The sequence below is a fragment of the Microcoleus sp. FACHB-831 genome (genome assembly GCF_014695585.1).
Classification (GTDB): Bacteria; Cyanobacteriota; Cyanobacteriia; order Cyanobacteriales; family FACHB-T130; genus FACHB-831.
The window spans coordinates 57,672-115,342 of sequence record NZ_JACJON010000057.1 but is presented as its reverse complement, the minus strand read 5'-3'; the positions used below and the strand labels follow the sequence as shown (position 1 = coordinate 115,342).

At 45.7% G+C, this 57,671-nt stretch carries 48 protein-coding genes (2 of these 48 cut by a window edge); 27 read left to right on the top strand and 21 right to left on the bottom strand.

What is annotated here, in order from left to right; all coding sequences use genetic code 11:
- A protein-coding gene (cysH, locus tag H6F77_RS15120; protein ID WP_375335942.1) for a phosphoadenosine phosphosulfate reductase crosses the window boundary here: on the bottom strand, positions 1 to 288 show its start. Its footprint begins 462 nt before the window's first position; only the first 288 of its 750 coding nucleotides appear in the window; it begins with the start codon at positions 286 to 288; its stop codon lies beyond the left edge, outside the window.
- A 78-nt stretch (positions 289 to 366) separates the two neighbouring features.
- Here cysH and H6F77_RS15115 point away from each other — a divergent pair, with 78 nt between their 5' ends.
- From H6F77_RS15115 to H6F77_RS15105, 3 genes are all read left to right on the top strand, one after another.
- Positions 367 to 648, top strand: coding sequence for a glutaredoxin family protein (locus H6F77_RS15115; protein WP_190489514.1), 282 nt, complete (start codon positions 367 to 369; stop codon positions 646 to 648).
- 165 nt (positions 649 to 813) lie between these two features.
- Positions 814 to 2,292, top strand: a complete 1,479-nt coding sequence (locus H6F77_RS15110) for a UDP-N-acetylmuramoyl-L-alanyl-D-glutamate--2,6-diaminopimelate ligase (RefSeq protein ID WP_190489513.1) — start codon at positions 814 to 816, stop codon at positions 2,290 to 2,292.
- A 108-nt stretch (positions 2,293 to 2,400) separates the two neighbouring features.
- Complete coding sequence (locus H6F77_RS15105; protein ID WP_190489512.1) at positions 2,401 to 3,948, top strand: DICT sensory domain-containing protein; 1,548 nt, start codon at positions 2,401 to 2,403, stop codon at positions 3,946 to 3,948.
- A 128-nt stretch (positions 3,949 to 4,076) separates the two neighbouring features.
- Here the strand turns inward: H6F77_RS15105 and H6F77_RS15100 are convergent, their stop codons facing one another.
- Positions 4,077 to 5,714, bottom strand: coding sequence for a sensor histidine kinase (locus H6F77_RS15100; RefSeq protein WP_199321349.1), 1,638 nt, complete (start codon positions 5,712 to 5,714; stop codon positions 4,077 to 4,079).
- Positions 5,715 to 5,968: 254 nt separating this feature from the next.
- Between H6F77_RS15100 and H6F77_RS27915 the strand changes: the two genes are divergently transcribed.
- Both H6F77_RS27915 and H6F77_RS15090 read left to right on the top strand, forming a co-directional pair.
- Positions 5,969 to 7,198 carry a general stress protein gene (locus H6F77_RS27915; protein WP_190489511.1) on the top strand — a complete coding sequence of 410 codons (1,230 nt, stop codon included), beginning with the start codon at positions 5,969 to 5,971 and terminating at the stop codon, positions 7,196 to 7,198.
- Between the two features lie 750 nt (positions 7,199 to 7,948).
- Positions 7,949 to 9,271: a general stress protein gene (locus H6F77_RS15090; RefSeq protein ID WP_190489510.1), complete on the top strand. Its 1,323-nt coding sequence runs from the start codon at positions 7,949 to 7,951 to the stop codon at positions 9,269 to 9,271.
- Positions 9,272 to 9,396: 125 nt separating this feature from the next.
- On the opposite strand, the gene bioF is transcribed toward H6F77_RS15090, so the two are convergent.
- Positions 9,397 to 10,563 (bottom strand): 8-amino-7-oxononanoate synthase, encoded by a 1,167-nt coding sequence (gene bioF / locus H6F77_RS15085; RefSeq protein ID WP_190489509.1) that lies wholly within the window; start codon positions 10,561 to 10,563, stop codon positions 9,397 to 9,399.
- A gap of 76 nt (positions 10,564 to 10,639) precedes the next feature.
- Here bioF and H6F77_RS15080 point away from each other — a divergent pair, with 76 nt between their 5' ends.
- Complete coding sequence (locus tag H6F77_RS15080) at positions 10,640 to 11,578, top strand: DHH family phosphoesterase (protein WP_190489508.1); 939 nt, start codon at positions 10,640 to 10,642, stop codon at positions 11,576 to 11,578.
- 244 nt (positions 11,579 to 11,822) lie between these two features.
- Here the strand turns inward: H6F77_RS15080 and H6F77_RS15075 are convergent, their stop codons facing one another.
- Together H6F77_RS15075 and H6F77_RS15070 are read right to left on the bottom strand one after the other, a co-directional pair.
- Positions 11,823 to 12,335 carry a hypothetical protein gene (locus H6F77_RS15075; RefSeq protein ID WP_190489507.1) on the bottom strand — a complete coding sequence of 171 codons (513 nt, stop codon included), beginning with the start codon at positions 12,333 to 12,335 and terminating at the stop codon, positions 11,823 to 11,825.
- A gap of 38 nt (positions 12,336 to 12,373) precedes the next feature.
- The gene (locus H6F77_RS15070; protein ID WP_190489506.1) at positions 12,374 to 12,754 is read right to left on the bottom strand and encodes a DUF1823 family protein; all 381 of its coding nucleotides are present in this window, start codon (positions 12,752 to 12,754) and stop codon (positions 12,374 to 12,376) included.
- Positions 12,755 to 12,901: 147 nt separating this feature from the next.
- Between H6F77_RS15070 and H6F77_RS15065 the strand changes: the two genes are divergently transcribed.
- On the top strand, positions 12,902 to 13,453 hold the full coding sequence (locus H6F77_RS15065) for a PsbP-related protein (protein ID WP_242022178.1): 552 nt from the start codon (positions 12,902 to 12,904) through the stop codon (positions 13,451 to 13,453).
- A gap of 28 nt (positions 13,454 to 13,481) precedes the next feature.
- Here the strand turns inward: H6F77_RS15065 and H6F77_RS15060 are convergent, their stop codons facing one another.
- On the bottom strand, positions 13,482 to 14,000 hold the full coding sequence (locus H6F77_RS15060) for a CPBP family glutamic-type intramembrane protease (RefSeq protein ID WP_190489504.1): 519 nt from the start codon (positions 13,998 to 14,000) through the stop codon (positions 13,482 to 13,484).
- Between the two features lie 158 nt (positions 14,001 to 14,158).
- Here H6F77_RS15060 and H6F77_RS15055 point away from each other — a divergent pair, with 158 nt between their 5' ends.
- Together H6F77_RS15055 and H6F77_RS15050 are read left to right on the top strand one after the other, a co-directional pair.
- Complete coding sequence (locus H6F77_RS15055) at positions 14,159 to 14,449, top strand: acylphosphatase (protein ID WP_190489503.1); 291 nt, start codon at positions 14,159 to 14,161, stop codon at positions 14,447 to 14,449.
- A 131-nt stretch (positions 14,450 to 14,580) separates the two neighbouring features.
- The gene (locus H6F77_RS15050) at positions 14,581 to 15,411 is read left to right on the top strand and encodes a hypothetical protein (RefSeq protein ID WP_190489502.1); all 831 of its coding nucleotides are present in this window, start codon (positions 14,581 to 14,583) and stop codon (positions 15,409 to 15,411) included.
- Positions 15,412 to 15,600: 189 nt separating this feature from the next.
- On the opposite strand, the gene H6F77_RS15045 is transcribed toward H6F77_RS15050, so the two are convergent.
- Complete coding sequence (locus H6F77_RS15045) at positions 15,601 to 16,764, bottom strand: pyridoxal phosphate-dependent aminotransferase (protein WP_190489501.1); 1,164 nt, start codon at positions 16,762 to 16,764, stop codon at positions 15,601 to 15,603.
- Between the two features lie 223 nt (positions 16,765 to 16,987).
- Here H6F77_RS15045 and H6F77_RS15040 point away from each other — a divergent pair, with 223 nt between their 5' ends.
- The 5 genes from H6F77_RS15040 to H6F77_RS15020 all read left to right on the top strand — a co-directional run bounded on the left by H6F77_RS15040 (position 16,988) and on the right by H6F77_RS15020 (position 20,122).
- Entirely contained in the window at positions 16,988 to 17,260 is a 273-nt protein-coding gene (locus H6F77_RS15040) for a hypothetical protein (RefSeq protein WP_190489500.1), read from the top strand.
- Between the two features lie 21 nt (positions 17,261 to 17,281).
- Entirely contained in the window at positions 17,282 to 17,443 is a 162-nt protein-coding gene (locus H6F77_RS15035; protein WP_190489499.1) for a hypothetical protein, read from the top strand.
- A 485-nt stretch (positions 17,444 to 17,928) separates the two neighbouring features.
- Positions 17,929 to 18,663, top strand: coding sequence for a CAP domain-containing protein (locus H6F77_RS15030; RefSeq protein WP_190489498.1), 735 nt, complete (start codon positions 17,929 to 17,931; stop codon positions 18,661 to 18,663).
- A 412-nt stretch (positions 18,664 to 19,075) separates the two neighbouring features.
- The gene (locus H6F77_RS15025; RefSeq protein WP_190489497.1) at positions 19,076 to 19,549 is read left to right on the top strand and encodes a helix-turn-helix domain-containing protein; all 474 of its coding nucleotides are present in this window, start codon (positions 19,076 to 19,078) and stop codon (positions 19,547 to 19,549) included.
- 3 nt (positions 19,550 to 19,552) lie between these two features.
- A complete protein-coding gene (locus H6F77_RS15020; protein WP_190489496.1) occupies positions 19,553 to 20,122 on the top strand; it encodes a VapC50 family PIN domain-containing toxin in 570 nt (189 codons plus the stop codon).
- A 41-nt stretch (positions 20,123 to 20,163) separates the two neighbouring features.
- Here the strand turns inward: H6F77_RS15020 and bchH are convergent, their stop codons facing one another.
- Positions 20,164 to 23,844: a magnesium chelatase subunit H gene (bchH, locus tag H6F77_RS15015; RefSeq protein WP_190489495.1), complete on the bottom strand. Its 3,681-nt coding sequence runs from the start codon at positions 23,842 to 23,844 to the stop codon at positions 20,164 to 20,166.
- Positions 23,845 to 24,052: 208 nt separating this feature from the next.
- On the opposite strand from bchH, the gene H6F77_RS15010 reads away from it, so the two are divergent.
- On the top strand, positions 24,053 to 24,223 hold the full coding sequence (locus H6F77_RS15010) for a hypothetical protein (RefSeq protein ID WP_190489494.1): 171 nt from the start codon (positions 24,053 to 24,055) through the stop codon (positions 24,221 to 24,223).
- On the opposite strand, the gene plmA is transcribed toward H6F77_RS15010, so the two are convergent.
- Together plmA and H6F77_RS15000 are read right to left on the bottom strand one after the other, a co-directional pair.
- Entirely contained in the window at positions 24,224 to 25,207 is a 984-nt protein-coding gene (gene plmA, locus H6F77_RS15005) for a transcriptional regulator PlmA (RefSeq protein WP_190489493.1), read from the bottom strand.
- A 142-nt stretch (positions 25,208 to 25,349) separates the two neighbouring features.
- Complete coding sequence (locus H6F77_RS15000) at positions 25,350 to 26,282, bottom strand: polysaccharide deacetylase family protein (RefSeq protein WP_242022171.1); 933 nt, start codon at positions 26,280 to 26,282, stop codon at positions 25,350 to 25,352.
- A 455-nt stretch (positions 26,283 to 26,737) separates the two neighbouring features.
- Between H6F77_RS15000 and H6F77_RS14995 the strand changes: the two genes are divergently transcribed.
- From H6F77_RS14995 to H6F77_RS14985, 3 genes are all read left to right on the top strand, one after another.
- Complete coding sequence (locus H6F77_RS14995) at positions 26,738 to 27,481, top strand: dienelactone hydrolase family protein (protein WP_190489584.1); 744 nt, start codon at positions 26,738 to 26,740, stop codon at positions 27,479 to 27,481.
- Positions 27,482 to 27,541: 60 nt separating this feature from the next.
- Positions 27,542 to 28,453, top strand: a complete 912-nt coding sequence (locus H6F77_RS14990) for a S1 RNA-binding domain-containing protein (protein WP_190489491.1) — start codon at positions 27,542 to 27,544, stop codon at positions 28,451 to 28,453.
- Between the two features lie 372 nt (positions 28,454 to 28,825).
- Complete coding sequence (locus tag H6F77_RS14985) at positions 28,826 to 29,011, top strand: hypothetical protein (RefSeq protein WP_190489490.1); 186 nt, start codon at positions 28,826 to 28,828, stop codon at positions 29,009 to 29,011.
- Positions 29,012 to 29,062: 51 nt separating this feature from the next.
- On the opposite strand, the gene H6F77_RS14980 is transcribed toward H6F77_RS14985, so the two are convergent.
- Positions 29,063 to 29,953 carry a fructosamine kinase family protein gene (locus H6F77_RS14980; RefSeq protein WP_190489489.1) on the bottom strand — a complete coding sequence of 297 codons (891 nt, stop codon included), beginning with the start codon at positions 29,951 to 29,953 and terminating at the stop codon, positions 29,063 to 29,065.
- 13 nt (positions 29,954 to 29,966) lie between these two features.
- Positions 29,967 to 31,259 carry a M16 family metallopeptidase gene (locus H6F77_RS14975; protein ID WP_190489488.1) on the bottom strand — a complete coding sequence of 431 codons (1,293 nt, stop codon included), beginning with the start codon at positions 31,257 to 31,259 and terminating at the stop codon, positions 29,967 to 29,969.
- 533 nt (positions 31,260 to 31,792) lie between these two features.
- On the opposite strand from H6F77_RS14975, the gene H6F77_RS14970 reads away from it, so the two are divergent.
- Positions 31,793 to 33,643 carry a PAS domain-containing sensor histidine kinase gene (locus H6F77_RS14970; RefSeq protein ID WP_190489487.1) on the top strand — a complete coding sequence of 617 codons (1,851 nt, stop codon included), beginning with the start codon at positions 31,793 to 31,795 and terminating at the stop codon, positions 33,641 to 33,643.
- A gap of 140 nt (positions 33,644 to 33,783) precedes the next feature.
- Positions 33,784 to 35,274 carry a C-3',4' desaturase CrtD gene (crtD, locus tag H6F77_RS14965; protein ID WP_190489486.1) on the top strand — a complete coding sequence of 497 codons (1,491 nt, stop codon included), beginning with the start codon at positions 33,784 to 33,786 and terminating at the stop codon, positions 35,272 to 35,274.
- A 39-nt stretch (positions 35,275 to 35,313) separates the two neighbouring features.
- Here crtD and H6F77_RS14960 read toward each other — a convergent pair whose 3' ends face one another.
- Positions 35,314 to 37,767, bottom strand: a complete 2,454-nt coding sequence (locus H6F77_RS14960) for a coiled-coil domain-containing protein (protein ID WP_190489485.1) — start codon at positions 37,765 to 37,767, stop codon at positions 35,314 to 35,316.
- A gap of 244 nt (positions 37,768 to 38,011) precedes the next feature.
- On the opposite strand from H6F77_RS14960, the gene H6F77_RS28435 reads away from it, so the two are divergent.
- Positions 38,012 to 38,146: a hypothetical protein gene (locus H6F77_RS28435; protein ID WP_255515763.1), complete on the top strand. Its 135-nt coding sequence runs from the start codon at positions 38,012 to 38,014 to the stop codon at positions 38,144 to 38,146.
- 118 nt (positions 38,147 to 38,264) lie between these two features.
- Here H6F77_RS28435 and hslO read toward each other — a convergent pair whose 3' ends face one another.
- Positions 38,265 to 39,164, bottom strand: a complete 900-nt coding sequence (hslO, locus tag H6F77_RS14955) for an Hsp33 family molecular chaperone HslO (protein ID WP_190489484.1) — start codon at positions 39,162 to 39,164, stop codon at positions 38,265 to 38,267.
- Between the two features lie 742 nt (positions 39,165 to 39,906).
- Here hslO and H6F77_RS14950 point away from each other — a divergent pair.
- On the top strand, positions 39,907 to 40,566 hold the full coding sequence (locus H6F77_RS14950; protein ID WP_190489483.1) for a response regulator transcription factor: 660 nt from the start codon (positions 39,907 to 39,909) through the stop codon (positions 40,564 to 40,566).
- A 686-nt stretch (positions 40,567 to 41,252) separates the two neighbouring features.
- Here H6F77_RS14950 and H6F77_RS14945 read toward each other — a convergent pair.
- The gene (locus H6F77_RS14945; protein ID WP_190489482.1) at positions 41,253 to 42,428 is read right to left on the bottom strand and encodes a hypothetical protein; all 1,176 of its coding nucleotides are present in this window, start codon (positions 42,426 to 42,428) and stop codon (positions 41,253 to 41,255) included.
- Between the two features lie 239 nt (positions 42,429 to 42,667).
- A complete protein-coding gene (locus H6F77_RS14940; protein WP_190489481.1) occupies positions 42,668 to 43,372 on the bottom strand; it encodes a hypothetical protein in 705 nt (234 codons plus the stop codon).
- Between the two features lie 113 nt (positions 43,373 to 43,485).
- Between H6F77_RS14940 and H6F77_RS14935 the strand changes: the two genes are divergently transcribed.
- Positions 43,486 to 45,093 (top strand): DUF2079 domain-containing protein, encoded by a 1,608-nt coding sequence (locus H6F77_RS14935; protein WP_190489480.1) that lies wholly within the window; start codon positions 43,486 to 43,488, stop codon positions 45,091 to 45,093.
- A gap of 385 nt (positions 45,094 to 45,478) precedes the next feature.
- Entirely contained in the window at positions 45,479 to 46,669 is a 1,191-nt protein-coding gene (locus H6F77_RS14930) for a glycosyltransferase family 4 protein (protein ID WP_190489479.1), read from the top strand.
- A gap of 186 nt (positions 46,670 to 46,855) precedes the next feature.
- On the opposite strand, the gene H6F77_RS14925 is transcribed toward H6F77_RS14930, so the two are convergent.
- The 3 genes from H6F77_RS14925 to H6F77_RS14915 form a co-directional block, all read right to left on the bottom strand.
- Positions 46,856 to 47,542, bottom strand: coding sequence for a metallophosphoesterase family protein (locus H6F77_RS14925; protein ID WP_190489478.1), 687 nt, complete (start codon positions 47,540 to 47,542; stop codon positions 46,856 to 46,858).
- Between the two features lie 20 nt (positions 47,543 to 47,562).
- Complete coding sequence (locus H6F77_RS14920; protein ID WP_190489477.1) at positions 47,563 to 50,178, bottom strand: TIGR03960 family B12-binding radical SAM protein; 2,616 nt, start codon at positions 50,176 to 50,178, stop codon at positions 47,563 to 47,565.
- 172 nt (positions 50,179 to 50,350) lie between these two features.
- On the bottom strand, positions 50,351 to 50,689 hold the full coding sequence (locus tag H6F77_RS14915) for an STAS domain-containing protein (RefSeq protein ID WP_190489476.1): 339 nt from the start codon (positions 50,687 to 50,689) through the stop codon (positions 50,351 to 50,353).
- Positions 50,690 to 51,225: 536 nt separating this feature from the next.
- Between H6F77_RS14915 and H6F77_RS14910 the strand changes: the two genes are divergently transcribed.
- A complete protein-coding gene (locus H6F77_RS14910; RefSeq protein ID WP_190489475.1) occupies positions 51,226 to 51,420 on the top strand; it encodes a hypothetical protein in 195 nt (64 codons plus the stop codon).
- Positions 51,421 to 52,243: 823 nt separating this feature from the next.
- Here the strand turns inward: H6F77_RS14910 and H6F77_RS14905 are convergent.
- Positions 52,244 to 52,693 (bottom strand): hypothetical protein, encoded by a 450-nt coding sequence (locus tag H6F77_RS14905; protein ID WP_199321348.1) that lies wholly within the window; start codon positions 52,691 to 52,693, stop codon positions 52,244 to 52,246.
- A gap of 1 nt (position 52,694) precedes the next feature.
- Here H6F77_RS14905 and H6F77_RS14900 point away from each other — a divergent pair, with 1 nt between their 5' ends.
- Both H6F77_RS14900 and H6F77_RS14895 read left to right on the top strand, forming a co-directional pair.
- Positions 52,695 to 54,995 (top strand): pentapeptide repeat-containing protein, encoded by a 2,301-nt coding sequence (locus H6F77_RS14900; RefSeq protein ID WP_190489474.1) that lies wholly within the window; start codon positions 52,695 to 52,697, stop codon positions 54,993 to 54,995.
- 445 nt (positions 54,996 to 55,440) lie between these two features.
- The gene (locus H6F77_RS14895; protein ID WP_199321347.1) at positions 55,441 to 57,132 is read left to right on the top strand and encodes an ArnT family glycosyltransferase; all 1,692 of its coding nucleotides are present in this window, start codon (positions 55,441 to 55,443) and stop codon (positions 57,130 to 57,132) included.
- Positions 57,133 to 57,209: 77 nt separating this feature from the next.
- Here H6F77_RS14895 and H6F77_RS14890 read toward each other — a convergent pair whose 3' ends face one another.
- Positions 57,210 to 57,671, bottom strand: partial view of a ribonuclease catalytic domain-containing protein gene (locus H6F77_RS14890; protein ID WP_190489473.1) — the end only. 1,551 nt of this gene lie beyond the right edge of the window; only the last 462 of its 2,013 coding nucleotides appear in the window; the start codon falls outside the window, past its right edge; it ends in the stop codon at positions 57,210 to 57,212.

Here is a 57,671-nt window from a genome sequence, read left to right as displayed (position 1 = left end):
TTTGGCTACAAGTTCCAGGGTTTGAGGAAAATGGTACAGCGTATCGAGAAACAGTACCGGGGTTGGCGTGCCTGGTTTCAGGTCGCGGTAAAGTATATCGGTGATAACTAAATCGTCAACGTTGAAGGCACTGGTTTGTACCAGCCCAGTTGGGATATTCTCAACACACCAGGCGAGAATCTCTCTGGGATGGGCAGTATCGAATTTCTGGTTTAGTTCATCTAGGTTAAAAGCGGTGGCTTGGGTCATTTCAGCTGTTGACTCTAAATTTTGGAGCGTCTTTAACATTGCCAATTTTACCGCACAAAGACAGGTAAACCGACCGGAAAAGAGTGTTTATCAAACTTACTCAGTTGGAAAAATTCAATGCGATTAATTTTGTACAGCAAGCCTGGTTGTCATCTTTGCGAAGGTTTACAGGAAAAGCTAGAACAAATACAAACTCTGGACTTTCAGCTAGAGGTGAGAGATATTACCACCCGCGAAGATTGGTTCCAAGCTTATCAATATGAAGTTCCTGTCCTGTTGCGAGTTCGACCCCAGCGTAATGACGTAGAAGAACCGCTGCCCCGCCCGTCGCCTCGTGCTAACGTGCAACAGTTGGAACAAATGCTACAGAAGTATTTAGTGGCTGATGATGCAAAATAGGCGCAAGCCGATTTTAGATTGAAGAATTGGCTATTTTGGATTGGAGCCTTATGGCAGAATCCAGACGCCTCTATAAACCAAAGAGCCATCTAAGAATCCAACATCATACCTGTAGAGATCAGCAGGGGCAAAATCCAGAAGATGCTTGTGTGAGGAGTTAACAATATGAAATTGCGCGATTTATTGGCAAACGTACCTAATTTGCAACACCCCAGCCATGCGGCTCTTGATGCTGAAGTCAAAGGTATAAGCACTAATTCTCATGCTTGTCAAGCAGGAGATTTATTTATCGGGATGCCGGGAACGCGGGTAGATGGGGGAGATTTTTGGGAAAGCGCGATCGCCGCTGGTGCTGTAGCCGCCCTCGTTTCGCCCCAAGCTGCACAGAAATCTGGTGCAGACCCCCGCGTTATTGCTGCAACAGACATGACTCAAGCTTGTGCCTCTGTCGCCGCTGCTTTCTACGGCTACCCAGCAAAACAAATGAAAATGGTGGGAGTCACGGGCACAAATGGCAAAACCACAACCACTCATTTAATCGAATTTTTTCTAAACAAAGCGGATCTGCGTACAGCTCTTTTTGGCACCCTCTATGCGCGTTGGCAAGGATTTGTACAAACAGCAGCCCACACAACACCTTTTGCCCCCGAACTGCAAGAACAACTGGCTCAAGCCGTAGCCGCTGGGTGCAAGATGGGCGTGATGGAAGTTAGTTCCCACGCCTTAGCGCAGGGTAGGGTAATGGGCTGTCCTTTTGATGTGGCAGTTTTTACCAACCTGACTCAGGATCATCTAGACTACCACCGCGATATGGAAGATTACTTCGCGGCAAAGGCGCTGCTATTTAGCCCAGATTATTTGCAAGGTCGTGCGGTAATTAACTTGGATGACGCTTATGGCAAGCGGTTGATTGAGACAATCAACCCAGACGGGGTTTGGAGTTACAGCGTCAGTGACTCAACAGCAGCTTTGTGGATGTCCGACCTAGACTACAGCTCAACTGGCGTAAGCGGGATGTTGCATACGCCCAAGGGTGATGTGGCTTTCAGTTCGCCTCTGGTGGGGCAGTTTAATTTAGCTAACTTGCTGGCTGCTGTGGGCGCTGGTTTGCATCTGGGTCTAGATTTGTCTGCAATGGCGGATAGTTTACCAGAATTTACCGGAGTGCCGGGACGGATGGAGAGGGTGCAGATTAGTCCAGAACAGAATATTAGCGTAATTGTCGATTATGCACATACGCCGGATAGTCTGGAGAATTTGCTCAAAGCAGCACGACCGTTTATTAAAGGGAAAATGATTTGCGTGTTTGGGTGTGGAGGCGATCGCGATCGCACCAAGCGCCCCATAATGGGTAAAATTGCCGCCGAACTAGCAGATATTGCAGTCGTCACCTCAGATAACCCGCGCACGGAAAACCCAGAACGGATTTTGCAAGATATCTTGGCTGGGATACCATCTGACGTACAGCCTGTAGTCAACGGCGATCGCGCTGCTGCCATTCGGCTGGCAATTCTACAAGCACAACCCGGAGATGGCGTCCTCATCGCCGGAAAAGGCCATGAAGACTACCAAATACTAGGTACGGAAAAAATACACTTCGACGACCGAGAACAAGCGCGAAATGCTCTGGCTGAAAGATTGTAGATTTAAAATGTTCGATTTAGGATTTGGGTGGTTAGCCTAGAACCAGATAAGTGTTGGTTTTACAAATCACCTTTGCTCCAAAATCGCTAATCGAAAATCCAAAATTGTATGCCTGTCTCCCTCTACCAGCTGGCGCTGGCTACACAGCCAGCGCCCCAGCGCCTTTCAGTTAGTCCCGCCAGCCTCAAATCGTTGCTTGGGGCAACCATCGATGTCCTGATCGAGCAAAAGATCGCCAGCGAACTATGGGTAAAGCTACCGCCCGGTCAGGTCTGGCAAGCAGAAATTGAGCGCTTGCAGGATCTGGCTGTTTCCCGGCACACGATTTATCTGTGCAATGCCACTCAGCAACAAAGGGAAGGGTTGCTGTCTGATGAAGAGTCGGAAATTGTCCACGTCCAGCTAGAGGGTGGAAGCGAAAAAGATCGCGAGTATTTTGTTCTAGCTGTATCCGACAAGTTTTGCGGCTTGATTTTGGCGCGGCGAACATCCGGTTCTAAAAAGGAGCCTGGTGGGGCAATGGGGGCGCAGAAATCTTGCTTTGACAGCGATGATATGAGCATTAGAGTTAGTCAAACAGGACGAAAACCAGCAGTTTTTTCAGATGTAGCTGCACCCTTTGAAGTAGAAGCATCGCCTGCTGGACTGCTATTAGAAGATGAGGTAATCCCCAAGAAAAAACCATCGTTGATGGCTCTTTGCACGTTTGAGCGTTTTGCAGTGCATGGGGTTTTGGAGGGTATAAAAGGGGCGATAACTCAAGCGGGTAGTCTAAGGGATAAAACAGGAATAGGTGAGCCTAGCGATCGCGATTGCTCTGTTGTTATGCTTACCCAATTGTTGGCAAAACAAATACAACGACAGGATGAAATTAGACGTAATGCCGTCAAAATACAGAAGGGCGATCGCTCGACAGAAGTCCTTGCACAAAAAAACGAAAGCCTGCTGAACGACCTGCACCTTAAAGACGAGTTTCTCAGCCATGTAGCGACAGAACTGCGAACGCCCTTAACGAACATGAAAACAGCACTCACCCTGCTGGGTTCAGCGCAGCTCAAACCCGCCCAGCGGCAACGCTATATGCAAATGTTGAATAGAGAGTGCGATCGCCAAGGTTCCCTAATTACTGGATTGCTGGAATTGATGCAGCTAGAGCGCACTCCCCAACCAGCACAAGTGCAGCCCGTGCATCTCATCGACATAGTACCCGCTGTCGTCAGCACTTATCAGCCCCTCGCTGGCGAAAAAGGCGTGCAGCTAGGATATACCGTCAGCACTGCGCTTCCATATGTTTCCTTCCCAGAGCCTTGGCTGCGACAAATTGTTATCAATCTACTGCATAACAGTATTAAATTTACACCCCCAGGCGGCCAGGTTTGGGTACGCTCGAAGCAACAAGGCGAATACGTGCAGATCGAATTTCGCGACACTGGTATGGGCATTGCTGCGGGGGAAATTCCCAAAATATTCGATCGCTTTTATCGAGGACGCCCAGCCAGCAGCGAAGATGTTCCCGGTGCGGGTTTAGGCTTAACCATAGTGCAGCAACTGCTCCTGCGCTGCGGCGGCTCAGTTTCTGTCACCAGCCGACTGGGTGAAGGTTCCACCTTTAAAGTGCTGCTACCAGTTGACCAAACAAAGCAAAAAGCGCCCTAATCTGGGTTTAGTTTTGCTTACCGAATATAAGGGTTTAGACAGGCAAAGGATAAAAGAAATGGTTGCCAGAGCAACTTATTAGGCAAATTTACCGTTTCACCAGCTATGCGCCCAAGCCAGCGGGTACTTCACGCATTCCATATACTGCGGTTTTGTAATTCAAGAGGCAAGAAAATTGTCAGCACTTCACCTTGTTTAGGGCGCTGGCGCACTATTAATTTCCCTCCCAAAGCTTGGAACAAATTCTTGGTAGCGTTGAGATTGAGGCTAATGTTTCCAGTTTCCGGCTGGAATACTAGCATCTGACCAAGTGACTTCCCGCTTGAGTCTGCGACTTTTGCTTGTCCGCTATCCTCTTCTTCAGGATGCGATTGACAACAAAGTTGCAGTTTAAGCTGGTCTCCGGCTGGTATTACCTGAACCTGAATGTGACCGCCTGCTGGTAGGTTGCGGGTGAATTTTTCCATCAATCCAGTCAGCACCTGATCTAACATGGCGGGATTGCTCACCACAGCGGGTAGCTTTTGGGGTAGTACAACGTCAAGGGTTAAGTTGCGGCGACTGGCTTGTTTTTGCCAGTGGGGAATGCTGTTTTGCAATACTTGGGCAAGAGAGGTTGTGGTTAGGGCACCCTGCCAATCTTTAACTTCTGAAGTTTCTAATTCGACGGCGCGGAAAATTAACTCCATGCGGTTAATTTGCTCGGTACACTCGTGGTCGATAATCTCCAGACGCTTGATGATATCAGCTCCGAGGTCGCGGCGCTTTAGCAACAGCCTGGTAAGGGTGCGAATGGTGGTAAGCGGCGTGCGTACTTCGTGGGCAAAGGCTTGCAGCAATTCTACATCTTGCGATTTTAGATTTTGGGTTGGGGTTGAACAAGCGGGAGTAGAAACGGTGGATTTTGGAGCGATCGCAGCTTCTTGCGAGATCGCCCTCTGTTCTTCTGCTCCTTTGCTCCTTTGCTCCTCTACTGGCGCTACATCTTCGGGTAAATGTTTCAGCAGCAGGCGACTAAACTGCATGACGGTTCGGTAATCTGGGGCTATGGGAGGAAACCTCTCCACTAGGGCATCTAAGTGACAGCTGCGATCGCGGCTTGTAAGTAACAACCGATACTTTAGCGACGCCCATGCTTGCTGCACTACTTCAGGGTCAAAGGAAAATTGAAAAGCTGGATTGCCGTTTGCGTTTTCTCCCAGCACCATTACTAAACTAAACGCCGGGGTAAAAACTATACAAAACTGCTCTGCTCCTAGCGGATCTTCTGGTAGCAAAGGCAGCGAGTAAGGGCATTGCGGAACATTATTTGTCTGCCCAGATTGTGCAGGCAGCAAATGATATGGCATCAATGCTAGAGGATTAAATTGTTCTGCGGTGAAAACCCCAGTTTGAAAGCTCCTCATCAAATCTGGATGGCTCAAGACTGGCACGGGGCCAGCTAAAACTAATCCTGTAATTTGTAATTGCTCGGGTAAGATAGCATCAATTGAATTTGTAGGGTTATCTTGTCCCCCCTCAAGGATTTCTAGGAGCAGATGTTCTAGGGATGCGATCGCTCCACACCACTCCCTGTGCGCTTTTACTCGCTCTTTTGCCATCCGGCTGCTAGCGTGTCGGTGGCTGTTCTCTATTACTTTTGCCTGCCCTGCATCAGACAAAAAATGATCTTGCCCAGTTGGTGTACTCCGGGCTAACACTTCACTCAGCGTTGGTAATAACCACTTTTGCACCACTTTATCGACCCCTTCCACAGCGACGGACAAATGGCAGTACCTAAACTGCCTTCCTATTAAGAGATTATCGGTATCAGTCAAGATACTGGGGGCGTAGAACCGAACTGGCAAGTCGCGATCGCCGCTTTAACACAAGAATATCTTTTGCCTTTCTGTTGATAGATCGGTCGTTACACCTCCAGGGTGATGGAAACTGCCGAGGAAAAGCCTAAAAAAGTATTTAGAAGATAAATTCCCCACAAATTCTGTATTTTAGCTATCTGTGTCCAGTGGAGATTAAAAAAATGACTTTAGAGCGAGATAAACGTGCTGTAGGTGTATTTCGTACTAAGCGACATGCTGAAGATGCGCTGCACGAGTTGAGAGATTCGGGTTTTCCGATGGATAAAGTTTCTGTCGTTGCACGAGATGCCGATAGAAATGAGGAAATAGCTGGTGCTGATGTGAGCGAACGTCCTAGAGACTCACACGGCGATCGCGAGGGCAATCAAGCTGACTTGGGTGCTACAAAAGGCGCGATTACTGGCGGCGCTTTGGGAGGTCTAACTGGCTTATTAGTTGGTTTGGGTATATTAGCAATTCCGGGAATTGGCCCTGTTATGCTCGCAGGAGCTACGGCAACAACTATTGCAACGACTCTTTCTGGTACTGCTATAGGTGCAGTCACCGGAGGGTTGCTGGGCGCATTGGTTGGTTTGGGAATTCCTGAAGAAAGAGCCAGAGTTTATAACGAAAGAGTTAGCCGGGGTGAATATCTAGTAATAATAGATGGCAGCACTAGGGAAATTGCGGCAGCAGAAGCTATTCTACACCGTGGCGGCATTCAAGAGTGGGGTATCTATGATACACCGGGCGTTGATACCGCTCGTACCAATTATGCAACGGCTACCGCTCCTACGACTGGAGTTGCTAGCGCTGGTATTGCTAGAAACAAATACGCTGTGGGCTACTTTCCCCACCGTCGCGATGCAGAAATAGCTGTCAAAGATCTCAGAAATGCTAGCTTCCCCCTGAACCAAGTTACTCTGGTGGCGCAGAATTTTGAACAGCCGGAGCGATTTGCAGGCGTCGAAATGCGCGATCGCTTTGACGCTATGAGAATGGGATTGCCAGATGAGCGTGCGCGGTTCTACAACGACCGCGTGATGGGGGGAGAGTATGTAGTTATAGTCAATGGTACAGAAGATGAAGTGCATCGCGCCGTACCAATTCTAGGCAATAGCGGTCTTCAAGAGTGGGAAATTTTCGATCCAACTGCTATTCATTCCCAGTCTGCTGTTTCTACCCCAACTGCTGCAACAACTGCATTTACTGGCGGTAATGTTCCGAACCAGCGAGGTATTCAAGAGGCTAGTATTTATGATGCAGCCGAAGGTGTGGATAATACTACACGCAACTTCAACGAGGGCGATCGCAACTCTCACCCAGCCGTCGATACCACCCACCCCGATTACCAAGTTGTTAGCAAACACCCCGAAGTCGTAATCATCGATCGGCGAGACGAGACTGTATAAGCTTGGCAGTTGTCCATTTGTTTAACAAAAAGTTGAGGAGCAGGGCTAATAAAAAACTTGCTCCTTACCAGTTCTATAAATATAAAAAAATTTTGTATCTATCAATTCAGATAACAGAAACTATCTCCAATCAGCAACATTTGGCTACAATTAAATTTTTAACTAAGTAAATTAAAGGTTTCAAAGTTGTGGTTAATAAAACAACTTTTGTGCCGCCCAAGAATGATTAATATAACAATAAACTTCAACGTTATTTCTCGGTAAATGACTTTACGGGGATAGGTTGACAAACAAAAAATCCTATTAGTTTTGTTAAACTAATAGGATTTTTTATTTAAGTTGGGTCTTATAAACTCAGTCATCCGCTTAATTATTTGTAGGATGGGTAAAGCGCAAGCAGTCCCCATCAAATCCTTATTAATCTTGGCTTTCTTTCCTCAAATAACGTACAAGATGACACGATTTAATTCAATTCTCCTACTTAACAGGCTGCTTACAGAAGTAGGAAAAAACGTGGGCGGAAATTTTCAGCGCATCCCTGTCCCCGCAGCCGTTTCGAGCAAATGAAAAGGCGGTTGTGTAAGTCGTATAAATATCTCACCAGTCTGTTTGGCTTGAGAAATTTGTAGTTTACGCCTCCAGGGTGATGATTTCCATGATAAAAACGTGAATAAAGTAGGAAAAGCAATAATTACAAAAAACTTAAATATTTTTGCAACGTTATTTATCTTTAAACGGGAGGATAAAAACATGGCTTTAGCGCAAGACAAACGCGCCTTTGGCGTCTTCACCAGTCGTGCAGCGACGGAAGAAGCCCTCAACGAACTGAAGAATTCGGGCTTTCCCATGCAAAAAGTTTCTATAGTCGCACAGCATGCGGAAAGTCGAGATGCGATCGCTGGGGTTGATGTTCAAGACGAATCTGGCGATGGACTTACAGATGGCGTTAAAGCAGGTGCAGTTGCAGGCGCTGCTACAGGTGGCTTATTTGGCTTAATAGGCGGTCTGAGTCTGTTGACAATCTTTGGATTCGGCCCCATATTGGCAGGGGGCGTTTTGGCAGCGCTTCTGGGCGAAACTTTGGTGGGTGGAGCAATTGGCGCAGCAACGGGCGGTATGCTGGCGGCATTGCTGAGTTTGGGGGTTTCTGAAGACTTAGCCAAAATCTACAGCGATCGCCTGCATAATGGCGATTATTTGCTCATGCTAGATGGCACTGAAGAAGAAATTAATCGTGCCGAACCAATGCTGCGTCAGCGCGGAATTGAGGATTGGGGCGTGTATGATGCTCCAACATTCGATCTCCCTGTTGGGTTTGCAAACGCTTACCCTACTGGTGTTAGTGGCTTGGGGATGGGAATGGATACCGTTCCTTACCCACTGACCGCTGCTACCCCTGACGCGAGTTTAGGCAAAAGTAAGCTAGCTGTTGGTGTATTTTCTAACCGTCAAGAGACGGAAGATGCACTCCACGCGCTGAAAAATTCTGATTTTCCGATGCACAAAGTTTCTATCCTCGCACGCCATACAGACAAAGAGGATGAAATAGCTGGCGTTCACGTGGGCGATCGCGTTGACGACAGCAAGATTGATGAAGGTGCTATGACTGGCGCTGCTGCTGGCGGTGCTTTGGGAACTTTAACTGGCTTATTAGTTGGTTTGGGTGCGTTGGCGATTCCTGGAGTTGGCCCTCTTGCGATCGCTGGTGCTACAGCCACCGCGCTTGCTACTACTCTCACTGGCGGCGCACTTGGCGCTTTAGCTGGTAGTTTGGTTGGTGGATTTATTGGTTTGGGAATTCCTGAAGAACGAGCCAAAGTTTATAACGAGTTGGTGTCTCGCGGCAAGTATTTGGTGATGGTAGATGGCAAGGATGAAGAAATTGCTCGTGCCGAAGCTGTTCTGAGCGATCGCGGTATTCAAGAATGGGGGATTTACGATGCACCTGATACTACAAAAACTGTAGATAGCGACAATCGGGAAGTACCAACCGCAACTGTTGACAGCGATTACAAAATTTCTAACCCTGCCCCTAATGTCACCATTATTGACCGTCGGGATAACATTGTCTAAACTTACAATTTGTCGCGTCTCTTAACTACTAATTAAGTAGTTGGGCATAATTTAAAGGCAATATTTTTTCCTCACTCCCAGCCCATCTCCTGCCAGAAAAAGGGTTGGAGGTGAGATTTTTTTGCTTAATTAATATAGCTCAATGCTTCCACTAATCGCTCAATGTGCCCTATTTCGTGAGTCGCCATCATGGAAATGCGAATCCGACTTGTTGGTACTGTTGGCGGACGAATTGCGGGGGCAAAAATTCCTGCATCTTTTAACTTTTGCCCAACTTTTAGTGCTTCGGTTGGATTGTTTAATTGAAAGCAGAGAATAGCAGATTCAGAAGGCAACAATTTTAGTTGTGGCAATTGTTGAGAAATTAGCTGTTTCAGGTACGCTACATTTTTCCACAGGTTGGCGCGGAGTGATGGTTCTTGTTGGATAATAGCGATCGCTGTTAGGGCGGCGGCTGTATCGGCTGGGGAAAGTCCTGTAGTGTAAATCCAACTAGGGGCGCGGTTACGCAATAAGTCAATTAAGGCTTTTGTTCCTGCTACATATCCTCCCAAACTTCCTAATGCTTTGCTTAACGTGCCGATTTGAATTATTGGCTTTTTAGTACACCTAAAATGTTCTACGCACCCGGCACCATTTGCTCCTAAAACTCCTGTAGCATGTGCTTCATCTACTAACACCATGCAACTAAATTCTTCAGCTAAATCTAATAATTTTGGCAATTGACAAACGTCGCCATCCATGCTGAAAACACTATCGGTGATAATCAAGCAACGGCGATATTGTTGGCGGTGTTGATGCAGTTGGTTTTTTAAATTTTCGATATCAGAGTGAGGGTAGTCGAGGATTGTTGCGCTACTGAGGATTGCACCATTTTTGAGACTAGAGTGATTGTATTGGTCAGAGAGAATTAAATCGCGTTTTCCGACAAGAGAAGCGATCGCGCCTAAGTTTGCCAGATAGCCGGAACTGAATACAAGCGCATCTTCAGTTTGTTTGAGAGAGGCGATCGCACTTTCTAATTGCCGATGCAATTCGCGATGTCCGCTGAGTAATCTAGAACCAGTCGCACCCGTACCAAATTCTTTAGTAGCTGCGATCGCCGCTTGAATCAGGCGATCGTCTCCAGCCAAACCCAAATAGTCATTACTAGCAAAATTGATAACTTCGCGTCCTTCCAGCATCACTGTACTACCAGGACGCTCATTGATAGCCTGTACCGATCGATACCAGTCAGCGCGGTGAATTGTAGCGAGGGATTCTTCTATCCAAGCGTAAGGGTCAGTCGGCATTATGGAAACAAATCGTGGAATACGTTATATTGTCCCTGATAACTCCCCGTCCATTTAGAAAATCAGAGGTGTGGTTATGGCAACAACCGCTCAAAAATACAGATTAGTTACGCGCAGTGATTTCGATGGACTTGTCTGTGCAGTTTTATTAAAAGAACTGGATATGATTGACGATATTAAATTCGTCCATCCCAAAGATATGCAGGATGGAAAAATTGAAATAAGCAAAAATGATATTACAACAAATTTGCCTTATGTGGAAGGCGTTCATTTAGCCTTCGATCACCACGCTAGCGAAACTATTAGAAATCAAGAAATCAAAGATAACCATATTATCGAGGCAGATGCGCCGTCAGCAGCGCGGGTTGTATATAACTATTTTGGTGGTGCGGATAAGTTTCCGGAAATTTCATCAGAAATGATGGAAGCGGTTGATAAAGCAGATTCAGCCCAATTTGAGATGGATGAGGTTTTGCATCCCGAAAAGTGGGTACTGTTAAACTTTTTGATGGATGCTAGAACTGGCTTAGGTCGGTTTAAAGAATTTAGAGTATCGAACTATCAATTGATGATGCAGCTAATTGATTACTGCAAAAATCATGCGATAGATGAGATTTTGGAATTGCCGGATGTAAGGGAGAGGGTAGACCTTTACATGGAGCAAGAAGAGAAATTTAAAGATCAATTAGAAAGATGCTCAAAAGTTTATGGCAACTTGGTTGTTATAGATTTAAGAAATGAGCCGATGATTTATGCAGGGAACAGATTTATGTTGTATGCTTTGTTCCCTGAGTGCAATATTTCAATTCACCAAATGTGGGGATTGAAGCAACAAAATACAGTTTTTGCTGTTGGCAAGTCTATTTTCAACAGGACTTCAAAGACAAATATAGGGGAATTGATGCTTAAATATGATGGCGGCGGTCACGCCAATGCTGGAACTTGCCAAATTGATAATGATAAAGCTGATGATGTTTTGAAAGAGTTGATTGCTCAAATCAATGCGGATGGTTAATTCTTGAACAAAACAAAAGTAAAAGAAAGATAATAATTAGCCTGGGGTAAATGGGGCGCGATCGCCCTAATTAACTGAAATTTTCAGCTTAGGCGATCGCTTTATTTACAAACATCCCTCACGTAGATGATGTACCGTTGCTGATGGCGCGATCGCCGCATATAGCAGTGAAGGGGAGATACCCGACTTCTTAAAGAAATCGGGTATATGAAGTTTCTTTCTACTTAGATGAACCTTAAACTTATTAACGCCGCCAAACCTCTACAGAATCAATATTTTCATCAGGTAGCCAAGCATTGCGATCGCCTGAAACTTCTACTGTGCCATCTTTAGAAAAAGCAATTCTTAGCACGTTGGTGCGACCGACATCTAAGTATCCCGCCGCCCACACTTGGAATCTTGTAGCACCAGTGAATATTAGTCTATAGGCTCCAGGACAAAAATTAAAGGTTTGCCTGCGATTGAAATTTGTAGGTTGAAACACTAGGTCTTTATTCAACCACACGCCTCCCCAATCATCGCCTCTAGCGACAAACTCCACCAAGACTGGTCTAGAGTAGCCGTCTGGGCAATCTCCTGTATAAATAGTGGGAGGATAACACCCATAATAGTTGCATTCACCTGGAAATTGAGCGATCGCTCCCGTCGCGTAAGGAAGCAAACTGAGACTCGCACTGACGGTAGAGATCGCTAACACTTTTCCCGTATGAAATAGCAGACGATGCGATCTAGACCGAGGAATATTAATAGTCTTCATGGCTGGTAATAGGCATTATTAAGCCACTAAGACGATGTTCAGCGATCGCTAGTTTCCCGCTTTTGTTTCATATAACTCAACAGCCAATTTGCCACCGTTGCACGGCGAGTTTGTCTGGGGCCAAATTCACCCACTTTATAGCCTTTAAAACCCAGTTCTTCTTTCAATAGTTGCTTATTTTCGGGGGGAATAGAACGAGTAAGTTTTACAGTGGGAGGGCGATTTTCAATAAAATTAGGAGGTTCTGGATACTCCTCACGCCATTCTGATGCCACGTTATTTATATCCCACTGTTGAGATGAGTTGTCGTAGCTATAACCCAGACAGTCCCAGACTAACTGGTTGACCATTGCATCATCAATCTTATCGTTGATAATGTCCCAAATCGTCTCATTATTCAGCGGCGGTAAGTTAGACATGGCAAAGGTAATATAGAAGGATACAAGAACTCAATCGTGGCTCATTTCAGCTCGGTTAACAGCGTTTCTTGTATATTTTACAGGTAAATCTACACCATACAAAGCACTAAATATATGCACAAGAGGACATTAGGCAGCTTGGCAATTATGGGGGTAATAGCCATCGCTGGAGTTACACCAGCAGTGCAAGCTACAGACGCAAATAGGGGTAAAGTTATTGAAAAGCTGGCAAGGGCAGCTAATCCTAATTTATCGACTTATCAGAACGCTGCATTTAAATTGAGCATACAGTATCCGCGCACTTGGAGGAAACAAGAACAAATTACGGGTCTTTTGGTTATGTTTTTATCACCAAAAGAAAGTAATGCGGATAAATTTCAAGAAAACTTAAATATACTTGTACGACCTTTAGCAAGACCTGCAACTTTGGCTGAAGCTACAAAGTTAGGTACCCAACAAATGAAGGAAATGCTCTCAGACTTTAAACTTATCAGTTCTAAAACTACAACTTTAGGTAACAGTCCGGCAAATCAAATAGTATTTACTGGCAAGCAAGGTAAATTTAACCTAAAGTGGATGCAAACTTATACGATTAAAAACAAGAAAATATACGTGCTGACGTATACCGCAGAGGTCGGCAAATATTCTACTTTTTTGGGAACTATTCAAAAAACGCTTAATTCATTTAGATTAAACTAGGCTGGGTGAGGCGGGGAAACTTAGCAATTTACCCATGCAGTTCTCTATATCCGCCTAATAGTAGTAGCCAGACTACTACTATTAGCCAGTGAATTACAACGGGAGGCCATAAAGAGCCGCTTTGCAAATAGGAGACAGTACAGACTATACCTAAAAGCGCTGCTAATAAAAGGAATACTGGATTTCTAAAAGTTACATCGTGTCCGGGTGCGAAAATATTCAGAGGATGGTAAACAATAAACACTATCAAACTAATACTTCCCCAGATCAACTGTGCTGCTAAGGAAGCATTTTCTGTGGGATGAGGGAGTAGTAAAACGCGAAAAAATAACTCTTCTGTTATTCCAGGCATAACCAAAGCTCCAAGCATGACAGCAGCTACAATTTTCCTAGAGGATTGAATATCAAATTGAATAAATCGATATTTTAACCCGATTGGCAAGGAAATCACTGCATATATTAATAGCAGTAAAGCTGCGTAAATCCAATCTTGGGTAGCGGGAATAGTTAAGATTGCTGTAATTAATCGCTGTATGACATGAAGCATTTAATTTACAATCTCTGATAAGGATTTATCAGTTAATTTAAACTTTCGCGATTCACAATATACCATACACTTAGCGGAGCTGTTGTGACCTACTAAAAAATTGGTATAACGCTTAAAATCTGATTGAGACGCAAGATAACATTACACCAAAGCAGTCAATGGATAATCCTTTGCCCCCCAATATTCACGCCCACGTTTTTATTTCTGGAAAAGTTCAGGGAGTTGGCTATCGTTTCTCAACTATGCACGAAGCTAATAAGCTGGGAGTCAGCGGTTGGGTGCGTAATATGCCTGATGGTAGGGTAGAAGCGGTATTTGAAGGAGATATGGCAACTCTGTCGCAGATGATCCAATGGTGCCATAAAGGGCCGCGAGCCGCCAAGGTTGAAGATGTGGCGGTTGACTACAAAGCAGCAGAAGGGTTGCGGGGGTTTGAAATAAGGGGGTGAGCAAAAGAATATTATGAGTGCGATCGCGTTTTCCGCAAAAGTGCGATCGCGCTTTGTATCTGCATACATTAAAGATGAATATATAGCAAACTGCGGCGTTGTCAAGAGCAATGCTAACCGCAGATAAACTGATGGAAATACTACAAAAAACCCCTACTCAACTGACACTCGGATTCCGACCCTGGTACTTATGGATATATGGAGGACTTTCTCTAGTAGGAGGGCTGGTAATGGCCTTCGTTATCGTGTTCCCTATTAGTAAGACTAACACCTTCACTTGCGTGCGATCGCAGCCGAGTGGAGGCAATTGTCAGCTAGTAAGCTCAACGTTGCTGCAATCGCACGTTAAAACTATTCCACTGAAAGAATTACAGGGAGCTAGATTTAATAAAGTTAATAATAGTAATGGCAACCCAGAGCCACGAGTTGTGTTACTTACAAGCCAAGGTGAGGTTCCATTTCCTTTCATTCGTAGTTACCACGCTACAGCGCAGTACACGCAACTTAAATGGATGGCCTCTGAGATCAATTCTTTTGTAAAAAAACCTGACGAACAATCTTTAACAGTAGAGGAAGGAGATCTCAAAACTGGCTGGGTTATATGCGCTTTTTTTGGTTTAAATTTAGTGTGGTTTGTATTTGAGGGCGCAGTTGTGACCTGCCGTTTTGATAAAACCCTTGGTTCCATGACTACAAAAAAACAGTGGTGGCTTGTCACTAAAACTATAGAGAAACCACTTCGAGAAATTGTTGATGTGCAGGTGCAAGAACGACACACCCGGAGCGGTAAAATTTATCGAATCAGCTTGGTGCTGGCTTCTGGCAAGCGTCTATCTCTAACTCCTTACCACCCTAACCCAGGCTCCAAGAAAAAACAGACACAAGAAACCGCTGATTTTATTACTAAATTTCTGAATTTAAAGGCAATTGATAACCAAGAACAAGATTTTATTTCAGGATAACAGCTATCAGCATTTTAAAATACTTATTTGAACTATAATGTAGGTTATTAGGAAGTTGAAAACGAGCGAGCGCGCTTTTGTTTTGGTGAAAGCGCGCTCGCTGGTTACTTAAATTAGGATATTCAAGTTGGGAGATTCTACAAACTTGCGAATTTAATCAAAGGTGGGCAGCGCCCACCCTACAAACTACTAAAGCGATCGCACAAATTTATCCAATCTGTCCATCCCTTTCTCAATCGATATCATGTCAGTGGCGTAAGAAAGTCGGATGTGGTCATCCGCGCCAAAGGCAATACCGGGAATAACAGCAACTTGCTGATTTTCTAGTAGCGCATCGCAGAATTCAAGAGAAGTTAAACCAGTCTCGCTAATATTAAAAAACAGGTAGAAAGCTCCATTTGGTTTAGAGCAATTAATACCAGGGATAGCAGTGAGACGCTCGTACATCACTTCACGCCTTTGGGCAAAGGCGAGGCGCATTTCTTCGACACAATCTTGAGAACTTTCTAAAGCTGCGATCGCTCCATACTGAGCAAAAGTACAGACATTTGATGTACTGTGACCTTGGATTGTACCCGCAGCTTTAATCAACTCAACGTCCCCCGCTAAATAGCCTATTCGCCATCCCGTCATCGAATATGCTTTAGCAAACCCGCTGCTGATAATTGTGCGGTCGAAAATTTCTGAACCGAAAGAACCAATACTGACGTGTATGGCTCCATCGTAGAGAATTTTTTCGTAAATTTCGTCAGATACAACTAAGATATCTTTTTCAACGATGACTTCCGCGATCGCTTGCACTTCCTCTGGCGAGTACACCATCCCAGTTGGATTAGAAGGGGAATTGAGGACAAATAACTTAGTCCGGGGCGTAATAGCCTTGCGGAGTTGATCTGGGGTAATTTTATAACCAGTCGAGGCGTCTGTCGGCAAGAGTACTGGCGTACCGCCTGCGAGTATGACCATTTCTGGATAACTCAGCCAGTAGGGAGATGGAATAATTACCTCATCGCCTGCCTCAATTAGCGCCATCATCAGGTTGTAAAGAGAATGCTTGCCACCGTTGGTGACAAGGACATTCTCAGGCCCGTAGCAAAGACGATTGTCCTGTAGCAGCTTGCGGGCGATCGCTTCCCTTAATTTGGGTTCGCCATTAGCTGCACCGTACTTAGTCTTGCCCTCATCTAGCGCTTTCTTAGCAGCGGCTTTGATATGCGCTGGGGTGTCGAAATCTGGTTCCCCCGCGCTAAAACTACAAACATCAATCCCCACTGCCTTCATCGCCTTGGCTTTCGCTGCGATCGACAACGTTAACGAAGGCGTTACCTGTCCCACTCTTGCTGCCAGCTTCATGCTCACTTTATCCGGCGTATCTCTGATTTTTTAAGGATATCTCACACCCATCCCTCATATCTGTGTTTTTTAATGCTTACCCCACCCCAAGCGCCAACAGGGGCGTTGAAATTGTTGTTGCTAGCCAAGGCTTGCGGGTTGATAGCCGGGGCGATCGCGCGAAGATAAATTCTCTACAAAAGAATTTAAGCCACCCTAAAATCCCACATATCACCGCTATACAGTGGGCGGGGCGATATTCGGCGGTGGCGCTACTGTGGGCGGGGCGATATTCGGCGGTGGCGCTACTGTGGGTGGGGCGATATTCGGCGGTGGCGCTACTGTGGGCGGGGCGATATTCGGCGGTGGCGCTACTGTGGGCGGGGCGATATTCGGCGGTGGCGCTACTGTGGGCGGGGCAATATTCGGCGGCGGCGCTACTGTGGGTGGGGCGATATTTGGCGGTGGCGCTACAGTAGGCGGCGGGATATTGGGTGGTGCAGCCCCGGCTATTTGATTGCAAGTGGCGATCGCGCAAATGCTTGTAGCTGCGGCTAGGCTTACTTTTAATGCGGTTGTTAGTTTCTGGGAACGCATAAATTTATATTTCTGTTTCTTTGTAAGTTTTACTTTGCGATCGCTCTTGCCAGAAATATACCATCAGATTGGCCGTAGCGATGATAGCACGATCGCTTTCTAGGGAATATTAACTCGGCTACACTAGCGAGATTGAAGACAAAATGAGCAGCGAGCCTGTACTAGATATTAACGGGTTTTTGAGTGGAATTAACGGACGCTTAAAATATCCATTGGCTGGGAATGATACTGCGCGATCGCAATATTTTTTTAGCAGATAAGCATTGAATTGGGCAACTTTAATTGCTGGATTTCAGCAAACTTATGGAAAAAATTAAGATCCATTTTATATCGCATCTCATACTCGTCAATGCTGGAATAATAGTGCAAAATAAGAGTTATAACAAACTGAACGTCAGGAACCTGTAGTTGGATAAATCCGACAAAAGCTCTTACGGGCGCGTTAGCCCCACACAAAAGGGGAATGCATCGAACAATAAGCGGCAGACTTCTTAAAGCCGCGATGCTGTTGGGGCAGCCGAATCCGCGCATTCGCGTCGCTATGCGAAGGCTACGCGCACGCACAAATCAAAGAAAGTGAGGTTATTCATGCGCTCGATTGGATTACTTGCGATCGCCCCAGTGGGGTTGTTAGCAGCTTTTTCTCAAACGCCTGCCATTTCTGTACAAGGCAATCAAATTAGTCCGGCAAATCGTCAACAAGTGACAGCAAAATTACCTAATCAGAATTCTGAAATATTGGCTCAAGCTGGTGCTTCAGCTTCGCTTTCAGCCTTTGAAAAAGGCATCATTGATGAAACGAACCTAGCGCGAAAAAATCCCGCTGCTTATGCAGCCCAGATGCAGAAAATCAGGCAGTATTACAAGGGAAATAGATTTGAACTTCCCGGCCAAATTCCAATACTCACCCAGGAAGGAGTTAAAGCAGTCGATGAGGCGATTAACTATTTGAAATCAGCTAAGCCGCTGCCACCCATTACTGCTTCCAGGGGGATGTCTTTGGGCGCGAGGGATCATGTCAAAGATCAGGGGCCAAAAGGTGCAACGGGACATAATGGCAGCAATGGCAGCAAACCTTGGGATAGAATCAACAAATATGGAGCTTGGCAAAAAGTTGTAGGCGAAAATATCAGTTATGGCCCGGATGACGCCCGCAAAGTTGTGATGCAGTTGATCATTGATGATGGGGTTCCCGATAGGGGCCACAGAGTTAACATTTTTAAGCCAGATTTCCGCGTAAGCGGGGTCGCTTGTGGGCCGCATAAGAAGTATAGGACGATGTGCGTAATTACCTATGCTGGAGGGTATGCAGAAAAGCGTTAATTGAGCTTAAATGCGCTGAATTCGCATTGGAATATTAAGGAGGGATGCTGCTGGCAGCATCCCTCCTCTTTTTAGTTTTTATTTCAATAAATTACTGATAATAAATTCTCGTCGCTTCACTAGATTTTGGCGGTAATTTTTCATGTTGCTCCTCACTCACCTTATTCACGCGAGCGAGAATTTGTTTCTCAATGAATTGGTTGATCGTAAATGCGCGTTGCTTATCCAACTGTCACCCTTCAATTTTGGCAGCTCATTTATTGCAGTGCGCTCACAAAAAAGATTACTTTCGTTTGTTTCGTCTATTGCGTTCGTTTCGCATATTGGTTATCATGATACTAGATTGCAATCCGACTCCTCCTTTAGAGAAGTAGGACACGCTGTTGAATTAGATAGTAAGAGGCGGATATCCATGACACTTTCTGCGTATCGAAACGCCCCACCACTTGCACCTACGGAAAACGACGCTACTCTTGCTAGAGACAGTAGCCGGGCTTTGGCATCCTATATACAGAACACGGAACCCTACCGCACAATCAGGGTGATGAAAGATGACAATATGGGCGAGGCTGTTGCCATACCAACAGAAGCTTTTCGCCTGCTCGTTGACATTTTGGTTCAGATGGCGAAGGGTAACGCCGTAACGTTGATCCCAATACACGCAGAACTCACCACTCAAGAAGCTGCTGACATTCTGAATGTTTCCCGCCCCTATTTAGTACAGTTGTTAGAGTCTGGAGAAATCCCCTTTCGTAAAGTTGGGACTCGCCGACGAGTGCGTTACCAAGATTTAATTCACTACAAAAACCAAATTGACGCGGCAAGGATGCAAACCCTCGATCAACTTGTTGCCGAAGCTCAAGAACTTAACATGGGATATGAGTGAAGCGTGGCAAATTTCACTGCTGTCTATGATGCTTGTGTCTTATATCCAGCACCACTTCGCGATTTCTTAATGCAACTTGCGCTAACTGACTTGTTTAGGGCGCGTTGGACAGATGAGATTCACAACGAGTGGATCGGAAATGTTCTAAAAAACCGTTCCGATCTCACACTCGAACAACTCAGCAGAACTAAAAATCTAATGAATGCAAATGTTCGAGATTGCGTTGTAACAGGTTACGAAGCAATTATCTCAGGGTTGCAACTTCCAGATCCAGGCGATCGCCATGTTCTGGCAGCGGCAATTCGCTGTAATGCCAGCGTTATAGTCACTTTTAACTTAAAGGACTTCCCTGAGCAAGCACTCGCACCGTATGGCGTTGAAGCTCAGCATCCGGATGAGTTTATCCTACAACTGCTTGACCTTAACCCAGCAACGATCTGTGCAGCAGCAGAAAGACAGCGCAGCAGCCTTAAAAATCCACCCAAGACAGTTGATGAATATTTAGACACGCTGCTACAACAGAGGCTTCCGCAGTCAGTTAGTGCCCTGCGGGAGTTCTGTTATGCGATTTAGAGTGGAGTTGTAGGGTGGAATAATTACAGAGATCTAGGTTTCTAAACCGTAACTCCTTCAATTTCTGCATCGGATAACTCATACAATTGGCGCAACTTCTCTAACTTCTCATTATCCGTTTGCCAGAAACCACGCCCATTTGCTTCTAACATTCTGCCGACAATATTGCGGAAAGCTTCAGGATTAGAATCTCGCAACTTATTCGCCATCTCTTCATCAAAAGCATAGGTATCAGCGGCTTGGTCATAAACCCAATCATCGGTAAAATCAGCCGTACCACCCCAGCCAATTAACGCTGTCATTCGTTGCGATATTTCATAAGCGCCACCGCTACCTTGATTCGCCATCGCTTCAGCCCATTTGGGGTTAAGCAACTTGGTTCGATACTCTAGACGAAGCAAATCTTCTAAGTTGCGCGGTGTTGTATCTTTCGAGAAACTTTCGACAAAACTGGCGTTAACTTTTTTGCCGCTTTGTTTTTCTGCTGCCTTTTTCAAGCCGCCCGTATTGGCGTAATATTCTTGAATATCGGTGAGACCATATTCAACAGAATCAATTTCTTGGACAATGCGATCGCACCCTCCCAATAACTGGTTAAACACTTCTTGCCTAGCTTGTCCTTTGTCCTTTCTCCCGTAACTAAAAACATTGCGGCTAGCCCAAGTATTCCCCAACTCTTCCCCCGATTCCCAATTACCATCCACAACGCGATCGTTAACCAACGAACCAAAATCGCCAGCAGGATTAGAAAACAATCGCGCCGCCACATTCTCCACACCCTGCGCCTTTAATGCCAAAGCGTGTTTGCGGATAAAATTCTTATCTTCTGGTTCATCAGCATCAGCAGCGCGTTGAAAAAGATCGTCCAGCAATTCGATAATATTGACAAAACTATCGCGGAAAATTCCCGACAAATTCCCCAGCACATCAATACGGGGATGACCAACTTCTGCCAACGGTTTCAACTCGTAGCGGACAATTCTACCAGTACCTTCTTTAAATGGTTCTGCTCCTACTAATTCCAGTAAAATACCGATAGATTCACCCTTAGTTTTGATAGCATCCAATCCCCACAACATCACCGCCACAGTTTCGGGATACTTGCCATTTTCTTTAACGTGCTGGGCGATAATTTTCTGAGCAACTTCTCTACCGCGTTCGTAAGCAGCAGGTGAGGGCATCCGATAGGGATCTAAAGCATGAATATTGCGACCAGTAGGCAACACGCCAGGGCCATCTCGCAACAAATCTCCGCCTGGTGCTGGGGGGATATATTCGCCATTTAGTCCGCGCAACAGATTAGTTAATTCATCGCTAGTTTGCATCAACAAATCACGAATCTGTTCGCCTTCTGTACTGCCATTTTGTCCGCTATCTCCAAAATAAGCCTGGAGGTAAGAATCCATTTCCTGTGGAGTTGGATTATCGCCCAATGTATGCAAGCCGGATGAGAACAGGCGATTTTCTACAACTTGCAGATATTCGTACAGTTTCACCAAATAATGATTGAAGGCATCTGCACTAAACAATCTGGCATTTTCAGGAGTAAAAGCAATTCCCAATCGCTTCGCATTCTCAAACGGACAATCTGTATCTATTCCAGTATCTACAATTTTCTTGCAGATACCCTCTTTGAGAGCATAATTCTTCTGAGGATCTTCGCGATATTCTGCAATTAATTCCCGCAGCGTTACCAATTCTTTATACAATCCAGCACGACCATAAGGCGGTACATTGTGGGAAATTAGCACGCCATAGCCGCGACGCTTTGCCAACATTGATTCTGATGGATTGTTAGCGGCATATATGTATAAATTGGGCAAATCTCCTAACAGAATATCTGACCAAGAATACCCGGTATTTCCCAATGGAGATCCGGGCAACCATTCGACGGTTCCGTGCATCCCAAAGTGAACGACTGCATCAGCTTGAAAATCGTTTTGCAGCCATTTATAAAAAGCAGCATACTGAGGGTGAGGTGTCAAATCTCGCTCGAACATTAACCGCATTGGATCGCCGGAAATTCCCAAAGGTGGTTGGACGCCAATCCAAACATTGCCTAACTGGATTCCGCCGATCTGGAAGTCATCGCCATAAGTTTTGATGCCAGTGGAGGTGAGAGATTTCCACTGTTTTTCGATCCGGGTAGTTAGTAGATATCCCAACCATTTTTCTAGGGTTTTAACATTGACTGTTCCACCCTCACCCTTAGAAGCTATGCCATCAAAAGATAGGGGAATAAGAGTTTCTTCATCTGCTTCTTTTACCATGCGAATTAGTTCTTCACCATCTTTTGGTAAATTGCCAATGTTGTAGCCTTGGTCTTTCAGTGCGTGGAGGAATTTGAGGAGCGATCGCGGTACATTTAACAAAGCCGCCGTACCCGTTGCACCATACCCAGGCGGAAACCCATATAAAATAATCGCAATTTTCCTCTCCGATGGTGGCGTTTGTCGCAGAGAAATCCAGGTTTTTAATCTCCCAGTTAATCGCTTAACTCGTTCGGGAATTATATAGATATCCTCTCCTACCAAACCTCCAAGGGGAATAGGATCTATTGCCCCATCTAATTCTGGCAAAGCATACAAAACCACACTTTGCAATCCTCCAACTCCTTGGCGCGTCCAAGAATGTATGTCTTGAATTAGCAACGGTGCTGAGACAATATAAGGTACATTCTTGGCAGTAAGAATGCGTTTAGCAACTTCTACTTGCCGCCCTGCTTCCATCGAACCAGCGGGGCCACCTACGAGAGGGAAACCGATGGTAGAAACAATTGCATTCACTTCAACTGCTTCACTGGAAAGGGAGGGAGTTTCAATATTACCAACTTGTCTTTGGGCAGTTTCGTAAGCTGTTGTCATCCAATCTCTTACTGCAACATGACCTTCTACACCGTTAATAAAAATGGGTAATGGGATTAACCCTGCTTTTTCAAAGTGGCGAATTAGTTGGGGAATGTAAGGCTGTTTTGTGATGACGTGCTTGCGATAAAGCAAAATACCGACTACTGGATTTTGGATTGCGGTGGGCGTTGCCCGACCTACTTGTTTTTGATACCATTCCAAGTATTGTCGAGGGGATTCAAAATAACCTTGATAGTCGGGATGCAATAACCCCATGTTTGGGGTTTCAACAGGTGCGGGAATGTCTCCCACTTTTAAACCTAAATATTTATCTGCCAGCGTCCAAAATAAGGAGGCAACGTTATCTGATCCGCCTGCGTTCCAGTAACCGTAGATAATCAGCCAGTTGCGTAGGTCTTGCACCTTTTGTACGGGCACAAATTTTAATAACTTTGGCCCTATTTTCAAAAAGCTGATGTAACCAGCGAGTTTGTCTTCTTCTCGTCCGTTGCTGAATTTATCGAGGATGAATTTAACTGGTTTGGGCATTCCTTTGGGCTTGTCGCCGATGGAAAATGCACCGATTTTGGTTAAACTCATCAATTCAAGCGCTGACTCAAATACCAGGCGAATGGGGATATTTTGAACGCGATCGCGCAACCACATCACTTGGTCGTAATCAAACAGCAGACTGCCAAAAAATACTTCTGCGCCTTGGAGTGCGGCTTCTACTTTATCGGGTTCTGTCGAGATCTCGCGATCGCTAAACACCCGAATATCCAAATCCGGACACCGCGCGATCGCCTCAATAGCCGCTTTCCGGTAGAGTTCAGCGTTGAAGGATTCAAACCCAGCAATTAAAACGATGCGTTTCATGTCCCAGCAGCTCGAAATATTTCTTCATCATTTCGATCATAAAGCGGCTGTCAGGTTAAAGCTGTGGATAACCGATTAATCTCGCCAGAATACTCTAACTTCAGTATCTAACCCCCCAACAGCCACGCAGATAAAAACAAAGTTGCATAACCCAAGGATGGCTAGAGATACGACTTATCAGATCCAGCCACCCATTCATCTGTGTTTTATGCAACGCCTAAAAAACTCCCTTCTCGCCGCGATTACCCTATTCCCCGTAGCGATCGCAATCTCTATAGTGCGCGTAACATTAAATCCGCCTGAAACTATAATTATCCAAAATCTTGTTGTCTCCCGTCCATTTATTAGCACAAATCGCAAATCTAAAATTCAAAATTGATTAACCCAAACCTAATTCCCGTTTAAGGAGATTGGTTGACTTGCTGCCGATATAGTTCTCGCTGCGGATAATGTGGGGGGGACGAATAATATCTTCCCTAGAGTCTGAAACTATTTTTTTAAGGGCTGCGTAACTTGCCTGATCGCTGATAATAGTGTGAGCGCTGCGAATGATGGCATTTACCTTGTAAGTATCTTTGAGCTGTGCCGTCATTACCAGCAAATCATCCCCGCGCAGGCTGTGAACGATAATTTCTGCCACTCCCAAGATGCCAGCACTGAGACTAATAATGCCAAGGCAACTATCTTTGGGGAGGCGTGTAACCTCTTGGATTTCTTTTTCGTAGTCGTAGATGTCAACGGGGATGACGCGGACGGATTTGGGTGCAGCGATCGCCTCTGCATCTCCGATAAAATAGCGACTGGTAACAACCGTCCCAGAATGAGTTTGCTCTAAAACGTGACTCAGTTCTTCTAGCGGTACTAACTGGACGGGAATCAGCAAAGATTTTTCCAGTTCCTGCACCATCAATTCGCCAGCACCAATATCTCGCGCTGGAACAGTTACAAGCACCCGCGCACTGCAACGCAAGCGCCAGTCAATCTCTGCGAGGAATATTTCCCTAGCTTGGTTGAGCGAACAACCCTCGTTAAGCAAATTGTCGAGGCTTTGCTGCACGAGTTTGTACGCTTGGGGATATTGTTCTAGTATTGGCGATCGCAATTTTGTATTGCTCTCGTGACCCAAAGCTCTGACGTAAATGCCAGATCCAGCTAGCGATTCTACCAGTCCGGTTTCTTCTAGCTGTCGGTACACCTTGCTGATGGTGTTGCGGTGCAACCCGGTGATCATAGCCAATTGCCGCGTGCTAGGCAAGCGGTGTCCGGGGGGAAATTGCCGGGAAGCGATCGCAAACTGTATTTGGTCAAACAGCTGTTTTGATGCTGGGATTTCACTGTCTGGCTGGATATGAAATTGAACCATTTTAGGGCTTCCACGCCGCCAGAAAGGCGGTTACAAGAGTAATTCTGCTATATGCGCCAATAGCTGGGTTCTACTTTAGTTATGGCTCATTTACTGTCTTGCCATCTAGTAGGTATAACCCATCCTTACAGCATTTGGTAAGCTACTGCGATGGTAGCGTTTGCGTATCTTTATCTGCGTGTTCTTCAGGCGGCATTACTGGTTGCGATGGTGGTGCTTCTGTTTGCATCCCTAGCAGTTGCGGCACTGTAACAAATTTATAGCCTTGCTGTCTTAGTCCTTCAATTATCTGCGGCAAAGCTTGAACCGTCGTCGAGCGATCGCCTCCACCATCATGCAACAATACAACCCCGCCTGGTCGAGCGTTTTCTAACACGTTCTTGGCTAAGGTTGCTACTGGTACGCCATTACCTCGGCTATCCGCCGAATCAACCGACCACATCATCACGGCGTAACTGTTCTGTTCTGCATAAGCTGCTAATCCATTTTTCAACATACCACCGGGAGGACGGAAATATGAAGTTTTTACTCCTGTTGTCTCATATATTAGTGCTTCTGTGTCGTCAATTTCTTTCGCTGCCTCTGCTGGAGAGAATTTATGGTATTGGTGACTCCAAGTATGATTGCCAATTGCGTGGCCATCTGCAACAATTTCGCGAGCTATTTCCGGGTTATCTTTTAAGTGCTTGCCAATCAAGAAAAACGTCGCCTTCATATCGTTTTCCTTGAGGATTTCTAGTACTTTTGATGTCGTTCTTGGCCAAGGGCCATCATCAAATGTCAGGGCTATAAATTTATCTTCAGTATTCGTTTTAGCCTCGCGTATGACTTTCCCTTGAAACGCTTCGGGCACTTCAAATTTTGGTTTGAGTTGGGCGATCGCGAGCTTTAATGCTTCACCTTGCTCTTCTATGCCCGCCTCGGCTGTTAATCCATCCGAGTTAACAGCATTTTCTTTATGGGTTACGGTTGCCGACACCACCATTCCCCGGTTTGCATGGCTGATCTCTGACGTAATAATATTACTAACTAAAATCGCGCACATAGCAATCAAAGCGATAAATGCTATTCGCATACGCTTTATAAATTGCTTTTGTTTTTTTATTTTCTTTCTTCTAATTTTTCTCATTGTCCAAATCCTCAGTTCACCTTAACCACCACATTTTCTGTATTCACTTAAACTTTATCCCTGATTTGCTTAAGTTCGTGTCTCTTTATAACGCTTTAATTCTTTTGGTAATATTTTATAATTATGCTGCTTTATAAATGTTTCTACTCAAAAATACTATTTTTTACCTTTTAGGCGCTGCATTAATTAATATAACTTTCACTTACTTGACGATGGTATTTTAATATTTATCTTCTGAAGGGTTAAGGATTATGTCCGGTTAAAATAAAGATGACGGTAAAATCCAATACAGTATTGGAGTGAAGTACCTAAAAAAGTATATAAAAGAGTAATTCGATGCAGATAACGACTAGATACTAGCACCATCTGGGTCGAAAAGGTGATTATTAAGGGAAAAAGCGATTGTGGCACAGGAGATTCGTACAGAAAACGTGGTTGTAGGCAATGGCGATTTGCAAATCGCGGCTTACCTAGCTGCACCAGTGGGAGAAGGGCCTTTCCCAAGCGTTGTTGTCTTGCAGGAAATATTTGGGGTCAACGTCCACATCCGAGATGTAACGGAACGGATTGCCAAAGAAGGGTATGTAGCGATCGCGCCAGCACTCTTTCAACGCCAAGCCCCCGGTTTTGAAACAGGCTACACCCCAGAAGACATCGAAATTGGCAGAAATTACGCGATGCAAACTACGTCGGAACAGTTGTTGGGAGATATCCAAGCAACAATAGACTACCTCAAAACCCTGCATTACGCGAAACCTGTTTTTGGTTGCATTGGCTTCTGCTTCGGCGGTCATGTTGCCTACCTTGCCGCCACCCTACCCGATATTAAAGCCACAGCCTCATTCTACGGCGCTGGCGTTGCCACCCGTACTTTCGGGGGCGGCGAACCTACAGTCACGCGCACGGCAGATATAAAGGGTACGCTATACGCTTTATTTGGCACAGAAGATCAAAGCATACCCCTAGAACAGGTAGACCAAATTGAAGCCGAACTAAAGAAACATCAGGTTCCCCATCGCATTTTTCGCTATCAAGCCGAACACGGCTTCTTTTGCGACCGTCGCGCTAGCTACAATGAAACGGCGGCATCTGATGCCTGGAAGCAGGTAAAAGAGCTATTTGAGCAGCAACTGCAAGCCGCATAATTTTTCCTTACCAGCTAATTTCAGCTGGTAAGTAGTATTTTGTGAAATTAATAACTTGTCATGGATTCCAAATCGACCCGTTCTCAACAAGCCAAAGCGTCCTTTTCGATGGACGATTTTGCCAAAGCCCTCGAACAACACAACTATGAGTTTCAAAAAGGCCAGGTAGTGCGAGGGAAGGTACACAGCTATGAAAGCGATGGCGCGTATGTAGATATCGGCGGTAAGTCGCTGGCTTTTGTCCCCGTCGAAGAAGCATCATTGAGACGGGTAACGGATTTAGCTTCTATAATGCCGTTGCAGGAAGAACGAGAGTTCCTAATAATTCGGGAGCAAAATGAAGATGGTCAGGTGACAGTTTCTCTAAAGCAGTTGGAAGTAAAGCACGCTTGGGATAATCTAAACGAGAGAAAAGAAGCGGGCCAAAACGTGCAAGTGCGGGTGACTGGGGTGAATAAGGGAGGTGTTACGGTCGATGTAGAGGGGATGCGCGGATTTATACCGCGATCGCATCTATCCGAGCGTGAAAACATCGAATCCCTCATCGGTCAAAACCTGATGGCAGGCTTTTTGGAACTCGACCAAGAGCGCGGTAAATTGGTGCTTTCCCAGCGGATGGCAAGCCGTTCTGCTGCGATTAGCCAGTTGGAGTTAGCGCAGCTAGTCGAGGGCAAAATTACTGGTATGAAACCCTTCGGCGTGTTTGTGGATTTAGAGGGAATTACGGGTTTGCTTCACGTTAAACAAGTAAGCCAAACATACATCGCAGATCTGCAAAAACTGTTTCAAGTTGGGCAGATTATTAAGGCGATGGTTATTAACGTTGATGAAGGCCAAGGACGCATTTCTCTTTCTACCAGAGTTCTGGAAAACTTCCCCGGTGAAATGGTAGAGAAGATGGACGAAGTGATGTCGTCAGCAGATGCGCGTGCTGAAAGAGCGCGGAAAAAACTGTTAGGTCAGGAAGGTTAAAAAGAGAGCGATCGCGTTTTTTCTAAAAGGGCGCGATCGCTTCAAATTAGCAACAGCTTTTATAAAAAAAATTCTGTAATTTCAGTTTATTTATAACAACTATCGCCCTCCTACGTGAATAGGGCGATGCGGAGCTACAACTTCCGTTACTTTCTCTGCACTTGCGGCGGTTCAACTCCCTAAAAGCGATCGCCCAATCTACCTGCTTCTAGCGCTACTCGCATCCCCCATCTGACGATACTTCAGGAAAGCTTATCTAAGCTACAAGTAATTCAAACCTGTGTAATTGTGCCATTCCAGGTTTCTGGGTTCATACTCATAAATAACAACTTTTATAATTTATTAAAAAATTTCTCATCTGGAGGCCATAATATGAGCTTGTTCGATTGCCTGTTGATAACCCTATTCAACGCTGTCATCTGCATCACTCTACCCAAGACGATATCGCTGTTTCTAGCCGCCAAAGCCAAAGCTGCGGCTAAGCTTAGTGAAAGCAGCACAGCAACATCCAATCCTGAACTTGCCCCCCAACATATCGGCGAACCCGCCAGCATTTGATACGCAAGAAACTTCCTGCGCTACAGATTCAGGATTTTTCCCAAAAGTCTTTTATCCTAAAATCTGCTGAATCATCCGATTTGCTTGCGAAGCGTAGCCGCCGCCGAACAAATTGAAGTGATTGAGAATGTGATAGAGGTTATAAAGCGTTTTTCGTCGTTCGTAGCCTGAATCTAACGGGAAGACATTGTTATATCCGCTATAAAACGCTGGCGGGAAACCGCCAAAGAGTTCAGTCATGGCGATATCGACCTCGCGATCGCCATAATGCGCCGCCGGATCGAAGATCGTTGGTTCCCCCCTTGTCGTAAAACCTGCATTTCCCCCCCACAAATCGCCGTGAACGAGGGATGGTAGAGGGTGATAATCCGCCAATAGTTCGGGAATCGCCGCCAATAACCGTTCCTTAGCGGGAAAATTTCCGCCGCGACGCAGCGCCAGTTGGAATTGATAACCCAGTCGGTGTTTTGCCCAAAACTCCGCCCACTCTTCAGTCCAAGTGTTGATTTGCGGCGTAGAACCAATCGTGTTGTTCCTATCCCAGCCAAATACCGCCTTAGTTCCCCCCTTTAAAAAAGGGGGGTTAGGGGTAGATTTATGCATCGCTGCTAACTTCCGCCCCAGTTCCTCCCAAGATTTAGTATCACCACGCCCTAACTCAAGCCATTCCAAAACCACATAGGCAGAACTTGACGCCCTACCCCAGCAAATAGGTTGTGGGACGCGGATGGTTTTAGTTTCCAGCATTTGCTGCAACCCCAACGCCTCAGCTTCAAACATCTCAACCATAGAAGCTTGGTTGACTTTGACGAAGTAGGCGCAGTCACCGCTAGCGACTTTATAGCCTTGATTGATACAGCCGCCACTCACCGACTGGCGTTGTTCGCTGTGAAACTTCTTCCCAGTCATCTGGGTAATATGAGCATCAATTTCTGTCCACATGGGATAAAAAACTCTACGCTTGGCCTGGTTTGACAACAACAACACCGTAAGCATCGGGGGATAGATACTTTTGGGCAGCGGTCTGGAGATCCACCGCATTTAGCGCTTGAATCTGGCTTGGATAGTTCAGTGCTGGGGCTAAATCGCCCATCATCGACTGATAGTAGCCGTACAAATTGGCGCGATCGCTTGGTGTCTCGTTCCCAAAAATAAACCGATTCGCCACTAATGTCCGCACGCGAGCAATATCTGCTTCCGCCACAGGTTCGGTCTGGAAAGCGCGGATGTGTTGTGCGATCGCAGCTTCTACTTCTTCCACATTCTCTGCTGGCAACTGCGCCCCAATATAAAATAACCCCTGAAGCTGCTGTGTCATATTGCTAGCCCCAATATGCGTAACCAGATGCCTGTTTTCGCGCAAATCGCGAAATAGCCGCGACAGCCGCCCATTGCCCAAAATCACAGCTAACACGTCCAGCGCGTAAGTCTGTTCTACCTGTTTCATTCCAGGCACTCGCCAACACATCATCAGCCGCGCTTGCTGTAAGCTTGGGTCAACGTACTCCCGCCGCACAATTTCTCTAAATGCAGGTTCAGGTCGATCCTCTTGTAACCTTTCTTGAGTAACGGGGGGTTCTGCGGCTCTATGCTGACGGGTAAATGCATCTGCAACAATGCCAATTAATTCATCAACTGGCAAATTCCCCACTGCTACCGCTGTTATCGATTTTGGTTGATATCTGCTGGCGTGGAAATCGCGCATTTGTTGCGGCTTTAGCCCCTCAATCACCGATGCTGGGCCAAGTACTGGGCGACGGTAGGGCAGCTTTTCAAACGCTACCTCCATCGACCGCTGAAAAGTGCGGCGGCGGGGATTATCGTCGGCGCGGCGAATTTCTTCTAAAACTACCAACCGCTCCCGTTCAAATGCCTCATCTGGAATGCTGGGATTGAACACCACATCTAGTTGCAGCGGTGCAAGATGGGCAAAATCTTTAGGTGCAGTGGTGATGTAGTATTGCGTGTAGTCTTGGCTGGTGGCGGCATTTGTTACCGCGCCCCGCTCCTCAATCGCACGCTCAAACTCTCCACTTTGCAGCTTCGCTGTCCCCTTAAAGACCATGTGTTCTAGAAAGTGAGCCATACCGTTGATGTCGTCTGGCTCAATAGCTGAACCAACGTTAGCCCACACGCTGAGGTTCACGGCTTCAACGGGCATTTGCTCTGCGACAATCGTTAGACCGTTGGGTAACTTGTGGAGTGTGGGGGCGTTGAGTGGAGGCGATTTTAAGAGGGTTGAAGTCATGAGGTGTTTACGGAACAGCTATTTCTCCTCTTATCTTACCCAGTCTGAACTCAAGTCCCAGTCGGCTAGGCGGGAGAGATCGCGTGCTTTAGTTGCTGCGAGGCTATGCTGCGATCGCTCATTTTTTATTTTGCTTGTCCCCAATGTTCCCTTGTGAATCTTATTTTGTATTAAAGCTAAATTATGTAATTGACTGCTACTTAGCCAAAGTTTTGCTTTTTTACAATCTACATAGCGATCGCAAATTTTATAACTATAGGTTTACTCGCGCCTGTAAATAATTAATCAACTTTAACCGATATTAAAATAACCAGCAGTCATTTTTAATTAAATATTTCTTTTTATACAGAGTTTTTTTGTATTAAAACATCTCTATATTGCAATTTTTTATAAAAAATATTTACAAGTCTTAACTCAAACCTTATTTTTAAGTAAAAACAGATATTTTAATTGCTTATCTACCTAAAGACAGATACTCTAGCCAGCCATGTAGATAAGACTAGACTTTACCAGAATAGGAGTGAGTTTTACTCATGCTGAGTGTACTTTCTTTAAGTACAAATACTTTAATAGCCGCTTGTTATTATCCAATTGCTTTCTTAATCTTTAGAGGTCTCTTACAAAGACAGCATCTAACTGGCAATCCTCTATTACTCGCAACCCTAGCAGTTTTCTTCATCTGTGCCCTTAGACATTCAGCGCACATCGTAATAATAGCTTTTGGCGGACACGATAGCTCCTCAATATTGGCAATTCATGTAGCAATTGACCTAGCGATCGCTCTAGCAGGTGGAATCTTACTGGCGCTGTGGCGTTACTACTCGCTAATCGTAGAAGGCCCGCTTTTACTTGCCGATACGCAAGACAAATTAGCTCAGGCAAATTTCGAGTTGGCAAAGGTAAAAACAAATCTGGAAGCGATGGTGCAAGAACGCACAAATGAATTATTACAGACAAATAAAAAATTAGAAACTGAAATTAAGGAACGCAAACAAGCCGAAGAAGAAACGCGCCGCACCCAACAATTCCTTAACTCGGTAGTGGAAAATCTGCCAGTAAGCATTTTCATAAAAGAAGCGGCGGAACTGCGATTTGTGTTCTGGAACAAAGCCAGCGAAGAGCTGACTGGCTATACCCCAGAAGAGGTACTGGGGATGAACGATTATAACTTTTTTCCCCCAGAACAGGCTAATTTCTTCACAAGCCGCGATCGCGAAGTGTTAGAAAATAAAAAACTTCTAGAAATTGCCGAAGAACCAATACAGACCAAGCATAGAGGCGCAAAAATACTACACACTAAAAAAATCCCGATTCTCGACGAATCAGGAAGACCGCGCTATATATTAGGCATTTCAGAAGACATTACCCAACGCAAGCAAGTTATGGAGGCTTTGCGTAAATCGGAAGCTGAAGGGACGAGATTAATCGCGTCTCTGCGAGAACAAGCAACCGAGCTGAATAAAGCAATGCAAAAACTACAAAATACTCAATCTCAGCTTGTTCAAAGCGAAAAAATGTCTAGCTTGGGGCAATTGGTTGCTGGCGTTGCTCACGAAATTAATAACCCAGTCAGCTTCATTTACGGGAATGTAGCTCATGCGGATCAATACACCCAAGAACTGCTTAATTTATTACATTTATACCAGCAATACTATCCCCTGCCAGTACCTGAAATTCAAGCAGAAATAGAGTCTATAGACCTCGATTTCTTAGAGCAAGATCTAGCTAAAATATTATCTTCGATGAAGGTAGGCGTAGACCGCATTCGTCAGATTGTTCTTAGTTTGCGTAACTTCTCGCGCCTTGATGAAGCAGAAATGAAACCAGTCGATATTCACGACGGTTTAGATAGCACGTTGCTAATTTTGCAAAATCGACTGGAAGCAAAGGCGGGAAGAAAGGGAATTGAGTTGAGTAAAGAATACGGCAACTTACCCAAAGTCGAGTGTTACCCTGGACAGCTAAACCAGGTGTTTATGAATATACTTGCTAATGCAATTGATGCTGTGGAAGACTACACCTATCAGCAGTTAGCAATCAGTACTATAGAGAATTTGCATATAAATTCTCGCCAGCCAGGTCAACAACATCCAACACCTTCTATTAAGATTCGTACCGAAGTTTTATCAACCCGTAAAGGCTCTTACGCAGTTATTCGGATTAGGGATAATGGCACAGGTATTCCCGCAGAGGTGAAAGCGCGGCTGTTTGACCCCTTCTTTACTACCAAACCTGTTGGTAAAGGGACGGGTTTGGGGTTATCTATCAGCTATCAAATCGTGGTCGAGAAACACAAAGGACAATTGAAGTGTTACTCAGAACCAGGGGAAGGAACGGAGTTCTGGATTCAAATTCCCATTTCTCATAATCTAGCTTTACAGTAAACCCCCCCAGAATTCGTTAGTTAACCAATTCATCAAGGCTGGAAGGGTAGATAATTTTATGCCAAAAATAGTGGGCAGGGGCGGGCGTTTATTGTAAAGTAATATTAAGTTTATTAAAAAAGAACCTTGCGTCTCCTTTCATGCCAAGCAATCATGTAGTCGTCATCGGTGCTGGGATTGGTGGACTGACGGCGGGGGCACTTCTCGCTCGTCGCGGCTACCGGGTGTTAGTCTTGGATCAAGCTCTCGTACCTGGGGGATGCGCCTCCACTTTCAAACGCAAGGGATTTACTTTTGATGTGGGCGCTACTCAGGTTGCAGGATTAGAACCGGGCGGGATTCACAAGCGGATTTTTGATGAGCTAGAGATTGAAGTACCAGGCGCGATACCTTGCGATCCTGCTTGTGCTGTATATCTCCCTGGTGAAACAGAACCAATAAACGTCTGGCGCGATCGCGAGAAGTGGAAGGCGGAACGTCAGCGACAGTTTCCTGGTAGCGAACCTTTTTGGGACTTATTTGCTACTTTATTTAAGGCAAGCTGGGAGTTTCAATCTCGCGATCCAGTACTACCGCCGCGCAATTGGTGGGATTTGTGGCAATTAACTAAGGCTGTTCGTCCTAGTACTACAATTACTTTGCCCTACACTTTTTTAACGGTGGGCGATGCATTGCGCGGGTACGGACTGGATGGCGATCGCCGTCTGAGAACGTTTCTCGATTTGCAACTAAAGCTTTATTCTCAGGTGGATGCGGAGGAAACAGCCCTTCTGTATGCGGCGACGGCTTTGAGCGTATCCCAAGAACCGCAAGGATTATATCACTTGCAGGGTAGTATGCAAGTATTGAGCGATCGCCTAGTCGAAGCTTTAGAACGATATGGCGGTAAGCTTTTGATGCGCCACACGGTCGAACATATTGAAGTAGAAAACGGCAAAGCTAGCAGCGTCCGCATCCGCAACCAGAAAACTGACGAAGTTTGGACTGAATCAGCGGATCATGTTGTGGCGAACGTAACAGTGCAAAACTTGGTGCAACTGTTAGGGGAAAAAGCACCCAAAGGTTATAAACATCGGGTAGAAAAATTGCGATCGCCGTCTGGTGCGTTTGTAGTGTATTTGGGAGTTGACCAAAGTGCAATTCCCCCAGAGTGTCCGCCTCACTTGCAGTTTCTCTACGACTACGATGGCCCAATTGGGGAAAATAACTCGCTATTTGTCTCAGTTAGCCATCCTGGTGATGGTCGCGCACCGGAGGGTAAAGGGACGATTATTGCTTCTTCGTTTGTCGATCCTAGACCTTGGTGGCAAGGCGATCGTTACGACGAACTTAAGCGCAAGTATGCAGAAGAAGCGATCGCGCGTCTGGGGCAATATTTCCACCTGACACCAGAAACCATCATCCACACAGAAGCCGCGACACCCCGGACATTTGCACGTTACACAGCACGCGAACAAGGGTTTGTCGGCGGTATCGGTCAAAGAGTGCCAACTTTTGGCCCCTTTGGTTTCGCCAATCGGACACCAGTAAATCGCCTGTGGTTGGTGGGAGATTCAACGCATCCAGGGGAAGGTACGGCGGGTGTCAGCTACTCAGCTTTGACTGTAGTGCGACAAATTGAGAATTTCTGAATTTAGGGCATAGGGTGGGTAGCGCCCACCCTTTTGCCTTTAGTTAGCGGGCGTTGTAGCAGCCTCCCCAGCAGACTGGGGTGCGAGAGACTGTTGCCATAGTTCGATTTGGCGTTGAGCGGTTTCGTAGGCATCGGTGCCAGAGGGGACAATATTAGCAATAGCGATCGCGGTGTTGAGATCGCTAGCCGATCGATCTTGTGCGATTGTTAATATTTGATAACTCCAGCGAGCGATCGCGTCTTTAGCGTTCTTGCCAGCTGAGCTAGAACTAGGAACTTGGCGAGCCTTGCGAATAGCTGATAGCAAGGCTTCTGGCGTGCCTGAGTTTGCCAACTGGGTCGCCGACTGTAGCTGATCGATAGCCTGTAGATCCCTCTGCCAGCCTCTAATTTTTGTCCGAGCCTCCTTGTAGAGCGACCGTCCCTCTTTAATCTGTTCGGCTGCGCTCACTGCGCCGCTGAGGTTGCCGGAATTTGCCAGCGCCTGTGCTTGGTCGAGGTAAGGCTGGTCTTCTTGGCGCTGGATTAGCCCAGCCCACTGGCGGATCTTGTTTTGCGCCGCACCGTAGAGGGCGCGTCCCTGTTGAATTTGTTGGGCTGTGGCTATAGCGTTAGCAAGGTTGCCGGAATTTGCTAGTTGATCGGCTTGGTCGAGGTAAGGTTGGTCTTCTTGGCGCTGAATTTCCACGCTCAACTGGCGGATCTTGTTTTGCGCCGCACCGTAGAGGGCGCGTCCCTGTTGAATCTGTTGCAGTGTAGCTATAGCGCCGCTAAGGTTGCCCGCATTCGCCAGTTGATCCGCTTGGTCGAGGTAAGGTTGGTCTTCTTGACGCTGGATTTGGACAATCCACTGCCTAATCTTATTTTGAGCCTCGCCGTAGAGGGCGCGTCCCGGTCTAATCTGTTGGGCGGTTTCAATAGCACCTCTAAGATTGCCAGAAGTGGCTATTTGTTCGGCTTGGTCGATGAAGGGCTGGTCTTGGAGTCGCTGAATTTTGCCATTCCAACCAGCGATTTTGCTTTGCGCTTGTTGGTACAGGACGCGACCGTTGCCGATTTGACCTGCTTGTAAAATTGCTTCTTGCAAGGAGGCAACATCGCCCGCAGTGGCTAGCTGTTCGGCACGTTCCAGATAGGGACGATCTTGCAGCGTCTCTATTTGGGTAGCCCAGCGCTTCATTTCTGTTTTTGCTTCGTTAATGCGCGGATTGTTAGAGGGAACTTGTTGTGCTTCTGCGATCGCTGCCATTAAGTCATTTATGGCTCCGCCTTTTGCCAAGTTCCTTGCCCTTTCTAGATGCGCTACGTCTTCAATTTCTCTCTGCCAACGGGTAATTATTTCCTGCGCTTTATCGCGCATGGGGCTTCCCGGTTCTATTTTTTGGGCAATAGTAATCGCTTCTTCCAGGCTGGCAATATTTCCACCCTCTGCCTTGGATTGAGCTTGGGCGAGGAACGTCAAGCCTTGAGCTTGTTGTTGTAAATTTAGGCTGGGGGGCATTTTATTGGCGATCGCGATCGTCCCTTGCCAGTCTTTTTTGTCTAGCCGATCTTGCGCCATTTCTAGCAGCTTGTTGCCACACTTAACGAGGAGATCTTTGGCTTCTTTGTAGGCATAACTGCTGGGCTTAATTTGCTCGGCGAGTTTGACAGCCTGTAACAGCTCGTTTGCGTCTCCATATTTAAGCAAATTGTAGGCTTTGTCGAGCTTGGCGCTTTCTTCGCGGGCAAGTTGAATATTAGCAACCAATTGTTCGTACTTGGTGGTTGCCCAGTATCTATTGCCTATGTTCGTCAGGCGTACTGCTTGAGCAAAAGCTAGATGCCAGCGTGACTGACGCAGTTCGCTTTCTGCTTTTTGATAAATTTTTTCTGCATTCGACCATATTGCCTGCCAGCGCTGAACGCGATTTTCTACCAACTTGTAGGCAGGAGCTGTTTCAGGAATTTTGCGGGCAGTGGCGATCGCTTGTTTTATTTTCCCACTATCAAAATCTTCTTCCGCTAAACTGAGGAGATCCAGCGACCATTGTTCAATACTGCGGTTAATTTCTGGACGCAATCCGTGGTCGGCTGGGAGACTGTTGACTAGGGCGATCGCTTCGACCAAGTTATCTGCTGTCTGCTTGTTTGCCGCCACTTGAGCGCAGTACAGGCGCAAGCTAGCAGAAGCCATTGGCCAGAAAGTTGATGGACAGTTTGGTATTGCAGGTAGCTTCAGCAATAGCGCGATCGCCATGTATCCCACTCCGCCAGAAGCGATCGCCCCCATCGTCCACCAAAACGCCCAACTCCGCAGGAATCCCAGGCGGCGGCGCTTCTCTATTGGGGTTTCTACTTCTGGATTAGGGGGTTCTTCTTTTGTTGTTTTCCGGGCAGACTTTTTCTTAGGGCGCTTAGGATCGGCCCCTTTTTTGTCCGATGTCCACCCAGCTGGATCTTCAGACCCTGCTGTAGGCCAACGGTCTGGTATTTCGCTATCTCTAGTCATTTCTCACACCACGGGCTTGTGCATCGGACGCCTGTTTTAGGGTACAGGCCGAGGCAATTGTTGCCATCGTACTCCCCTAAGCGATAAAAATCCACATCTTTCAAGTCTATTTCGCCATACAACATATTCGCCGCTCCACCCGGAGGATATCCCCCGTCGCTGTTTGCTATGGACGTATTTATTATTTATCAATTTTTATTTTTTAGCTAATTAATTATTTAGATAAAATTCAACACCACTTGTTGTGCCTAAAAATGGAAAATCGGAAATGGGCTACAAACCCATTCCCTATTCCCGAACTCTAAGAAGTGGTGTTTATTTGTCCCCATCTAATGAATATGCCGTCCGGTTGATTGCTGCGTTTACAGTCTATGGTTAGTTATTCATTTTTTTGATGCCAGCATCTTTTTTAGCCATAATATCAGCAAGCAACCGGATGTGGATATAACCAAAGATGTGTAAATAAACGCGATCGCTACCTAAAATCCCCAAATGTTTTAAACCGACTCGGTTCGCAAATCGGAAATTAACTGCGCTAATTCATCACTACTTGCTTTGTAAACTTCTCCACAAAAGTGGCAAGTTGCTTCGGCTCCATCATCTTTTTCTATCATGTCTTGTAGTTCTGCTTCACCCAACATTTTTAAAGCTCCCAAGACGCGATCGAAGGAACAACCACAATGAAAGCGTAGCATCTGGATTTCTGGTAAAATTACCAAACCCATGTCTCCGAGTAGCTGTTCAAAAATCTCCGGTAATGTCTTGCCTGCCTGTAATAATGGCGTGAATCCTGACAGCGCCTCGACTCGCGATTCCAAAGTTTCAACTAGGCTCTCGTCTCTTGCAGCTTTAGGCAAAACTTGCACAAGTATTCCACCAGATGCAGTAACGCCCTCTGCTCCAACAAACACACCCACCATCAAAACTGAAGGTGTTTGTTCTGAATTCACCAGGTAGTGAGCCACATCATCGCCAATTTCACCCGAAACCAGTTCTACTGTACTGGAATAGGGATAACCATATCCCACATCCCTGACAACGTAGAGGTAGCCATCTCTACCTACAGCACCACCAACGTCGAGTTTGCCTTTAGCATTGGGTGGCAGTTCAATATCTGGGTTTTCTACATAGCCACGAACTGTTCCATCTAATCCGGCGTCTACGAGTATTCCACCCAAGGGGCCATCACCTTTGACTCGGATGTTGACTCTTGACCCTTCTCTCTTCATGCTAGAAACGAGCAACAAAGCTGAAGACATTGTGCGGCCTAGTGCTGCTGTGGCGACGTAGGAAAGCTTGTGCCGCCGTTTGGCTTCTTCTGTGAGGCGCGTTGTGATGACACCGACGGCGCGAATTCCGCCCTCTGCTGCTGTAGCGCGAATTAACTGATCCGCCATGATTAAATCCTTACATTTCTTAATATACCCACCTTATATTCTAGATTTTCTGCCCTAGCGATCGCTAATGTTGATGTCCGAACTTGAAGGTAAATTATAAAAGGCTCGGATGGCTTGACTGCTGACACAATGACTCCAAAACCCCTGCACGCAACTTGTAGTTAGTTAACTATTTGATGGCAAGGCTTATCAAAATAAGCAGAAAAATGCTTACCTTTCTTATGCCTGTAAGCAGCTTTCCCATGATATCGCCGGATCTCCCCGATGATTCCACCACAACGCTTCAGCTTGTTTCAAAAGTTAATAAAACCGCCAATTGTTGTATTAATTTTTCCCACTGGTGATAGCAGCTCTATTATGTGAATTCTTTATGAGGTGGCATAGGTGTATTAAAACAGATTCGTGCATACCAGCCTGCACTAGCTGGAAAACTTATTTAACTCGCTATATTTAATAGCGCAAGGGGCAATCTTATCGAATATCATAGGTGCGAGGGACGCCATATGATAAAATAAGATACTGCAAAATAATTTATTATAAGTTATTCAGTTAAACGCAACTTAAAACATATATGCTGGTTATCTGTACTAACTTGGACGGGATATTCCCAAATAACTGCAACATCTGGTAAGTAAGATGGCGAATCTGGTGTGTTGACGCTTAAAAGCAGGCACACTATTAATAGAGGAGGCACTTACCAGATGCGATCGTCAATCACAAAGCAAGCGATCGCGGGTTGTCTATGAAGAAGATTTTGATTGTTGATGATGAGCAAGACTGCCGAACAATCTTGACATGCTATTTAGAAAACGCAGGATACCTAGTTCAAGAGGTGACATCTGGCGTCGATGCACTCAAACTATTTGAACAAGAACCACCCGATCTAGTAGTTTCGGATGTGGTAATGCCAGAGATGGACGGGTTTGAGTTTTGTCGTCGCCTGCGAGCAACTCGTTCCGGGCAGTTGGTGCCGTTTATCTTTTTATCGGGTCAAGGTGAGCTAGAGTCTAGGATTGAAGGGCATTCTATTGGAGCGGATGATTATTTGATTAAACCGTTTCAACCACAGGAATTGCTGGCAAAAATTAAGGCACAGCTGGAGCGCTCTTATCGGACGCATTCAGAGATTATCCGGTTGCTACAGCAGTCGGCTATCCCATCGCGTGTAGCGCCTGTTTCGCCAAAACCCATTCCCTTACCTTTAACAGCAGCAGAAGAAAGAGTTTTTTGGGAAGTGATTCAGGGGTATACAAACAAACAAATAAGCGATCGCCTCTTTATTAGTCCGCGCACGGTTCAGGCTCATCTTAGCAGTATCTTTACCAAGCTAAACGTAGCAAATCGCTCTCAACTCGTTCGTTTTGCCCTAGAACGAGGATATCGCCCGATGACCCAAACTTAGTGCATTAAGTAGGTGAAGCTCAATTTTATTTCTCTAGAAGTGATGAGCAAAATTTCCTGATTGGTCACGTTCCCCGCTTGATTTTCAATATCTCCTAGACAAACGCCATAACCTGTTCGGGTTTAATGTGTCTGTAGGTACTGGCTAAAAGTCATGAAGCGCATAGCTTTTCTTTTTTTTGGCATTGCTTACCAGCCAGAATTGGTGAACCAAATTATCAGCAACGATGCCACGCTAAGGGCAATTATTTGCAAAGCAATAGTTTCCATTAGCCACCGAATAGCCACGATCGTTTTCATAACTCCCTACCACCACTTTTGGGCTTACTATAATCCCACGTAATCCCAACTATGCACCACTTTTTTATAATACTTGGTGACTAAAGCCTGTAAGGGAAGGTGACAATACTCCTTAATATAGGTGATGCTTGTCACTTATTCTGGTATTATTTAACTCCTCTAAGACGCGATACATCAATAGAGACAGATATTTTTTGCCGTCTCTATTGATGATTCTAGTTTTACACCTTAGAAAATTTTGGTAAACACAGGAAGCGTGTTGTTGATTTACCCCCTACACATGGGGATGAAACGGTCAAAAGTCTTGAAGCGGATAGCTTTTATTTTACATAACAACCTTTAGCTGCTTGGCTGCGGCTGGAAAGCTTGGCATTTTTGATTTGCTTATCAGCCTTGTGGCAAAGAGAGATTGCCAACACTTGCCACCACTTGTTTAATAACGTTCAAGTCGATATTAAACTTAGCGGCAATTTCTTCCATCACCTGCGTTTCGGGAGAAGTGCTTACCCCATCCATCTGAGAAATTCGGCAACATTGAGCCAAGAGGGGTATAGCGAAATCGCGGTTGAGTTTATTAATTAGCGTATCTAGAGGCTGAGGTGAATTGATATTAGCAGCAATAGTTTCCAAAGAAGTAGGGGTGAGGTTAAGAGCAGCTAATTTTGGTTTAATATCTTCCCAAGACGTATTGGGATTGGTTGCCAAGATCATGTTGACCAAAATTTGGTCGACGATCGCTTGTTGGGCGATCGCGCCTTCTAGATAATTCTCGCTTTGTTCCTTAAAATCTTCTACCGTCGGCTGCGAAGTCGGTGTTTTCAACTTAGCTTCATAAAACCGACAAGCTGCATACCCCAGCGCATACAGCATTACCGCATTAGAACTAGCACCAATTACCGCACCAGCCATCGGCACATTTCGCAGCAAGCCCAAACCCACCTTAACAGCCCTGCCGCCACCCAAGGCCAGACCAAAAATTGCCAAAACTTCACCCTTACGGTCTGGATCTTGCAAGTTAAGCCCATAGGCAGCAGCAATCTGATAAACCATTTCCGCCTGCATTTGCGTAGTAGTCACCAAATCCACAGCCAGCAGAGCCGCCGCCTGACCGGGGATCAAGCTAGTAGCCATCCCCACACCGCCAGCATACATCGCTTTTTCCACCATGATCCGGTGAGCTATTTGGCTTGGCGACTCGTTGGGATGCTCTTGCTGTAGCTTTCTTAGGGCAGCTTCGGCTTTTTCCAGATCTACGCGGTCGGTCGCCTTCAATATCCAATCTAGCTTCAAAGCACCGGAAACTTTACGCAGGACGGCGTTATCGGTTACTTTCGTAACTGCCTGCCCTGCTCCTTTAGTCCCTTGCTCTAGCACCCGTTGCATTTGTTTGGCCGCAGCTTCTACCACACCAGAGACTTTCCCAGCGACGGCTTTGGCAGTTTCGGAGGCTTTGGAGAAAATTGCACCGCCTGCGCCAGTTACTTTTTTCACTACTGAGGCTTTTTGTGAAGGTGAATTTCCCTCTTTTGTTAGCTCAACTGCTTGCTGCTGTTTGCCGTCCATTGATGCAACTCCAATAGAAGCTGGTAATTAATTTCAGCTTAATACTAAGTTGCACTAAGGCAGCCAGAGCGCGTTTCCCTCTCAAGAGACATTTTGCCTAATTTTCCCTAGTGGGGGCCGAAATTACCCGCGCGATCGCACCCCCGTTTATACCAATGGGCTTTGGGCTTGCGGGGTTGAAGTTCTGCAACTACCTACTGGCGAAGCTTCCAAAATCAAAATCCAATATGCTATTTTCTCTAGCGATTAGCTGAAGGCGAAGACTGCAAAATCTTTCCGTCTAGCTTACGCGCCACATCACCTACACCAATAGTCGGCTTATTACCGTTGACGTAAGTAACTACCGTAAATGCTCCAACTGCATTTCTGCGAAAAACTGCTGCATCCATACGCAACGGCTGACCTTGCATATCTACTGCTAGCGTCAAGCCAGTCGATGCATTAGCCAAAGAATATAGCTCGGTCAGGGGTTGATAATCCACAACCTTAATTCCTTGGTAAGCCTGTAGCATTTGTTGTAGCCTGGTCTTTAGCTGTTGCTGCACTTGTGGTTGCTGCAACTGTTGCAGACTCGCATCAAATTGCGCCTGTCCTGCGGTATCGGGGAGTTTTCCAGTGAACGCGACGATGAGTTGGAAATTCTGCGGATTGACGAAAGCCGTGAATTTATCCGGTTTCACGCTCTGTTGGCTGACTTGTTGTACAAGAGTTTGAAACTGGGAGGCAATTTGAGCGGTTATCTCAGGTGGAAGTTCTTGGAACCCAGGCGGCAAATCTTCTAGAGTCAGAGTCGCATCTGTTGTTTTTGGTGGTGTTTCTGACGGCGACACCTGTTGTTGTGCAGTAATCTGGGGAGCGCCAACCAGGGGAGAAGTAACCGCGGGACTAGCAGCCAGCAGCGTACCAGCCAACAAGCCTAAAATTAAGGATAACTTCTTAGCCATTGAGATATATGAGCCAGGGGATTTATAGAAACTACCACGTTACTAAGGTGCGGGCTTGAGTTACTCCACCTTTAGTGAGAGCCTTAAAAATATGATTGACCTGTGAGTGAGTGATGTTGTTGAAATTGCAAAAGCATCCAAGTCTGAGGCTGGCGATCGGGGCGGCGATCGCATTTTTTTTCTTCACCCTAATTTTTACCCTGCACCGACACTACACCTTTAATTCCTCTTACGACCAAGGAATATTCAATCAAGTCTTCTGGAATGGCATTCACGGTCGCTTTTTTCAAAGTTCTCTCTCCTCGCAGCTATCTACCAACGTCGTCCACAGCGGCGAAGTACCAACAGTTTATTACCACCGATTAGGCCAACACTTCACCCCAGCTTTATTACTCTGGCTGCCGCTGTATGCTCTGTTCCCCTCACCAGCAACTTTAACTGTATTGCAAGTTACCCTCGTCACTGCTGCTGGTTTAGTTCTTTATGCCCTAGCTAGACAGCATCTCGAACCGCCGCTAGCAGTAGCGATCGCCATCAGCTACTATTGCGCCAATGCCGTCCTCGGCCCGACTATGTGCAACTTCCACGACATCTGCCAGATTCCCTTGTTTACATTTGGGCTGTTGCTGGCAATGGAAAAACGGTGGTGGTGGCTATTTTGGGTGCTTGCTGTGTTAATTCTATGCGTGCGGGAAGATTCAGGAGTCGGTCTTTTTAGCGTCGGTTTCTACATGATATTGAGCAAACGCTATCCTCGAATTGGCCTTGCTGTCTGCACCATTAGTTTTGCTTACATGATCGGCCTCACTAATCTAATCATGCCGCTATTTTCTAAAGATATTTCCCAGCGGTTTATGATGGAAAGATTTGGTCAATATGCCGATGGCGACGAAGCTTCTACCATCGAAATTATCTGGGGAATGGTTAGCAACCCTTGGCGTTTAATTGTAGAGTTTTTCACGCCCTTAGATCGCACCATTAAATATTTTCTCGGTCAATGGTTGCCGCTTGCATTTGTACCAGCAGTATCGCCAGCTTCTTGGATGGTGGCTGGGTTTCCTCTACTAAAGCTGCTTTTAGGTAAAGGAACTTCAGTTTTAGCCATCAATATTCGCTATGCCATGACAGTAGTACCGGGGCTATTTTATGGAGCAATTATCTGGTGGTCAACGCATCCAGAAGTGTTTAAAAAAGCTTGGGTGCGTCGGCTTTGGGCAACCTGTCTCGTTCTTTCTCTGATTTTTACCATAACTTCCAACCCTAATAAAACCTTTTCTTTCCTGATTCCAGATGCAGTTGAACCCTGGGTTTTTACACCGTTAAACCAGCAGTGGAGCCACGTACCACCTACACGGTCATTGTTAGCTGAAATTCCGCCAGACGCTAGCGTATCTACTACTACCTTTCTAGTTCCTCATCTTTCAAGCCGCCGCGAAATCATCCGATTGCCAGGTTTGCAGCTACGCAATGACGCCAAAGAAGTCGTGAATGTAGACTATGTTGTTGCAGACCTTTGGCAGCAAAAGCAAGTATCTGGATTTAAGCATGAACGTGAAGCTTTAGAGGCCCAAGTTACTGCGATTGACCAGATAACTGCCAATGGGGAATATGGCATCGTCGGCTTAAAAGATGGCGTCATTCTTTTGCAAAAAGGAGCCGCATCTAATCCCGAAGCAAACACAGCTTGGGTGACATTTAGGCAAGAAATATTGTCAAGCTGATTTTCTTGGATGATACTAAGCGATCGCACTTAGAAACTCATCCCCTTCTACTAACCATCCGCATTCGCACTGACGTAATCGACTGGAGCAGGTGGCAACATTAATGGCACGCATTTACCCTTGCATGACTCAGGGAGTAAAAAACAGCATACTCTAGAGTGTTTTTACAACTAAACCCCTCTGTCAGCCTATCAGCTTGCCAATTACTTATCAAATTGTTGGGGAAAAACAGGGCGCTGGACTGAAGTATATTTATAAACCTGGTCTTGAGTCAAAGTTCGTAATTAACGCTAAAATTCTGGCTCATCCAGTTTGGTACAATTTCCAAATTAAGAAATATGTCACACTGTAGAAATTTGTAAATTTATTATGGGGGCTGGGGCTAATGAAGATTTTGGTACTCACTTGGGAGTTCCCGCCGCGCCTTGTGGGAGGAATTGCCCGCCATGTGGCGGAGTTATATCCAGAACTGGTTAAACTGGGGCACGAGATTCACCTGCTGACGGTGGAATTTGGTCAAGCGCCTTTATACGAGTTGGTAGAAGGCATACATATCCATCGCGTGCCAGTCGGTTATGGTAACGACTTCTTTCATTGGGTAGTGAACCTCAACCAAAGCATGGGCATGCACGGCGGTAAGCTGATGATGGAAGAGGGGCCGTTTGATTTGATCCACGCCCACGATTGGCTGGTAGGCGATGCAGCGATCGCGCTAAAGCATACTTTTAAAGTACCGCTGATCGCCACTATCCACGCGACAGAATTTGGCCGTTACAACGGCATCTATAACAACGACAGCACCTATATCAGCGGCAAAGAAAAGCTTCTCGCCTACAATGCATGGCGCATTATTGTATGCAGCCAATATATGCGGCGAGAAGTGGAACGAGTATTAGAAAGTCCTTGGGATAAAATTGACGTTATTTATAACGGCATCAGGCCAGAAAAAAAACCGCGTTGGCAAGACTTTGATGCTTGGAACTTCCGCCGCCGCTATGCAGAAGATAGAGAGAAAATTGTCTATTACGTCGGTCGAATGTCCTATGAAAAAGGCGTCTCAGTTCTGCTAAATGCTGCTCCCAAGGTGATTTGGGAGATGGGAGGAAACGCCAAATTTGTAATAATAGGCGGCGGTAACACTAACCATCTCCAGCAACAAGCTTGGAACTTGGGAATCTGGGATAAATGTTACTTCACGGGATTCATGTCCGACGATGAGTTAAATAAATTCCAGACAGTTGCCAACTGTGCCGTATTTCCCAGCCTCTACGAACCTTTTGGCATTGTGGCGCTGGAAAGTTTTGCCGCACGGGTTCCAGTAGTGGTTTCCGACACGGGGGGTTTACCAGAAGTCGTGCAACACACGAAAACTGGAGTTGTTAGCTCTACTAATAACTCTGAGTCCCTGGCTTGGGGCATATTGGAAGTGCTAAAAAATCCAGCTTATGCACAGTGGTTGATTGACAATGCCTATCAAGATTTAGAACGGCGGTTTAGTTGGCCAAAGTTAGCTCAACAAACGCAAGCAGTTTATGACAGGGTAGTAGAAGAGCGATCGCACGTTCATTGGGAATAATTCCACTACATTTTAAATTTTGGATTAGGTGTAGCGCGGATATTAGTCATCATTTTAGTTGTAGGTTGCTTTGGCAATTTGGTAAATTTGCCCGTTAATTAAAATTGAACATAAATTTAATTTGATAGCAAGTCTATAAATTTTATAGATTTGCTTGATACGCTGCATACAAATTTTTGTGCTTAACTACCGCTGTTGGAATTCATCAATCCAAGCTGTGCGCTGTTCGCCTGCTTGATTTGCCTGCCAAACTCTGCCACTCGTTACATCCAGACAAGTCAACCAACCTTTTCCATAAGCCCAAGTATCGATGCAGATAGCGTGACCAATATTTACAGGTAAACCGCTTTTTTGGCTCGTGTGTCCGCAAACCATAGTTTTGCCGGAAAAATGCCGTTCTGAATTCTCGAAGGAGTCCCAAAACAGCATATGGTCGGGTTGAATTGCTAGAGGCAAATTGGGATCGGCGTTAGCGTGGACGAAAAAATGTTGGTCAGTTTCGTACCACTTTAAGCATCTATTCTCTAGAAAATCCCAGTGATTATCTGGCACATCGGCTAGCTTACCGCGATCGCCACATACAGAGTAAGAAGCCAGTGTCGCGTCCCTCCCGCAACCATAAAGCCACGTAAATTCCTCCCCACGAGAGCGAACGTTCAGTATCATTTGCTCGTGGTTCCCTCTTAAAGCCACAAGTTGCCCAGTATCGTGCAGTGTTATCAGCCGTTCGATTACACCCTTTGAGTCTGGCCCGCGATCTATATAATCGCCAAGAGTAATTAAGCGATCGCTCGGTTGCAAATTCACAGCCGCAAGTAGCGTATCAAACGCAGTCGTGCAGCCGTGAATGTCGCCAATCGCAAGTATCCGCATACGTGCAGTCTTTGTGCCGATCAGTCTTTCAATATTAACTGCTGTCGATGACTGTGCAACAACTGAAACTCTAACCCAGCAACTTGTTCGAGCATCAAGATGATATGCTCTGGTCGCAGAAGAGTACCATCACTCTGACAGCTACCCACATAACGCAGAATAACAGCCTCTTCTTCTTGGCGTCTAGGCGGTTCCTTAACCTCCAACTCAAACAAGCGATCGCGCATATTTACCTGATATTTCTTACCAGACTTACTGGTTTGCTCGATCAATATTTCATCCCTCGCCGCGATCGCATTCACCCATTCTTCCCACTGCGCTGTTGAAGCCTCCGACTCAACTGCAACCGTAATTAAATACTCCGCTTTTTCCAAAAGCTGATTAGCCGAAGCAGCCTTCAAATCAACATCTTTCACGCTATAAACTGGGATATTTGCCGGAAGTTGGGCGGCGAACTTCTCGCGGAAAGTGTCAGCATCGATCGCAGAAGTTAATTCAAAATCCACAATTTCCCCAGCGCTAGTCGAACCAAGCGACAGTGCGCTAGCAATAGAAATCCGGGGATTGGCGCGAAACCCGTTAGTGTAAGTAATTGGTAACGCCGCGCGTCTGATTGCACGTTCAAACAAGCGTACTAAATCCAAGTGGCTAACCAGCGCCATATCGCCCAGTTTGCCAAACCAAACCCGCAGTCGTTGTGCCTTGGTGTTGTTCGCTACAAATTCCCCAGCAAATTTCGGTACTGGCGGTGGCTCGATAACAATATTGTGACCGAAGTCGATACCGCAAACGCCACAGTGGGAACAGCCATCAAAAGAGCAATCGGGGACTGTAGCTGCTTCTAGCGCTCGTTGCAAGTCGGCTTTTAGCCAATTTTTGTCAATGCCAGTATCTATATGATCCCAAGGAAGGGGGGCATCAAGTAAGTCATTACTGCTACCTTCCATCACATTCCATTCGCCATTTTCGACTTGACGGTATTTCCAGGTTAGACCAGATTCGGCGATCGCTTGTCCCCAAGCTGCATATGCTCGATCTGCACTGTCAAACCAAGAATCCATACCCGCACCCAATTCCCAAGCGCGACGCACAACGGAAGCTAAACGCCTATCACCCCTCCCGACAAAATCTTCCATTGCCGAAATTCGCACGTCGGTGTAATTCACCTTAACGCCCTTCATCCCGCGAAATTCTTCTTTTAGCAACTTTTGCTTCCGTTGAAACTCGGCTGTTGATACAGAGTGCCATTGAAACGGAGTATGCGGCTTGGGCGTAAAGTTGGAAATTGTCAAATTGAAATGCAGCCGCTTTCTACCAACTGCACGACAGTTCTGGTGCAGCCAGCGCACAGTTTCGGCAATTCCCAGTACATCTACATCAGTCTCGCCGGGTAAGCCAATCATAAAGTAGAGCTTAATCTTATCCCAGCCTTGCTCGAAAGCTGTCTTAACTCCCCTTAGCAGTTCCTCGTTAGTCAACCCTTTGTTGATAATGTCCCGCATCCGCTGGGTTCCAGCTTCTGGGGCAAAGGTTAGTCCGCTTTGCCGAGTACCGCCAAGGATGTTAGCAATGTTTTCATCAAATCTGTCTACCCGTTGGCTGGGTAGGGAGAGGGAAATATTCTCGTCTTTAAGTCGATTTCTGATTTCCATCCCTACTGCTGGTAGTGCCAGATAGTCGGAACAACTTAGGGAAAGTAGGGAAAATTCGTTGTGCCCTGTTGCACGCATTCCCTTTTCAATTGCTTCAATGACTTCCTCTGGTTCTACATCTCGCGCCGGACGAGTGAGCATTCCAGGTTGGCAGAAGCGGCACCCCCTGGTACAACCTCGCCGGATCTCAATTATCAGGCGATCGTGTACTGTTTCGACGTAGGGAACTAGCCCAATGGAGTAAGCTGGCATCGGGGCTGCCACGCGCCGGACTATGCGTTTTGGTACATCTGGGCGGTTTGGATGAACAGAGCCATCTTCGGCCATGTCGTAAAATCTTGGCACGTAGACGCCGGGAACTTGAGCCAAATCAAGTAGTAATTCTTCGCGACTCAGCCCTGCTGCTTTTCCTTCTTGCAATACTAGGCCAATTTCTGGCAGCAATTCTTCGCCATCTCCCAGCGCCATGAAGTCGAAGAAGTCTGCATAAGGTTCTGTATTGGATGTGGCTGTCTGTCCGCCTGCAAAAATTAGCGGTAATTGTTCGTTCCCATGCCCGATGCCCGATGCCCAATTCTGCCTTTCTTTCCAAGTAAGGGGAATCCCGGCTAAGTCGAGCATTTCTAGGATGTTGGTGGCTCCCAGTTCGTAGCTAAGACTGAAGCCTAAAATATCAAAATCTGTGAGGCTGCGCTTATTTTCTACAGCAAACAGAGGTGTCTGTGTGGTTCGCAATTTTACAGCCAAGTCTGGAGCGGGTAGGTATGCGCGATCGCACAGTTGTCCGGGTTGGGCGTTCAGTATGTTGTAGAGAATGATATGCCCTAAATTAGACGCACCCACTTCATATACTTCTGGATATGTTAATACCCATCTCACCTTGGCCGCATCCCAGGGCTTGTGTACGGATCCTAACTCGTTGCCTAAGTAACGAGCAGGCCGCAGAATGTCCGGTGTTAATAATTTCTCAACTGCAACTGTCACAGCCTTCCCTCGCTTTTGCTTGCTCTACTTATGAGCCTATCTTATCAATCGCGGGAGACAGAGGACTGCTACGCGAGCGATCGCTCAAGAGCGAAGGTTTGGGCGCGTAGCATACAACAGCTGGCTATAAAGGCAGTCTTTTCTTTCAAACTAGAATCCGGATTTCAAGTTTTTATGCTGCGATCGCTGCTTCAAAAGTGGTTTTATTTTCAAAAATCTCAAACACTTTGTCTAGTTGAGTCAGCTCAAAAATAATTCTCAGCGATGGTGACACTGAGCATAAGCTAAACCTACGATTTAGACTATGCGCCATGCGTAGAGACGAAACTAATGCCATCAGCCCAGCGCTATCTAATGACTCCACTTTAGCCATATCTACCAAGACAATACTATCCTGCGTTGATGAAATAGCTGTTGTAAGTTGACGTTGAAACTCAGGCGCATTAGATGCATTAACATGACCCTGAGGCTGAATTGTAATAATATTGGGGCGGATAAGCGTACTTTGCATGACCACTTCCTAAGTTTTGCTAGAAACTCTAAAACGCTATGGGATTCTTAGACGATAATCGTTAATTTTTGTATTGCCTATAGCCTGAAGAGATATTTCGCCATATCTTCATTTAAACCCTACGCTTCTTAAATTTTTCTATAAATTTCTAAATTAAGTGTCAATTACTACTAAATTTTTTCTACTTATATCATATGCACTCTAGCTGTGCATATTTTGAAGTTAGCTGCTTTCAGGATAAATCCAACCTTGGACAGATGACTCAAAATTTAACCTGCCGCTAGCCATAAGTTAGAATTTTTCCTATCCTAAACCATATTACCTGCAAGGCTGGCGCTTTTCTAGTGCTTTCCTTATTAGATATTCTAGGTATATATCTTAAAGTTGATGCAAAAATATTTATAGCGAACATAATTAATGCAAATAATATGTAATGGAAAAACAGTGATATGGATCACTCTGGGGGAAGCTGTAGATCACTTCTTTACCCCTATATCTAGAAGAGAATTTAATAGAAAGCAGTTGTATCAGTTTCTATGAGAACTACATACGTTATTCGGCAGCTGGTAGAAAAAGCTCTCTATATTAAGAAATTAACTCCCGATATAGAGAATGAAATAAACTATGAACTCACTCGCTTGGGTTACATATCAGATGTAGATTTTGAGGCGCTAGAACTCCTCATGGCAGAAATGGACGCCGGGAGGATTCAGCTGGTAGCAAGTATCTAAGCCTTGCGCCAACTTATAGTGACTCTAAGTAGTTAGATAGTCCTAGCGATCGCAGTATTGGCAAAAATTTGCTTGTCAAAAAGCAAAAAGTGACGGTTAGCGTCGAGACAAACCATCAAAACTCGACCTTATACGCTTAGACTTTTGGTGCATCTGTATAAATAATTAGCCGAAACGGTAAAGAGTGTAATTGTTGTTACATTTTTCCGGATTATGGTGAATTCGGCGTAAACTTTGACAACTGTTTAAAGAAAATTTCCCTATAGTTATTTGCCGATATTAACTGCAAGTGCGATCGCCTAGTTGCCAAAAAGGTTGACCTTATTAACATGGCAGCGTCCCCTCTACAGAAAGCTACCGCAGTGCATTTGATTAAGGCAAGGTTAAGGCAATTCATAGAGCGATCGCCAATTGCTTAGCTCATAAATATACCCCATAAGCTGTTTCCTATTTAATTTGCCTACAGGCAATGTTTAAAAGCCTTGAAGCGCATAGCTTTTGTTTTTGCTTACCCAGCAAACGAAAGACTAACCTAAGCTACGGCTGAATTGATGGAAACGTCGCTTTGATGTCTCAAGCTAGAATCTGGATAGTTCCACAAAACCCATTCACAATAAAATTCAGACTTTCGTAGAGATAGGGCATTAAACCTTAATTTCACATAGGGCTAATTTGGCATCATCCTACTACTTGGAAATGATAGCGTAGCGGGTGAATAGTTCTTATGCATTGCCATCGCCATAAGGAATAAACAGATGCTGTGAATACAATGCATAAGAAACGCTGCCATTTGCGATCGCCCGATATTTTTGGACTTTTGTTTTTAGATTTTAGATTGAAAATCGCTCTGGTTAGCTTGCCAAACCTGGCGAACAAACCAATTGAGTTGAGTCTGCGCCGTTTGGCTGTCGCAAGTATCCAGCATAGTTAATAACGGAATAACTTCCGTATCAAGTGCTGGACGGAACAGAGAAATCGGCCAAAGCAGATCTGAACCCATACGCAAATCGTAGATAGCGGACTCTTGGGGCATGGGAAGATTACCCGTTCCCAAGCTGGCTTCAACTGGGAGTAATGCCAGCATCAAAGGACGCACCCAGCACACCTGTCGCGACGTTACAACTTGAACAACTTCTGCGTACAGGCGACCATTTTCATGCTCTAAACAAACAATCTGGCAAGGCTGAAAGTTATGGTTTGAACCGATTGAAGCTTGCTTCACGGGATATTTGGCATAGTCTGGTTGTTTCTCTATTCTAGAAAAAGCAAGCAAAATGCCTATGAGGGGTATAGAGCGATCGCGCCTTAAAAATAAAAATCTGCATCTCGCCACCCACATCGATATGAGTACTCAAAAATCGTTAGCAGAACGTCAAGCTATTATCGACAAAATTAAAAAGACACAAACAGACAACTTTTTAAGGGAGGCGATCGCTGCTGGTTTAAATCCCGCCTTCGACCTCGCTTGGACTGATTTAAGCGGTGCTGACCTAAGCCGTGCGGATCTGCGGTGGACAGACTTAGAAGGTGTTAATTTCAAGGATGTCAACTTTCGCGATCGCCAAGATCACTATGCCAAGTTAAAAGGTGCCTTTTTGAGGGGTGCTTTGCTAAGTGATGCCGATCTAGAGAATATCAACCTGGAGAATGCCAACCTCGGCTTTGCCGACCTCAGCAATACTAAGCTAGGGGGTACGGGGTTTGAAAGTTCGTACAATCTACGGGATGCGAACCTAACTAATGCTAATCTAGACGCCCCCTGTTTAAACGGTGACACTCTCAGCGATGCCAAGTTCAGCGGCGCTGACTTCCGACCTCAACAGGACTATGAGTATTATGCCGAGTTAGAAGGTGCTAACCTCACTGCTGCTAACTTGAGCCGTGCCGACTTGGAGTTTGCCAAGATGGATAATGCGTGCTTGGTAGATGCAGACATGGAAGGCGTCTGCTTAAAAGAGGTCTGGCTGAACGGTGCTAACCTGAATAGTGCCTACTTGGTAGATGCGAACCTAGCAGGGACACAACTAGATTACGCCAACCTGGTTGATGCCGATCTCAGTGGTGCTAACTTAAGTCGAACTTCCTTAATGCAGGCTAACCTAAGGCGTGCCTGCTTGGTAGATGCAAACTTGCAAGGGGCAGATTTTACCAGAGCGGATCTACGTGGTGCGGATCTGAGTGGTGCTAACCTAAGTGGAGCTTACTTAGTTGATGCTGACTTAAGCGGTGCCAACTTGGGGAGAGCAAATCTCAATAATACTTATTTGAATTGTGCCGATCTAAGGTTTGCCAATTTAGTAGGCGCTAATCTGCTGGATGCCAAGTTGGCTGAGGCTGACCTGAGTGGTGCCACACTGGATGATATTTGCGATGAATATCCCAGAAAAGCGGAAGAATTGACCGATGAGACAAAAGCTTTAGCGCCAGTAATTAGCGAAAAATGGAAAGCGCTTGCTAGTAAATCTGGACAGAGCGATCGCCAACAAGCCGCTAACTCCATCAAAGCTATCTACTCGCTACTTGGCAAACCCGAACCTGAAATAATTTTTTGTGACAGTCCAGTTGTCGCCTTGAGGTTCTTTCTCAGCAAACTCGCCGCTAACTTAGGACTCCTAGAAGAAGAATTCGGCAATTCTTTGGGTAACATTCCCAAGCAAAAACTGTGGAAACCGTTACTAAGGCAAATACGGAAGCAACTTGGGCAATCCCTATCAAAGGCACTAGAAAATAATTTAGGAAATAAAATCGCCCAGGAATTAAAAAAGCACTTGCGAAGCCAACTTTCGCCGCATCTCTGGGAGTTGGTGGTAACTCCGCTTGGGGAAGAAAACTGGACAAAACTGGGCGAGGAAATTTGGCGAAAAGTAAGCGCCTTTTTAGATAACTGCATTTGTCCCGAATCCTTGGCTGATATTGGAGCTTTATTTGACTTTCAAATATCGGTTTTAAACGCTAGAGGCGATACCGAACAGTGGAAAGCATTTGAGTCGATAGTCAGTAACTGTGGCTGGCTTTTTGCTTTTGACAAAGTTTGCCTCGCGTGCGATCGCCCCTTCAAAATTAATCTCGATAACGAACAACGACTCCACGCTGAAGGCGAAGCCGCAATTAAATTTGCCGATGGTTACAGTCTTTACTATTATCACGGTGTCTCCTTACCAGAAAAATATGGCAAAGTACGCCCGCAGCATTGGCAAACTGAATGGTATTTAGAAGAACCCAATATTCAACTCAGACGAATTTTAATTGAAGTAATACCTTCCCACAAATTGCAAGCTTCATTGCTTTTACACGAGCGTAACGCCGAAATGCGCCGCAACTTAATTCGGAAAATTGGTTACGCTAGAATTTGTCAAGAATTACAAGCAATAGAATTAGATACATATCTTGAATACGCGCTCTTAAAAATTGATGCTAATCTCGATAGAGAACAAATTTATATATTAAAAATGACTTGCCCCAGCACGGGAAGCATTCACGCATTGCGCGTACCGCCTAATATGGCCTCGGCGCGAGAGGCAATTTGTTGGGTAAATTGGGGAATTGCTCCAGAAGAATTTAGCGTGCAAACCTGAATGGAGCCTGCGGTTGGCTTGATACCGTAATATTTAATTTTTGTTTTTAAATTGCCGATTCTGATTATTAGTCGGCAGTTGAATAGGAATTATTTTCAAATTTTGATATTATCAAGTATCTCCAGCCCATACAAAAGCGGCTGCAACCAGAACATTCCTGTAAAGCTGTCTCCACTATGAGGGACAAGCATATAACTGGTATGTGCCATCATATAAATTGTCAAAAATCAGTATTTCCATATACTTTAAAAAATTATTTGCACTTGGTTAAATTGACAGTCAGCCTCTTTTGATTAAAATGCCAGAACTTTTGAAATCAAAAAGTTTTTATACAATCCAAACCTGGATGTTTAAAAACCCGCATCTATTGCCAGCACTACCATATCTGACGTTGCTGTTTTGGGTCGCTCCCCTCTTGTTATTAAAAAGTCCACAGCAAAGCCTGATGGCTCACGATGAAGGCATATACGCGCTGCATGCAAAAGCCATTGTGAACTTAGGGGACTGGATAAGGCCAGGGGGTACTTTCTCCTACGATCGCACGCTTGGCATTCAGTGGCTTATTGCTGCAAGCTATATGCTGTTTGGTATCAGCGAAGATAGTGCCCGATTACCAAGCGCGATCGCCTGTCTGTTTAGCGTGCTGTTGACCTACAAAATAGGCTGCATTCTTTTAAATCCACGTCTGGCATTGTTAGGCGCTGCCATTCTCAGCGTCATACCGCTTTGGGTACAATTCGGGCGTTTGGGAACTCAGGATGCTCTCCTAGTATTTTTAGAACTGTTAGCAATCTGGGCATTTTTGCAAGCAGAAAGGCACGTCCAGCACCGTCGATATTGGGTAACTTTAGCAGGCTTTAGTCTAGGGCTGGGCTTTTTAGCTAAAGGGTTTATGATCGTTCCCGCCGCGATCGCGCTGTTGCCCTATCTAATTTTCCACCATCATCGTCACCGCCATTTATCCAATCCTTGGCTCTATCTGGGATTGTTTTTAGGTTTTCTTCCCACTGTTCTATGGCTGTGGGTAAGTGCATCTCGCTATGGACTATTACCTTTTAAAAGACTGATAGGTAAGCTTGTCCATTTAAGCGATAACGAGTATGCGGGAAATGGCCTGCTGTATTACCTGTGGAACATTCCTGCTAATGCTTTCCCTTGGGCTTTGTTTGCCCTCATCGGCTTAGTGCTGGCGTGGCGTAATGCTAAGGTAAACGCTTTGCTGCGGACAAGACACGCTTGGCCAATCTTGGTAGGCTATCCCCTGATTTTATTTGTTGAGTTAACCCTCTTTAAAACTCGCACCCGCTACTACCCGTTGCAGCTATTGCCATTTATGGCTTTACTTGCGGCGATCGCCTTTGATTGGCTTTTGAATATCTATGTCAAACGCGATCGCGCCCAAAATCGTTTGCTAGCAACATTAAGTTATGGATTCGGCGGTTTAGCCTGGGTGTTATTCTTAGCTGGTTTAACAGTATTTATTGCCCTTGCTGCTAATGTAAGCTTTCCAGGCGTGGATTTGGCAGAAATTCAACCCTACGCGGCTATTGCCCTAGCTGTAGGATTGGGCTGGGGAATGCTGCTAATCGTGTGGCTGCGTCGTCGTCGAATGGAAGACTTACCAATGTCAGCCCGTCAGTGGCTAGCAGCTTGGTTAATTGGTTCTTGGCTGGGTGCGGGGATGCTGGGGTTGACAGGTGAGTGGGGAGATTATAACTCTGACCTGAAGGCTTTTGTGCGGCTACCAGCAATAGCCTCAATACTCCAGTCGCAGCCAATTGATTTTGTCCTCGAAGATTCTATGAACAGCAAAAACCGTAAGACGCATTTGCTGTTGGATTTCTACACTCCACAGCCAGGGGTGGAGTCAGAAAAGGTTTCATGTCTGCAACCTAATGATTATGCCTGGATTAGCCCAAAACTAGCCGTCCAACCATCCTTTAACTATTTAGTTTTTGGTTCTATAAGGAAATGGCAGTTAATTCAAGTTTTACATCAGGCGCCGTCAGCCGAGCCTTGTCCGGTAATATGCGCTTTCGGCGTCTGTCATATAGCTGACAAGGGCGATCGCGTAACCACAACTGCGATCGCTAACCCATCGCGTCAATTTCCAGAAAGCCTCTGGGCGATGAAATAGCGCCCCTTGACCGAAAAAGACAAAGCAAGAATAAATTTATTCTTGCTTTTGCATTTTTACTTTTTAACTTTTACTTGCTAGGTAGCTGCTGCCTGAGCCTGTTGATTAACCAGTTCTCGGAACCTGATCGCATCTCCGCGAGGGTCGGCGTGGCTGACTTGTACTTCCAAGCGATCGCCTAGCGCGATGGATCGCTTGAAGGACATGGCCAACTCTAAACCTAAATCCTCTAATAAAATCAGCCCCAATCTGTCATCTTCTCGCAACCAGCGCAACATCTGCGCTTGCCACACTTGATCCGCATGACGGCGCAGATACTCCAACGCCCAATAACGATTGGTTTGCCGTTCTACCAAAGTTGCCTCATAAGCCGCCGAAGTCACGCTCAACATGATTTCTTGCAACTCTGCTGCTGAAAACGGCAGAGGTTCGCCGCGCAGGTGAGCCTTTATTTGGAAGTGAGCCAGCAAGTCGGTATAGCGGCGGATGGGAGATGTAACTTGGGTGTAAGTATTTAATCCCAATCCGGCGTGACGAGC

Bases quoted from the DNA above. Each gene is read 5' to 3' on its own strand.
- H6F77_RS15115 (WP_190489514.1), top strand. From the start codon at position 367: ATGCGATTAATTTTGTACAGCAAGCCTGGTTGTCATCTTTGCGAAGGT.
- H6F77_RS15110 (WP_190489513.1), top strand. From the start codon at position 814: ATGAAATTGCGCGATTTATTGGCAAACGTACCTAATTTGCAACACCCC.
- H6F77_RS15105 (WP_190489512.1), top strand. From the start codon at position 2,401: ATGCCTGTCTCCCTCTACCAGCTGGCGCTGGCTACACAGCCAGCGCCC.
- H6F77_RS27915 (WP_190489511.1), top strand. From the start codon at position 5,969: ATGACTTTAGAGCGAGATAAACGTGCTGTAGGTGTATTTCGTACTAAG.
- H6F77_RS15090 (WP_190489510.1), top strand. From the start codon at position 7,949: ATGGCTTTAGCGCAAGACAAACGCGCCTTTGGCGTCTTCACCAGTCGT.
- bioF (WP_190489509.1), bottom strand. From the start codon at position 10,563: ATGCCGACTGACCCTTACGCTTGGATAGAAGAATCCCTCGCTACAATT.
- H6F77_RS15080 (WP_190489508.1), top strand. From the start codon at position 10,640: ATGGCAACAACCGCTCAAAAATACAGATTAGTTACGCGCAGTGATTTC.
- H6F77_RS15075 (WP_190489507.1), bottom strand. From the start codon at position 12,335: ATGAAGACTATTAATATTCCTCGGTCTAGATCGCATCGTCTGCTATTT.
- H6F77_RS15070 (WP_190489506.1), bottom strand. From the start codon at position 12,754: ATGTCTAACTTACCGCCGCTGAATAATGAGACGATTTGGGACATTATC.
- H6F77_RS15065 (WP_242022178.1), top strand. From the start codon at position 12,902: ATGGGGGTAATAGCCATCGCTGGAGTTACACCAGCAGTGCAAGCTACA.
- H6F77_RS15060 (WP_190489504.1), bottom strand. From the start codon at position 14,000: ATGCTTCATGTCATACAGCGATTAATTACAGCAATCTTAACTATTCCC.
- H6F77_RS15055 (WP_190489503.1), top strand. From the start codon at position 14,159: ATGGATAATCCTTTGCCCCCCAATATTCACGCCCACGTTTTTATTTCT.
- H6F77_RS15050 (WP_190489502.1), top strand. From the start codon at position 14,581: ATGGAAATACTACAAAAAACCCCTACTCAACTGACACTCGGATTCCGA.
- H6F77_RS15045 (WP_190489501.1), bottom strand. From the start codon at position 16,764: ATGAAGCTGGCAGCAAGAGTGGGACAGGTAACGCCTTCGTTAACGTTG.
- H6F77_RS15035 (WP_190489499.1), top strand. From the start codon at position 17,282: ATGCTTGTAGCTGCGGCTAGGCTTACTTTTAATGCGGTTGTTAGTTTC.
- H6F77_RS15030 (WP_190489498.1), top strand. From the start codon at position 17,929: ATGCGCTCGATTGGATTACTTGCGATCGCCCCAGTGGGGTTGTTAGCA.
- H6F77_RS15025 (WP_190489497.1), top strand. From the start codon at position 19,076: ATGACACTTTCTGCGTATCGAAACGCCCCACCACTTGCACCTACGGAA.
- bchH (WP_190489495.1), bottom strand. From the start codon at position 23,844: ATGAAACGCATCGTTTTAATTGCTGGGTTTGAATCCTTCAACGCTGAA.
- H6F77_RS15010 (WP_190489494.1), top strand. From the start codon at position 24,053: ATGCAACGCCTAAAAAACTCCCTTCTCGCCGCGATTACCCTATTCCCC.
- plmA (WP_190489493.1), bottom strand. From the start codon at position 25,207: ATGGTTCAATTTCATATCCAGCCAGACAGTGAAATCCCAGCATCAAAA.
- H6F77_RS15000 (WP_242022171.1), bottom strand. From the start codon at position 26,282: ATGCGAATAGCATTTATCGCTTTGATTGCTATGTGCGCGATTTTAGTT.
- H6F77_RS14990 (WP_190489491.1), top strand. From the start codon at position 27,542: ATGGATTCCAAATCGACCCGTTCTCAACAAGCCAAAGCGTCCTTTTCG.
- H6F77_RS14985 (WP_190489490.1), top strand. From the start codon at position 28,826: ATGAGCTTGTTCGATTGCCTGTTGATAACCCTATTCAACGCTGTCATC.
- H6F77_RS14980 (WP_190489489.1), bottom strand. From the start codon at position 29,953: ATGTGGACAGAAATTGATGCTCATATTACCCAGATGACTGGGAAGAAG.
- H6F77_RS14975 (WP_190489488.1), bottom strand. From the start codon at position 31,259: ATGACTTCAACCCTCTTAAAATCGCCTCCACTCAACGCCCCCACACTC.
- H6F77_RS14970 (WP_190489487.1), top strand. From the start codon at position 31,793: ATGCTGAGTGTACTTTCTTTAAGTACAAATACTTTAATAGCCGCTTGT.
- crtD (WP_190489486.1), top strand. From the start codon at position 33,784: ATGCCAAGCAATCATGTAGTCGTCATCGGTGCTGGGATTGGTGGACTG.
- H6F77_RS14960 (WP_190489485.1), bottom strand. From the start codon at position 37,767: ATGACTAGAGATAGCGAAATACCAGACCGTTGGCCTACAGCAGGGTCT.
- hslO (WP_190489484.1), bottom strand. From the start codon at position 39,164: ATGGCGGATCAGTTAATTCGCGCTACAGCAGCAGAGGGCGGAATTCGC.
- H6F77_RS14950 (WP_190489483.1), top strand. From the start codon at position 39,907: ATGAAGAAGATTTTGATTGTTGATGATGAGCAAGACTGCCGAACAATC.
- H6F77_RS14945 (WP_190489482.1), bottom strand. From the start codon at position 42,428: ATGGACGGCAAACAGCAGCAAGCAGTTGAGCTAACAAAAGAGGGAAAT.
- H6F77_RS14940 (WP_190489481.1), bottom strand. From the start codon at position 43,372: ATGGCTAAGAAGTTATCCTTAATTTTAGGCTTGTTGGCTGGTACGCTG.
- H6F77_RS14935 (WP_190489480.1), top strand. From the start codon at position 43,486: ATGTTGTTGAAATTGCAAAAGCATCCAAGTCTGAGGCTGGCGATCGGG.
- H6F77_RS14930 (WP_190489479.1), top strand. From the start codon at position 45,479: ATGAAGATTTTGGTACTCACTTGGGAGTTCCCGCCGCGCCTTGTGGGA.
- H6F77_RS14925 (WP_190489478.1), bottom strand. From the start codon at position 47,542: ATGCGGATACTTGCGATTGGCGACATTCACGGCTGCACGACTGCGTTT.
- H6F77_RS14915 (WP_190489476.1), bottom strand. From the start codon at position 50,689: ATGCAAAGTACGCTTATCCGCCCCAATATTATTACAATTCAGCCTCAG.
- H6F77_RS14910 (WP_190489475.1), top strand. From the start codon at position 51,226: ATGAGAACTACATACGTTATTCGGCAGCTGGTAGAAAAAGCTCTCTAT.
- H6F77_RS14900 (WP_190489474.1), top strand. From the start codon at position 52,695: ATGCCTATGAGGGGTATAGAGCGATCGCGCCTTAAAAATAAAAATCTG.
- H6F77_RS14895 (WP_199321347.1), top strand. From the start codon at position 55,441: ATGGCTCACGATGAAGGCATATACGCGCTGCATGCAAAAGCCATTGTG.